The organism is Chitinophaga sp. YR627 (genome assembly GCF_900114995.1).
Taxonomy (GTDB): Bacteria; Bacteroidota; Bacteroidia; order Chitinophagales; family Chitinophagaceae; genus Chitinophaga.
In genome coordinates this window covers 115343-173013 of sequence record NZ_FOUX01000004.1, presented here as the reverse complement: position 1 = coordinate 173013, position 57671 = coordinate 115343, and the positions used below count along the sequence as shown (strand labels likewise).

45 protein-coding genes (1 of these 45 cut by a window edge) are annotated in these 57671 nt (G+C 46.1%); 22 read left to right on the top strand and 23 right to left on the bottom strand.

Translation table 11 applies throughout. The features are described from left to right. Positions 1-69: 69 nt before the first annotated feature. On the top strand, positions 70-450 hold the full coding sequence (locus BMZ72_RS21270) for a YidH family protein (protein ID WP_089812387.1): 381 nt from the start codon (positions 70-72) through the stop codon (positions 448-450). A gap of 69 nt (positions 451-519) precedes the next feature. Here BMZ72_RS21270 and ftsZ read toward each other — a convergent pair whose 3' ends face one another. The 13 genes from ftsZ to mraZ form a co-directional block, all read right to left on the bottom strand. Further along, positions 520-2217: a cell division protein FtsZ gene (ftsZ, locus tag BMZ72_RS21265; RefSeq protein ID WP_089811733.1), complete on the bottom strand. Its 1698-nt coding sequence runs from the start codon at positions 2215-2217 to the stop codon at positions 520-522. Between the two features lie 145 nt (positions 2218-2362). Then, complete coding sequence (ftsA, locus tag BMZ72_RS21260) at positions 2363-3766, bottom strand: cell division protein FtsA (RefSeq protein ID WP_089811732.1); 1404 nt, start codon at positions 3764-3766, stop codon at positions 2363-2365. After that, the gene (locus BMZ72_RS21255) at positions 3763-4827 is read right to left on the bottom strand and encodes a cell division protein FtsQ/DivIB (RefSeq protein WP_089811731.1); all 1065 of its coding nucleotides are present in this window, start codon (positions 4825-4827) and stop codon (positions 3763-3765) included. Before BMZ72_RS21255 ends, ftsA begins: the two co-directional genes overlap by 4 nt. Positions 4828-4845: 18 nt before the next feature. Beyond that, positions 4846-6237, bottom strand: a complete 1392-nt coding sequence (gene murC, locus BMZ72_RS21250) for a UDP-N-acetylmuramate--L-alanine ligase (RefSeq protein WP_089811730.1) — start codon at positions 6235-6237, stop codon at positions 4846-4848. A gap of 16 nt (positions 6238-6253) precedes the next feature. Further along, on the bottom strand, positions 6254-7348 hold the full coding sequence (gene murG / locus BMZ72_RS21245) for an undecaprenyldiphospho-muramoylpentapeptide beta-N-acetylglucosaminyltransferase (RefSeq protein ID WP_012794542.1): 1095 nt from the start codon (positions 7346-7348) through the stop codon (positions 6254-6256). Between the two features lie 30 nt (positions 7349-7378). Further along, positions 7379-8572: an FtsW/RodA/SpoVE family cell cycle protein gene (locus BMZ72_RS21240; protein WP_089811729.1), complete on the bottom strand. Its 1194-nt coding sequence runs from the start codon at positions 8570-8572 to the stop codon at positions 7379-7381. Between the two features lie 53 nt (positions 8573-8625). Next, positions 8626-9966 (bottom strand): UDP-N-acetylmuramoyl-L-alanine--D-glutamate ligase, encoded by a 1341-nt coding sequence (gene murD / locus BMZ72_RS21235; protein ID WP_089811728.1) that lies wholly within the window; start codon positions 9964-9966, stop codon positions 8626-8628. 2 nt (positions 9967-9968) lie between these two features. Then, positions 9969-11165, bottom strand: coding sequence for a phospho-N-acetylmuramoyl-pentapeptide-transferase (gene mraY, locus BMZ72_RS21230; protein ID WP_255373259.1), 1197 nt, complete (start codon positions 11163-11165; stop codon positions 9969-9971). Positions 11166-11300: 135 nt separating this feature from the next. Next, on the bottom strand, positions 11301-12767 hold the full coding sequence (locus tag BMZ72_RS21225; protein ID WP_089812386.1) for a UDP-N-acetylmuramoyl-L-alanyl-D-glutamate--2,6-diaminopimelate ligase: 1467 nt from the start codon (positions 12765-12767) through the stop codon (positions 11301-11303). A 9-nt stretch (positions 12768-12776) separates the two neighbouring features. Continuing rightward, entirely contained in the window at positions 12777-14882 is a 2106-nt protein-coding gene (locus BMZ72_RS21220) for a penicillin-binding protein (RefSeq protein WP_089811726.1), read from the bottom strand. 21 nt (positions 14883-14903) lie between these two features. Then, a complete protein-coding gene (locus BMZ72_RS21215) occupies positions 14904-15287 on the bottom strand; it encodes an FtsL-like putative cell division protein (RefSeq protein ID WP_245552061.1) in 384 nt (127 codons plus the stop codon). A 77-nt stretch (positions 15288-15364) separates the two neighbouring features. After that, positions 15365-16273: a 16S rRNA (cytosine(1402)-N(4))-methyltransferase RsmH gene (gene rsmH, locus BMZ72_RS21210; RefSeq protein WP_089811725.1), complete on the bottom strand. Its 909-nt coding sequence runs from the start codon at positions 16271-16273 to the stop codon at positions 15365-15367. Positions 16274-16281: 8 nt separating this feature from the next. Further along, complete coding sequence (mraZ, locus tag BMZ72_RS21205; protein WP_255373258.1) at positions 16282-16788, bottom strand: division/cell wall cluster transcriptional repressor MraZ; 507 nt, start codon at positions 16786-16788, stop codon at positions 16282-16284. 781 nt (positions 16789-17569) lie between these two features. On the opposite strand from mraZ, the gene BMZ72_RS21200 reads away from it, so the two are divergent. The 9 genes from BMZ72_RS21200 (at position 17570) to BMZ72_RS21160 (ending at position 26292) form a co-directional block, all read left to right on the top strand. Next, positions 17570-18478: an outer membrane protein assembly factor BamD gene (locus BMZ72_RS21200; RefSeq protein ID WP_089811723.1), complete on the top strand. Its 909-nt coding sequence runs from the start codon at positions 17570-17572 to the stop codon at positions 18476-18478. Positions 18479-18501: 23 nt separating this feature from the next. Continuing rightward, on the top strand, positions 18502-18843 hold the full coding sequence (locus BMZ72_RS21195; RefSeq protein WP_012794531.1) for a DNA-directed RNA polymerase subunit omega: 342 nt from the start codon (positions 18502-18504) through the stop codon (positions 18841-18843). An 82-nt stretch (positions 18844-18925) separates the two neighbouring features. Further along, a complete protein-coding gene (coaBC, locus tag BMZ72_RS21190) occupies positions 18926-20212 on the top strand; it encodes a bifunctional phosphopantothenoylcysteine decarboxylase/phosphopantothenate--cysteine ligase CoaBC (protein WP_089811722.1) in 1287 nt (428 codons plus the stop codon). Between the two features lie 33 nt (positions 20213-20245). Further along, positions 20246-21211, top strand: a complete 966-nt coding sequence (locus BMZ72_RS21185; protein WP_255373257.1) for a type IX secretion system protein PorD — start codon at positions 20246-20248, stop codon at positions 21209-21211. A gap of 28 nt (positions 21212-21239) precedes the next feature. Next, on the top strand, positions 21240-21788 hold the full coding sequence (locus BMZ72_RS21180; protein ID WP_089811720.1) for a DUF4296 domain-containing protein: 549 nt from the start codon (positions 21240-21242) through the stop codon (positions 21786-21788). 27 nt (positions 21789-21815) lie between these two features. Beyond that, entirely contained in the window at positions 21816-22511 is a 696-nt protein-coding gene (locus BMZ72_RS21175; RefSeq protein WP_089811719.1) for a CoA transferase subunit A, read from the top strand. 39 nt (positions 22512-22550) lie between these two features. Continuing rightward, the gene (locus BMZ72_RS21170) at positions 22551-23210 is read left to right on the top strand and encodes a 3-oxoacid CoA-transferase subunit B (protein WP_089811718.1); all 660 of its coding nucleotides are present in this window, start codon (positions 22551-22553) and stop codon (positions 23208-23210) included. 787 nt (positions 23211-23997) lie between these two features. Beyond that, complete coding sequence (locus BMZ72_RS21165; protein WP_143087739.1) at positions 23998-24834, top strand: aminotransferase class IV; 837 nt, start codon at positions 23998-24000, stop codon at positions 24832-24834. 153 nt (positions 24835-24987) lie between these two features. Then, positions 24988-26292 carry a cryptochrome/photolyase family protein gene (locus BMZ72_RS21160; protein ID WP_089811716.1) on the top strand — a complete coding sequence of 435 codons (1305 nt, stop codon included), beginning with the start codon at positions 24988-24990 and terminating at the stop codon, positions 26290-26292. 108 nt (positions 26293-26400) lie between these two features. On the opposite strand, the gene BMZ72_RS21155 is transcribed toward BMZ72_RS21160, so the two are convergent. Then, positions 26401-27186, bottom strand: coding sequence for a 1,4-dihydroxy-6-naphthoate synthase (locus tag BMZ72_RS21155; RefSeq protein ID WP_089811715.1), 786 nt, complete (start codon positions 27184-27186; stop codon positions 26401-26403). Then, positions 27177-27827 (bottom strand): futalosine hydrolase, encoded by a 651-nt coding sequence (mqnB, locus tag BMZ72_RS21150; protein WP_089811714.1) that lies wholly within the window; start codon positions 27825-27827, stop codon positions 27177-27179. Before mqnB ends, BMZ72_RS21155 begins: the two co-directional genes overlap by 10 nt. 79 nt (positions 27828-27906) lie before the next feature. On the opposite strand from mqnB, the gene BMZ72_RS21145 reads away from it, so the two are divergent. Together BMZ72_RS21145 and folE are read left to right on the top strand one after the other, a co-directional pair. Continuing rightward, the gene (locus tag BMZ72_RS21145) at positions 27907-28320 is read left to right on the top strand and encodes a 6-pyruvoyl trahydropterin synthase family protein (protein ID WP_089811713.1); all 414 of its coding nucleotides are present in this window, start codon (positions 27907-27909) and stop codon (positions 28318-28320) included. 74 nt (positions 28321-28394) lie between these two features. After that, positions 28395-28982 carry a GTP cyclohydrolase I FolE gene (folE, locus tag BMZ72_RS21140; protein WP_089811712.1) on the top strand — a complete coding sequence of 196 codons (588 nt, stop codon included), beginning with the start codon at positions 28395-28397 and terminating at the stop codon, positions 28980-28982. A gap of 71 nt (positions 28983-29053) precedes the next feature. Here the strand turns inward: folE and BMZ72_RS21135 are convergent, their stop codons facing one another. After that, entirely contained in the window at positions 29054-29500 is a 447-nt protein-coding gene (locus BMZ72_RS21135; protein WP_089811711.1) for a hypothetical protein, read from the bottom strand. Between the two features lie 230 nt (positions 29501-29730). On the opposite strand from BMZ72_RS21135, the gene fabD reads away from it, so the two are divergent. Further along, a complete protein-coding gene (fabD, locus tag BMZ72_RS21130; protein WP_089811710.1) occupies positions 29731-30624 on the top strand; it encodes an ACP S-malonyltransferase in 894 nt (297 codons plus the stop codon). A gap of 91 nt (positions 30625-30715) precedes the next feature. Here fabD and BMZ72_RS21125 read toward each other — a convergent pair whose 3' ends face one another. Next, positions 30716-31180 carry a GNAT family N-acetyltransferase gene (locus tag BMZ72_RS21125; protein ID WP_089811709.1) on the bottom strand — a complete coding sequence of 155 codons (465 nt, stop codon included), beginning with the start codon at positions 31178-31180 and terminating at the stop codon, positions 30716-30718. 86 nt (positions 31181-31266) lie between these two features. Here BMZ72_RS21125 and BMZ72_RS21120 point away from each other — a divergent pair, with 86 nt between their 5' ends. The 4 genes from BMZ72_RS21120 (at position 31267) to BMZ72_RS21105 (ending at position 36642) form a co-directional block, all read left to right on the top strand. Continuing rightward, positions 31267-31761, top strand: coding sequence for a DinB family protein (locus BMZ72_RS21120; protein WP_089811708.1), 495 nt, complete (start codon positions 31267-31269; stop codon positions 31759-31761). Between the two features lie 46 nt (positions 31762-31807). Beyond that, positions 31808-32503, top strand: a complete 696-nt coding sequence (locus tag BMZ72_RS21115) for an NUDIX hydrolase (protein WP_089811707.1) — start codon at positions 31808-31810, stop codon at positions 32501-32503. 321 nt (positions 32504-32824) lie between these two features. Beyond that, complete coding sequence (locus BMZ72_RS21110; RefSeq protein WP_089811706.1) at positions 32825-34771, top strand: ATP-binding protein; 1947 nt, start codon at positions 32825-32827, stop codon at positions 34769-34771. Then, the gene (locus BMZ72_RS21105) at positions 34768-36642 is read left to right on the top strand and encodes a sensor histidine kinase (RefSeq protein ID WP_089811705.1); all 1875 of its coding nucleotides are present in this window, start codon (positions 34768-34770) and stop codon (positions 36640-36642) included. The genes BMZ72_RS21110 and BMZ72_RS21105 overlap by 4 nt, the downstream gene beginning before the upstream one ends. Positions 36643-36779: 137 nt before the next feature. On the opposite strand, the gene BMZ72_RS21100 is transcribed toward BMZ72_RS21105, so the two are convergent. Further along, on the bottom strand, positions 36780-37778 hold the full coding sequence (locus BMZ72_RS21100; RefSeq protein ID WP_089811704.1) for a beta-ketoacyl-ACP synthase III: 999 nt from the start codon (positions 37776-37778) through the stop codon (positions 36780-36782). A 137-nt stretch (positions 37779-37915) separates the two neighbouring features. Between BMZ72_RS21100 and ruvA the strand changes: the two genes are divergently transcribed. The 5 genes from ruvA to BMZ72_RS21075 all read left to right on the top strand — a co-directional run bounded on the left by ruvA (position 37916) and on the right by BMZ72_RS21075 (position 50154). After that, positions 37916-38503: a Holliday junction branch migration protein RuvA gene (gene ruvA, locus BMZ72_RS21095; RefSeq protein WP_089811703.1), complete on the top strand. Its 588-nt coding sequence runs from the start codon at positions 37916-37918 to the stop codon at positions 38501-38503. Between the two features lie 38 nt (positions 38504-38541). Further along, positions 38542-45801: a T9SS outer membrane translocon Sov/SprA gene (sprA, locus tag BMZ72_RS21090; protein ID WP_089811702.1), complete on the top strand. Its 7260-nt coding sequence runs from the start codon at positions 38542-38544 to the stop codon at positions 45799-45801. 250 nt (positions 45802-46051) lie between these two features. Beyond that, positions 46052-46414 (top strand): hypothetical protein, encoded by a 363-nt coding sequence (locus tag BMZ72_RS21085; protein WP_143087738.1) that lies wholly within the window; start codon positions 46052-46054, stop codon positions 46412-46414. 240 nt (positions 46415-46654) lie between these two features. Further along, positions 46655-48934: a TonB-dependent receptor gene (locus BMZ72_RS21080; RefSeq protein ID WP_089811700.1), complete on the top strand. Its 2280-nt coding sequence runs from the start codon at positions 46655-46657 to the stop codon at positions 48932-48934. A 5-nt stretch (positions 48935-48939) separates the two neighbouring features. Beyond that, positions 48940-50154 carry a sialidase family protein gene (locus BMZ72_RS21075; RefSeq protein WP_143087737.1) on the top strand — a complete coding sequence of 405 codons (1215 nt, stop codon included), beginning with the start codon at positions 48940-48942 and terminating at the stop codon, positions 50152-50154. A 395-nt stretch (positions 50155-50549) separates the two neighbouring features. Here the strand turns inward: BMZ72_RS21075 and BMZ72_RS21070 are convergent, their stop codons facing one another. The 5 genes from BMZ72_RS21070 to lnt form a co-directional block, all read right to left on the bottom strand. After that, a complete protein-coding gene (locus tag BMZ72_RS21070; protein ID WP_089811698.1) occupies positions 50550-51305 on the bottom strand; it encodes an SDR family NAD(P)-dependent oxidoreductase in 756 nt (251 codons plus the stop codon). Positions 51306-51315: 10 nt separating this feature from the next. After that, positions 51316-53109: a PKD domain-containing protein gene (locus tag BMZ72_RS21065; protein WP_177222878.1), complete on the bottom strand. Its 1794-nt coding sequence runs from the start codon at positions 53107-53109 to the stop codon at positions 51316-51318. Between the two features lie 291 nt (positions 53110-53400). Next, positions 53401-56055 (bottom strand): gliding motility-associated C-terminal domain-containing protein, encoded by a 2655-nt coding sequence (locus tag BMZ72_RS21060; RefSeq protein ID WP_143087736.1) that lies wholly within the window; start codon positions 56053-56055, stop codon positions 53401-53403. A 2-nt stretch (positions 56056-56057) separates the two neighbouring features. Continuing rightward, positions 56058-56843 carry an alpha/beta fold hydrolase gene (locus tag BMZ72_RS21055; protein WP_177222877.1) on the bottom strand — a complete coding sequence of 262 codons (786 nt, stop codon included), beginning with the start codon at positions 56841-56843 and terminating at the stop codon, positions 56058-56060. Between the two features lie 43 nt (positions 56844-56886). After that, positions 56887-57671, bottom strand: the 3' portion of a protein-coding gene (gene lnt / locus BMZ72_RS21050; RefSeq protein ID WP_089811694.1) for an apolipoprotein N-acyltransferase. 832 nt of this gene lie beyond the right edge of the window; 785 of the gene's 1617 nt are visible here — the last part of the coding sequence; its start codon lies off the right edge, out of view; the stop codon is at positions 56887-56889.

The window sequence follows — 57671 nt, the reverse complement described above, 5'->3', positions numbered from 1 at the left end:
GCAGGGGATTTTTCCCCTTTTGTGTGGGATCAGGAACGGCCTTTGCTGCTTTCTTCAAAATTCCTGTATATGGCTGAAAGCAAACAAAAGGGAAGCGCAAGCGATCATCTTGCGAATGAGCGTACACTCCTTGCATGGACAAGGACGAGTATCGGCATCATGGCATTTGGCTTTGTAGTGGTCAAATTTTCGCTTTTCGTGAAGCAGCTGTCTCTTGCATTGGGGAGGGAATATATCATCCCTTCCAGGGGTTATTCTGCGATTGCAGGCATATTGCTGGTTGCTGTCGGAGCCAGTACGACGGTATTTTCCTATATCAGGTACAAGCGTACGGAGAAACAGCTGACAGAAGGTGTGTATAACCATTCGTCATTGTTGATCACTTTACTGACGGCCTTTATTTTCCTGGTGAGTATGTTACTGATAGTATATCTCGTGGAAAGCGCATAAAAAAAGTCCTCCGGGGAACCGGAGGACTTTCTTTAACACAACTAAAAAACAATCAAACGTCCGAATAGATCAATCGGGTTTTTTCCCATCTAAAAAGGTATTAATCGTATTGATTTCTGCCTGGTTATTCTGACCATCGGAAACAGTATAGTTAGAGTAAAAATTCTCTGCGGAACCTGCGCCGTTATCGAGGTTGATATTGCGGCGGATGTAAGCAGGGATATTTTCCATCTCAGCATTATTCTCTATGCCTTTCACGTTGAAGCTGATGCTGCGTAGTTTTGCCACGCGTTCAGCCTGTTTACGTTTCTGCTCTTCCAGTTGTTCTTCAAATGCATGCAGATGAATTTCTGAAGGAGCGCCTGGCGCCTGGTCTTCTTCTCTGAAAACGATTTTCATTTCAGCATCGGAAGCAGGAGTGTTGTTACCTGGTTCAATGTAGATGTAAGCGGGACCGGAAGGGTATCCGCCGGCAGCCGGATTAGGCTGTATTACATTTACGTTGCCGCTGTTGTAACCTGCTACTGGTTGCTGGTGAGTATTAACCGGCTCAACGTTGAGCGTATAGTTCTGTCTCTCCGGCTGTGCAGGTTGCACTGGCGGGTAAGTCGTTACTGGCTGGGTCACCACAGGTTCTACCAGGCGGGGAGCCATATGGTCCGCTGGTTCGACGAACAACGGCGTACTTTGACGTGCGGTATTGTTCATCTTGTTTTCATCACCGTTCTGGCCCAGTTGCATTACGATTTTGGGCTGATTGAGGGAAGGATCCTGTGGCGTCATTTTTACCTGCTGGATCGGTTTCTGTTCAAAACCGGTAGCGATAATGGTAACGCCCAGTCTGCGGTCAAGCGTATCATCATAGCCAACACCAAGGATCACATCGCAATCCTCACCTGCCTGGCTCTGAACGTATGCCTGGATCGTATCCATTTCATCCAGGGTGTGTTCGAACTCACCTTCCTGGGATGCAATGTTGATAAGGATCCATTTTGCACCGCGAATATCGTTGTCGTTCAGCAGCGGAGATGTCAGTGCATCTTCGATCGCTTTCTGTGCACGGTTTTCACCTTCTGCAACAGCGGCGCCGAGGATGGCCACACCACCATTACGCATTACTGTACATACATCGGCAAAGTCCACGTTGATCTGACCGGTGGAGTTGATCACATCGGTGATACATTTGGCCGCTGTAGCTAATACGTTATCTGCTTTTTCGAAAGCTGCCTTGAATTTCAGATCGCCGTATTTCTGGCGCAGTTTGTCATTAGAGATGATCAGGAGTGTATCAACAGACTCTTTCAGTCTGGAGATGCCTTCATCTGCCTGTGCCATCCTTTTCTTCCCTTCATAGGAGAAGGGCGTAGTAACAATACCCACCGTAAGAATACCCAGTTCCTTACATATACGTGCGATGATAGGTGCGCCACCGGTACCGGTACCACCACCCATGCCCGCAGTAATGAAGGCCATTTTGGTATTCACTTCTAAGATCTTTTTGATTTCTTCAAAGGATTCTTCCGTCGCCTGTTCACCGATGCGCGGATTCGCTCCGGCACCCAGACCCTGCGTCAGATGCGGTCCTAACTGTATCTTGTTAGGCACCGGGCTGTTCGAAATAGCCTGTGCATCGGTATTGCAGATGATAAAATTCACACCCTCGATGTGCTGGTTGAACATGTGGTTCACCGCATTACTACCGCCACCACCAATGCCTATCACCTTGATGATGGAAGATTTTTCTTTGGGAAGATCAAAATGTATCATGACTCTATCTCTTTTATGGGTTAGTTTGTATAATTAATAATGCGCCCCACAGTTCATCTTACGTTATTAATTATCCGCTATTAATTATTTGATTTTTAAATCGTTTGTGGCTGCAACAATTGCGCCATATCCGATAATACCCCTGTTAAAGTTTCGCATCTTCTTCTTCCGTGAACATGTCTATGATCTTTGTCTTCATCCTGTCCAGGAATGTTTTCAGCGAAGCATTCCGTTCTCTTGCTTTTCTCTCCTGAATCTGCTCAACAGTAGGTTCATCGTCTTCCCAGCTTTCTTCCGGAAGATTGACAGTTTTAGCTGCCTGTTCTTTCGCTACGTAGCTGGTGTTGATCTTTACATAGTTTTCTTCCAGTGCTCTGCGATCGTTCTCATAGTCATTGTAACCTTTGAGTATGAGCCCTACGCAGGTGGCGTACATTGGCCTGGTCAGTTCGTCGATATGACCGCTTGCCAGGTGTTCGTTCGGATAACCGATACGTGCGCTTACACCGGTAGTATATTCTGTTAACTGTATCAGGTGTTTCAGCTGAGAACCACCACCGGTCAGGATAATACCGCCATTCAGCATTTTATTATCCATACCGATCTGTTTCAGATGGTACACCACGAAGTCCATGATCTCACTCATACGTGCCTGTATGATGTGGGCCAGGTTCTTTACAGAGATCTCTTTCGGGCTTTGACCACGCAGACCAGGAATGGTGATGTAGGCGTTGCTCTTAGCTTCATCAGCCAGTGCGTAACCGAACTGCACCTTCATTTGTTCTGCCTGTGTTTTCAGTACACCCAGACCGTTCTTGATATCGTTGGTGATGTTTTCACCACCGTATGGGATCACGGCTGTGTGTTTCAGTATACCTTCATAGAATACGGCGAGGTCTGTCGTACCACCACCGATATCTACGATTGCAACACCTGCTTCAAAGTCCATGTCACACATAACAGCTGCTGCGGATGCCAGGGGCTGCAACACGAGATCATGTATTTTCAGACCGGATTTCTCCACGCTACGGTTGATGTTACGGATAGCGTTCTTATCGCCGGTGATGATGTGGAAATTAGCGCCCACCTTCACACCTGACATACCGATAGGGTAGGTGATGTTCTGGAGGCTATCCACGATATACTGTTGTGGTATCACGTCAATGATCTGATCACTGGCAGGGATCACCGTTTTATACTGGTCATTGATCAGCTGATCAATGTCTTTTTGCGAAATTTCTGCATCCGTGTCGCTACGAACGATGTCGCCGCGTGTCTGCAAACTTTTTATATGATGACCTGCGATACCAACGTATACTTCATTGATCTCGAGATTCGGATTAGAAGCGTAGCAATTTTCGAGTGCTTGACGGATCGCCTTGATCGTCTGATCGATATTCAGCACCATACCGTGCTGTACTCCGAAAGACGGGGCTTTACCGAATCCCAGGATTTCCAGTTTCCCGTATTCATTCTTTCTTCCTGCTATGGCAGCAATCTTTGTAGTGCCAATATCGAGACCTACAATGATGGGAGCTTCCTGATTCATGGCGTTCTATTGTTTTTTGTTGTGTTGACAGATTTTTTAACCGGTTTATACACAGCCTTCGGAGCCTTCTTTTTATCTGACGCCGTTTCCTTTTGTACTTTCGGTTTGGAAAGCGATGGCCTTGCTGTTACTACTCTGGCCGGTGCTTTCGTACTTGTTGTTGTTTCCGTGCGCTTTACATCATCGCGGTGTATCAGATATCCGTCGGAAGAATCACTTAGTCTGGCAATACGTGCACTGTCTTCTGCTGCCAGTTTTTTCGACAACTCTTCTCCTGTTCTTCTTGTGCATACTACCTCATTGTCATAAGCAACATTAATCCTGGCGTAATTGTTCCAGCCTACTTTATTCAGTCCCTCTTTATAGAACGCCAGCAGTTTGCTGAACTTCTTTTCCACGTCAGTCCCGTCTCCAAATGCGATTACATGATCGCCCAGTTTTGGGATTAATTCAAACTCACGCCCCGGAGTGATCGTTACCTGTTCTATCTGTGCAGACCAGAACGGATCTTCCTGAATAAAGCTGCCGAGTGCCATGATTCCTGCTGCTACCGTGCTGTCTGCAGATGCAAGTTTTGCAGCATCAGTAGGGAAGTCTGTGAACACCGGTACGCGGGCGGCGTAACGGGTGGATACCGGTATACGGTCGCCGTCCCTGTCAAAGTAAAAGCTGTTGCCGCTTGTCGTGAATACACGTGCCAGTGGTTCCCGCTGTGTTACTTTGATATTCAGCCTGCGCTGATTGTCTATGAATATCTCCGCTTTTTTTACCCATGGATCGCGTGATACGATCTGTTCCAGGCTGGCGGTATTGATATCTTTGATGGCTTTACCGACAGGATTTTTACTTTTGTCAGCAGCTACCAGTGCTTTGATATCTTTTTCTTCTACAAAGAAGTTAGCGTCGTCTTCTCCCTGCAGTTTCACCACGATACCGGTACATTTACCGTCATTCTTATCATGCACCGCGGATACCAGCAAGATGACAAAACCAGCCAGCACACCCATCCAGAGGAGGGTGGTACCGATTCGTCTTAATACCTTACGGGTCTTTGTCTGCATTGGGTGTTTCCTACAGTTTTAAGCTTTCTTTTTTATTGCTTCGTTTTCTACGATACCTTTTCCGTTCAGTACTTCCTCAACAGGCTCACGGAACTGATCGATGTCTCCGGCGCCTGCTGTGATAAATAGTGGTGCGCTGTTCGCTTTTACCCAGGAGAGCACATCTTCTTTCTGCATCACCTGAACGGGTTTTGTGATCATCTTTGCGATCATCTCACTGTGTACGCCTTCAATAGGCAGTTCACGTGCGGGATAGATCGGCAGCAGCAGTACTTCATCAGCCAGTGACAGGCTCTCTGCAAAACCTGTTGCAAAGTCGCGTGTGCGTGTGTACAGGTGAGGCTGAAACAGCACGACACATTTTCTGTCGGGGAATAATGCACGTGCGCTGCTAATGAGCGCGCGCAGTTCTTCCGGGTGGTGTGCATAATCGTCGATGTATATCTGGTAATCGTTTTTTACCAGGTATTCAAAGCGGCGTTTGATGCCTTTGAAGTCAGCAATAGCTGCTTTGATTTTTTCATCTGCAATACCTAACAGGTGTGCTACTGCAATTGCTGCTACTGTATTCTCGATGTTGTGTGTACCGCCGATCGGAAGGTAGACGTCTGTCAGTGTCCAGTTGTGCTGTATTACATCAAATCTGTATCCACCTTCATCCGGGCGTATATTGGCTGCATATATGTCAGCTTTGTTGTCTTCCAGGTGATACCATACATGATTGTCTCCTTTCAGTTCTGCTGCGCGGTGTAGTCCCAGCTTTGCCACCAGTGTGCCTTTTGCTTTGATGTTGCGGGTATACTGTATAAATGCTTCCTGTACTTCTTCTTCTGTACCGTAGATATCCAGGTGATCTGCGTCAATGGCAGTCAGTACTGCCACATCGGGATGCAGTTTCAGGAATGAACGGTCATATTCATCAGCCTCTATCACAGCCACCTGTTTGTCGCTGCTCCAGAAGTTACGGTCATAGTTGGCGCTGATACCTCCGAGGAAAGCGTTACAGCCATAACCGGTGTGTCTGAGTATATGGGCGATCAGGGTAGAGGTGGTGGTTTTACCATGTGTACCTCCAACGGTGATCGCGTATAATTCTTTGGTGATCTCCTGCAGTACGTCGCTGCGTTTCACTACTTCAAAACCTTTCTCACGGAACCAGATCAGCTCTGCATGGGAAGCAGGGATAGCCGGCGTGTATACGATCAGGTCTGCCTGCTGGTCTGCCAGCTGCACATCATCCGTATAGTGGATCTGCATGCCTTCTTCTGCCAGCTGGCGTGTAAGCGCCGTTTCGGTACGGTCATAGCCGCTTACCTGCATACCCTTCTCATTAAAGAAGCGTGCAATAGCGCTCATGCCGATGCCTCCTATGCCAATGAAGTAGACGCGTTTTATTTTGTTCAGATCCATTTTCTCAATACGTGATTTACCCTATTAATGCCATTACCTGTTTTGCGATGACCATGTCAGCGTTGGTATTGCCCAGTTTTCCTATGTTCTCTTCCAGTTGTTCCATCAGTGCTTTGTTCTGCACCAGACTGAATAATGTTGTCCCCAGTTGTGTAGCCGCTTCATCATTTTTAATAATGAGGGCTGCCTTTTTATTCACTAAACTCTGCGCATTGAAGGTCTGATGATCTTCTGCCGCAAACGGATATGGTACGAATATGACCGGTTTTTTCACCACACACAGTTCAGCAATTGCCAGCGCACCTGCACGTGATATGACCACGTCAGCGGCTTTATAGGCAAAGTCCATGAGGTTGATGAACTCAAACACTTTTACGTGTGATGCATATGCGGCGGCTGCACTCTTTGCTGTTTCGAAATACGGCTTACCTGTTTGCCAGATCAGCTGAATGTCCTTTTCCACAAAGCTCGCCAGCATAGGATGCAGTGCTTCGTTGATGGCTTTTGCGCCAAGGCTGCCACCTACTGCAAATACGGTTGTTTTACCGCTTTGCAGACCGAAATGCTGCGCTGCTTCTTCACGTGTCACGGATGACTGTGTAATGTTGCCTCTTACAGGATTACCGGTTACCACGATCTTATCGGCAGGGAAGAATTTCTCCATACCATCGTAGCCGGTGCAGATCTTCTTTGCTTTTTTACCCAGCGACATATTCGCTTTGCCGGCGAAAGAATTCTGTTCCTGTATCAGTGTCGGGATGCCTTTGCTCTGCGCTTTTCGCATGATCGGGAAGCTGGCGTAACCACCAACACCAACCACTGCCTGTGGCTGGAACTGATCGATGATCCGGCGTGCCTGTCCCAGGCTCTTTAATATCTTAAACGGTAATAACAGGTTTTTCAACATGTTACTACGATTGAAACCAGCTATTTCCAGTCCTTCGATCTTGTAACCCGCCTGCGGCACTTTCTCCATCTCCATTTTTCCTTTGGCGCCTACGAAAAGGATCTCAGTCTCCGGATCTATCTTCTTCAACGCATTGGCAATGGCAATGGCCGGGAAGATATGTCCTCCTGTACCGCCACCTGCTATGATAATTCTGCGTTGCATCTGTTTTTATTTACTTTTTATTTAGTTCTTTTAAGCTGCTGGTTGCATACCATTCTGTTCCATCACTTTCGCGATCCTTTCCTGTTCTATCCTTTTGCCTTCCAGGTCTTCTACGTTACGGGATACGCTTAGTATGATACCTATTGCAAGACTGGTAAATATCACGGAAGAACCTCCCATACTCACCAGTGGCAGTGTAACACCTGTTACCGGAAAGAGCCCTACATTCACCGCCATGTTAGTCAGTGCCTGTATGACAAGTGTGACGCTGAGACCTACTGCCAGAAATGCGCCGAATGCATAGGGACATTTTCTGTAAATGCGGATGCTACGTAACAATAGCAACATGTAGGCCATCAATATCAAAAAGGCGCCAAATATACCATACTCCTCAATAATTGTTGCGTAGATGTAATCACTGTACGCATGAGGAAGAAAGTTTCTCTGGGTGCTGTTACCAGGTCCTTTTCCGATAACGCCGCCACCTGCGATGGCGATGTTTGCCTGTTGTACCTGATAAGGCAGGTCATCTTTGTCTGACGACACAAAATGTTCCACCCTTTTCTTCCAGGTTTCGAGACGCATCGGATTACCTGTTGCTACAGCGATACCTATTATCAAAAGGATCATTACCAGACCGGCTATTACCATGGAAGCCAGGAACCTGACAGGTACCCGGCCAATGAAGCACAGTATCATACAACTCGCGCCAAGCAGCAATGCCGTTGACATATTTGCCGGCATGATCAGCGCACATACAATAGCTACCGGTATAATGATCGGCAGAAAGCCTTTCTTAAAATCGGTAATGATATGCTGGCGTCTTGACAGCTGGCGGCTTACATACATGAATATGGCCAGTTTAGCCACATCCGATGTCTGGAACGTCAGATTGATCACCGGGAGACGGATCCACCGGCTGGCATCGTTCAGACTATGTCCGAATGCCAGTGTATATATCAGCAAAGGAATTGAGATGATAAACCCTATCTGTGCTGCACGGGAGTAAATCGTATAATTCACCCTGTGCGCGAAATAGATGATCAGCAACCCCATTCCAAGTACACTCAGTTGTTTGAACAGATAATACTCCGTATGACCACCCTGTTCACGATACGCCAGGGACCCCGTGGCGCTGTAAACAGCGAGCAGGCTTACCAGTGACAGGAAGATCACGATCGTCCATATCACTTTGTCTCCTTTTGTCCTCTGAAGTACATCCATCTCAACTTTTTTGGTGCCTGTTTACCCGGATACGGAATCCGGATACAAGCTGGTTACAGTTCTTTTACTGCTTCCTTGAACTGCCGGCCTCTGTCTTCATAATTCCTGAAGAGATCGAAGCTTGCGCAGGCAGGAGAGAGCAGTACCACATCTCCTTTGGCCGCATACTGAAAGGCTGCATTGACTGCATCCTTCATACTGCGTGTATCTATCATCACCGGTGTATAGCCTGATAATGCATCCTGTATAGGTGAATTATCAACGCCAAGACAAATGATCGCTTTTACTTTTTCTTTTACCAGATCGCGAATTGCACTGTAGTCATTGCCTTTATCCACACCACCCATCACCAGGACTACCGGGTTTTCCATGCTTTCCAGGGCGAACCACAGAGAATTAACGTTCGTTGCTTTACTATCATTAATGAAATCCACGCCGCGTACCGTTGCCACATACTCCATCCGGTGCTCGAGGCTCTTGAAAGAGGTCAGACTCTCACGAATCTTTTCCTTTCTGATGTCCATCGTTCGCCCCGCAATACCAGCTGCCATCGAATTGTACAGGTTATGTTTGCCTTTCAATGCGAGATCATACATTGATACGATCATTGGCTCATCATTAACCTGGATGTTCACCTGTTCGTTTGCCATAAATCCTCCTTGCTTTAATGGTTCCATGATAGTAAACGGTATTGTTGTTGAATAAATAGTATGTTCCTTCAGATAATTCGTGATTTCAGGATCATCTATACAATACACGAAATAATCTTCCGGTCCCTGATTCATCGCTATGCGGAATTTTGACGCCACATAATTCGCCATTTTGTAGTCATAACGGTCCAGATGATCTGGTGTTATGTTCAGCAGAATGGCGACGTTTGGCTTAAAATCCCTGATATCGTCCAGTTGAAAACTACTCACTTCTACAATGTAATAATCCGCCGGCGCTGTCGCTACCTGCCTCGCGTAACTGAGGCCGATATTTCCCACCATTGCAGCATGCAGACCTGCTGTTTCAAAGATGTTGAAGGTGAGCGCCGTTGTTGTGCTTTTGCCGTTGCTGCCGGTGATGGCAATGACCTTGCTGTCTTTGCTGAACCGGTAAGCGAATTCTATCTCAGAGATCACAGATACCTGTTTTTCACGAACCTTTTTCATCAATTCGCTTTTCTCAGGAATACCAGGACTCTTAATGATCTCATCTGCATTCAATATCACATCCCAGGAATGCTGTCCCTCTTCAAAAGGAATGTGGTTAACTGCCAGCTCCTGCTTATAGATGTCTTTAATAGCACCGCCATCAGATACAAATACATCATACCCCTGCTGCTTACCCAGAAGGGCAGCACCGATACCGCTTTCACCGGCTCCAAGTATGATGAGTTTCTTTTGCATGTTTATCTCATTTTTAACGTTGCTATTGATACTGCTGCGCAGATGATCGTCACGATCCAGAATCTTACCGCAATTTTACTTTCATGATATCCCAGTTTCTGATAGTGATGGTGAAGCGGAGACATCTTAAAAATGCGTCTGCCTTCGCCATACTTTTTCTTGGTGTATTTGAAGTAGGAGACCTGCAGCACCACGCTGAGGTTTTCTACCAGGAACACACCACAGAAGATCGGGATCAGGAGCTCTTTTCTCACGATAATCGCGATAGAAGCAATTATACCACCCAGTGCAAGACTTCCGGTATCACCCATGAATACCTGCGCCGGATAAGCGTTGTACCAGAGGAAGCCCACACATGCACCTACGAAGGCCGCAATGAAAATGGACAGTTCACCCAGGTTGGGGATGTACATAATATTCAGGTACTCTGCAAACTGTATGTTACCCGATACATAGGCGAATACGCCGAGACACACACCTATTACTGCGGATACGCCTGTTGCCAGTCCATCCAGTCCATCTGTCAGGTTAGCCCCGTTAGACACGGCTGTGATGATAACGATCACGATCAGGATGTAGAGGATGAATGTATATTTCTCTGCGCCTGGTCCCATCCAGGAGATCAGTTTGGCATAGTTGAACTCATGATTCTTTACAAAAGGGATGGTGGTGATCGGCGTCTTTACATCTGCAAATCTGTGTCCATCTTTTGTTACCCTTTCCTGGTGGTTCACTGTTCTTTCATACGGAGCGAGTTTTTTACCGCCGATGATCTCACGGGAGATCACTACGTTATCGTTGAAATACAGTGTACTACCTATGATGATGCCCAGACCTATCTGTCCGAGCACTTTAAACTTGCCTGCAAGTCCTTCTTTATTCTTTTTGAAGACCTTGATATAGTCATCCAGGAAACCAATCAGTCCTAACCACACTGTACAAAGCAGCATCAGCCAGATATACACTGTTTTGATCTGTGCAAACAGCAGGGTAGGAATGAGTATGGAAGACAGGATGATGAGACCACCCATAGTAGGAGTACCTTTTTTGGAGTTTTCTCCTGCCAGGCCCAGATCACGGATGGTTTCCCCGATCTGTTTGCGCTGGAGATACTTCACAATGCGTTTACCTAATAACAGGGAAATCGCTAACGACAGCAGCAATGCCATGGTCACCCGGAACGTGATGAATTGAAACATCCCGCTGCCGCTGAAGTTTAATGATTTGAGATAGTTAAATAAGTAATATAGCATATCGTTAGTTAGTCTCGGTCAATAGCCTGTAGTCGTTACTTACAGGTTTTGTTAGTTAGTTGTCTCAGTTGTCAGTTGTCGTTATTTCTCCATTAGTTCCAGCATCTCAAGCAATACCTTTTTATCGTCGAAGGGGTGTTTTACTCCCTGGATCTCCTGGTATTTCTCGTGGCCTTTGCCGGCTATCAGGATAATATCATCCGGATTAGCGAGGCTGATAGCTGTTTTGATGGCTTCTTTTCTATCTGTGATAGACAGTGCCTTTCTCTTCTGATGCACCGGTATACCTGCTTCCATCTGTTGAATGATAGTCACAGGATCTTCCGAGCGCGGATTGTCAGACGTCAGGATCACCTTGTCGCTGTGTTCAGTAGCTACTGCTGCCATAACAGGGCGTTTCGCTGTATCGCGGTCGCCACCACAGCCTACCACAGTGATCACCTGCTCGTTGCCTTTGCGCAGGTTCTTAATGGTAGCGAGTACATTCAGGAGCGCGTCAGGTGTATGTGCATAGTCCACAATACCGATGATCCTGTCTTTGGCAGAAGTGATATAGTCAAATCTTCCTTCTGCACCTGACAGGTCGCTGAGTGCCTGCAGTACTTCGTCTTTATCCTGTCCCAGCAGTATGGCGGTACCGTATACTGCCAGCAGGTTATATGCATTGAATTCTCCGATCAGGCGGAAGTGTACTTCCTTTTCATTCACTGTCATGATCAGTCCTGTCAGGTTGTTCTCCAGGATCTTACCCTTGAAGTCGGCCACTGTTTTCAGACTGTATGACTGTTTCTTCGCCTTTGTGTTCTGCAGCATTACATTTCCCCGCTTGTCATCCAGGTTGGTGAGTGCGAAGGCAGTTGCCGGCAGTCCGTCGAAGAAAGCTTTCTTCACTTTGATATACTCATCAAAGGTCTTGTGGTAATCCAGGTGATCATGTGTGATGTTGCTGAATATACCACCGGCGAATTTCAGTCCTGCGATACGTTGCTGATGCACCGCATGAGAACTGACTTCCATGAACACATATTCACAGCCTTCATCCACCATGTCTGCGAGTAAAGCATTCAGGTGGATAGCGTCAGGGGTGGTATGTGTGGCCGGTACGACCTTATCTCCGATCTGGTTTTGTACAGTAGACAGCAGTCCGCAGTGGAAGCGCAGTTTACTGAACAGGCGGAACAGGAGGGTAGCGATGGTTGTTTTACCATTCGTACCGGTTACGCCAACCAGTTTCAGTTTATGAGACGGATTATCATAATAGTTACCGGCAATTACACCTGCGGCTGTCGCGCTGCTGTTGACCAGTACATAGGTAAGGCCATCAGCCAGGCTTTGCGGCAACTCTTCACATATGATGACTGCTGCTCCCTGTGCGATCGCCTTGTCAATAAACAGGTGACCATCCGCATGTACGCCTTTGATGGCGATAAATGCGCCTCCCCGGGTAACTGCCCGGGAGTCGATGCTCAGCGAACTGACAGCAGTGTCTGTACTGCCGTGTACTTCGCGGATGCTCACATTGTATAATATGTCTCGCAGCGTCTTCATCATGCTCTTTTAGCTCAGTTCTATTACGATAGTCTGGTTTCTTTCCAATAAGGAGCCACCTGGTATGGACTGGTTAGTCACTTTTCCGGCACCTTTTACGATCACACGCATTCCTGCATTCTCCAGCAGGTACAGCGCATCTTTCAGTCCCATCCCCGTTACATCCGGTACACCACCTTTTGCCTGTTTAACGGCAGCGAAGGTGATCTTCTTATCATTCACCCTGGGACTTACCCAGTTACTGTTTCCTACAGCGCCCTGCATGGGCAGGTCGAGTGTGTTCAATATGGTTTTCCATTCGCGTCCCTGTCCGGTTTTAAACGCCAGCAATGTATCTATTGCAACAGCGGCGCGCATGGGTCTTTGTTTTTCGAGTGCGATCGCGTACAGTTTATCAGCTACTTCGCGGAATACCGGTCCTGCTACTGCTCCTCCGTAGAACTTTACCGCATTCGGTTTGTTCTTGATCACGACTACACAGGTGAACTGTGGATCGTTTGCGGGGAAGTAGCCGGCGAAGGAAGACTGGTAGATCTTTTCTTTGTAACCGTCTTTACCATTTGCTACCAGTGCTGTACCTGTTTTACCAGCGAGCTTGTAATAAGGTGTCCAGAGTGCGCGGCCTGTACCATTTGTCACTACGCCTTCGAGCATGGATTTCACCTGTCTTAAGGTGTTCTGTGAACAGATACTGTCCATGATCACTTCAGGATCGTAGTCCTTTACCGGCTGACCGTATTCCATGATGGAGTTTACGAGGTAAGGCTTCATCATTTTGCCGTTGTTGGCGACTGCGTTATACAGCATACAGGTCTGCAGCGGACTTACCAGCACTTCATAACCGAAAGACATCCAGGGTAAGCTGGTAGCGCTCCAGGTTTTAGACTTTGTGCTTTTGATCACCGGTTTACCTTCTCCTACGAGATCAATACCGGTTGTTTTATCGAGGTTCAGTTTACGCAGGTGCGCCACAAACTCGTTGGGCTTCTTTGCGTAACACCGCATGGCCAGCTGGGCCATGCCCACGTTGGAACTCAGTTCGAAAGCATGTTTGATGCTGACGTTTGTTTGTCCCGGGTGAGGCTCAGAATCAAAAACAGTTCTTTTACCTATCTGGAGGCGTCCTTCATTGAGGTTTACCTGATCGTTCATGGAGACATACTGGTCGTCCAGGGCAGCGATCACGGTAGCCAGTTTGAAAGTGGAGCCTGGTTCACCTACGCGGAGGGCATAGTTCATATCCTCCCAGTAGCTGCCGTCAGGCTGACGTCCTAAGTTGGCAATAGCTTTTATCTTTCCGGTTTTCACTTCCATGAGGATGCAGGTACCATTTTCTGCTTCATTGCCAATCATCATATTCATGAGGGCTGTTTCAGCGATGTCCTGCATATTCACGTCGATGGTGGTGATGATATCGCGGCCGTTCTCAGGTTCGATATCGTATCCTTCCACGGGAACAAATGTTCCACCGGCGATACGGCGCATCAGTCTTTTACCGGTGACGCCTTTTAAAAAGTTATCGTAGGTCCTTTCGAGACCTACGTTCTGTGCATTTTCCCTTGATAATCCTATTGTACGGTTGGCCAATAGTTTGAAGGGGTTAATACGTTTGTTTTTCGTTTCTGCGATCAGGCCGCCTTTGTTCTTTCCGAGTCTGAACATGGGAAAGTTGCGGACCGCCTGATATTGTACGAACAGTACATCTCTTTTGAGGAGGAAGTACCTGTCCTTACGTTTGTATCCTTCTCTGAGGATATTCTTATACTCGTTCTGCGTATGGTCTTTAAAGAGCTGAGAGAGGCAAAGCGCCAGGGAATCAACATTCTCTGTGAATCGTCTGCCATTTTTTTCTCTCAGACCATCAGCAGCAAAATCCACCCTTAAATTGAAATAAGGAATGGATGTGGAAAGCATACGGCCTTCTTCAGAATATATAGTACCCCTGTCTGCTTCGAGGGAAACGTAGCGGGTATGCAGGCTATCTGCCATACTGCGCCAGTAGTTGCCTTCGATGTTCTGTACCAGGAATATTTTTACCAGGATTGCCACACCAAACAGTCCCATGCCGATAAAGCACAGATACACACGCCACAATATGTCTTTCTTTACTTCCACTGTTTGTTATGTTAAAAAGGTTTATTCCTTTTTCTCCAGTTCAATTTTTTGTGGCGGAGAGCTTAGCGGTTTTAATCCGAGGGGATCGACTGCTTTACTTACTTCGCTCATTTTGCTCTGGAACATCAAATCACTTTTAACGTTCAGGTACTCCCATTTTAATTCTTTGATTTCCCTTCCAAGCGTATTGATACGTCTTATCTTTTTTTCTGCAAGATGACTGTTGGCAATATATATCAGGGCGAGCGCGGAGAGGAACAGAATGAAGGGCATGTTTTGTGTGATCGCCCTGTAGTTAATACGGAGGCGCCATTCCCTCTTGTGTTCCGGTTGTTCCGATAGTTCCGGTTGTTCTTCCGGGGTTTCTTCTTCGGCTGATATGTATTCTTCCTGTTCCTGCAACACGTTGTATCATTTATACTGCTAAGCCAATGTTACCTGTCGGGTGACAAGCACATTGGCATAGCGGATTCATAATCAGTTTATATTTTTTCGGCTACCCTTAGTTTTGCACTTCGGGACCTTGTATTGCGCTTGAGCTCTTCGGGGCTTGCTGTAACCGGTTTTTTGGTGACTAACCTGAATAATTTAGGAGGTGTTTCGTAAGAGAACGTGTCTTCCTGTGCTTCAAATTGTCCCGTCTTCATGAAATTTTTCACCAGCCTGTCTTCCAGAGAGTGAAAGGTGATAATTGCCAGTTTTCCACCGGGTTTTAACACTTCTGCTGATTGTGTCAGCAGATCTTTCAGGGCGCCAAATTCATCATTTACCACAATTCGCAGTGCCTGGAAAACCTGTGCCAGATATTTCTGCGGATTGCCTTTTACTATCGGCTGAATTACAGATTTGAATTCGTTTATCGTACGCATTGGTCTTGCCTTGCGTTCCTGGACGATGGTCTTTGCGAGTGTACGGGCGTTTGTGACTTCTCCGTAATTCTGAAAGAGCAGGTGCAGTTCTTTTTCGGTAGACGACTGGAGCAGAGAAGCGGCGGTCAGCGCATTGCGTTTATCCATCCGCATATCCAGATCTCCGTCAAAACGGGTGCTGAATCCTCTTTCAGCGGTATCGAACTGCCAGGAGGAAACTCCCAGGTCAGCGAGAATACCGTCTACCGGTACAGACTTGTATAAGCGGAGGAAGCGCTGCAGGTGCCGGAAGTTCTGCTGAACGAAGGTGACCCTTGGGTCATCTATCCGGTTGTTGTAGGCGTCTTCATCCTGGTCAAATACGATCAGTCTGCCATTCTCATTTAGCTTTTCCAGGATTGCCCTGGAGTGGCCTCCGCCACCAAAAGTGGCGTCTACATATACACCGTCAGGTTGTATCTGCAGGTTTGTGATCACTTCCTGCAGTAATACGGGCAGATGATATGCTGAAGCTTCTTCCATACTGTCAATTAAATCGAAATATTATTATCCCCGCCTCCCATTACTTGCTGGGCCAGGTCGCTAAATGCTCCTGGTGAGAAATTTTCAAAGAACTCCTGGTACTTACCTTTATCCCAGATTTCAATCTTATTCGTCGCCGCAGCCAGCACAATGTCTTTCCCGAGTGAGGCGTAGGCCATTAAGTTTTTTGGTACTAATAATCTCCCCGCGCTATCCAGTTCACATATTGTTGCCCCATTTAAAAAGTAGCGCCTGAATTCTCTGACTTTCGGATCGAAGTCGTTTAACTTGCTGATCTTCTCAAAAATTGGCTGCCATTCACTCATGGGATACAAAGACAAACATTTTTCAAAACCCCTGTTGATGACAAACTGCTCTCCTGCGCCTTCTGCCAGTTGCTTTTTAAAGCCTGCCGGGAGTAGAAAGCGACCTTTTGCATCCAACGTAGCCTCATATTCACCGAGAAAGCCTGTCATAATTGGGGGCGAAAGTCCTTGAAAAACATTTTCTAACACAAAATAACACTTTTTCCCACTCTCTAACGATAAAATGAAATATAAATTTTTTCCACAGCAATATTTTGCCTATTATATTGAGTCGCATGGCATTTATTATGCATTGATTGTTAGTTAATGTTAGTAACGTGTAGATAGTGTGTGAATAAATGTGCATTTCGTGTTTATAACCCAGATTGCATAGGATATTCAAAGTCCCAATACGCTCCGCCAGTACGTAGTTCTACGTATTTCGCCCATATTTAACATCAGTTATTCACATTTTCGAACTTTTCACATTTGCGTGACAGTAGGATTAACAGTGTTTAAGTAGCATGTAAGTAACTTTTTTGTGTAGTTTTTGGCGCACTTTACTAAATTCACCTCCAGGGTATACCTGGGTGGAAACAGGGGAAAAGAAAGTCCGGAGTACCACTAACGGGGTGGTGATATTGCTTATGAAATAATCTGCGGAACCAGTAAAATCCTGTTTTGATACTGGTCAGATATTAGTTAGGTATTAGTTCTCCTACATTCATCCTTCGTTGAGGGAACGAAGGATGAACGAAGGAGAAGCCTTATCTAAGCAATAGCTGACCGCTCAGAAACCGGTGCCGGATAATGATTTTCTCAGGCAATCCCTCCAAAATGGTCTTTCAGTGGTAAAATGTGGAAAAGCGCGTTTTTAGTGGAGAAAAGTGGCAATTCCGGTTGTCGGGTCCTCCGCTTTTACAAAATTTTAACAGCTTCAATTCCTGCCCTACCTTACATTTACATTTAATTCTTAACTTTGCCCTCTTTTATGCGGAAATTAGTTTTATACATTTGTCTCTTTGTAGCGGCCACAGCTGCGGTATCATGTAATACCGAGCTGCGCAGAATTGAAAAAAGTAAGGATTACGAAGCGAAGCTTGCGTACGCCGATAAACTGTATGCGAAGAAAAAATACATGACTGCTCAGACATTGTATGAATCTTTATTCCAGGTATACAAAGGAACTGACAAGTACGAACCGATGTACTATAACTACTGCTACTGTTCTTACAAAATGAAAGATTATGTGCAGGCCGGTTTCTACTTTAAAAATTACCTGGATAACTTCCCAAACAGCCCGCGTGCGACCGAAATGGACTACATGCAGGCTTATTGCTATTACAAACAATCTCCTAAAGTAGCGCTGGATCAGACCAATACCCAGAAGGCGATCGCTGCTATGCAGACCTTTATCAACAACTATCCAACGTCAGATAAAGTGCCTGAGGCGAACCTGGTGATCGAGCTGTCCCGCAGGAAACTGGAGAAGAAAGAATACAACAACGCTGAATTATATTATAACCTGGGCCATTACCAGGCGGCTGCCATCACCTTTAAAAGCCTGATGCGCAACTTCCCGGATTCTGATAAGAGCGATTCTTATAAGTACATGGCTATCAAGGCTTATTATAACTACGCTAAAAACAGCGTATGGGATAAGCAAAAAGAGCGTTATGAGGATGTGCTGAGTGAGTATCTGGACTTTGCTGACCACTACAACACCAGCAAACTGAAAGGAGATGCCGAAAAATATTATACCTTAGCGCAGAGTAATATTAAGACGATCGATAGCTACAACAAGCCCGACCGTAGCAAAAAAGAAGAGAAAAAGGCCAAAAAAGCGGTGAATAAGGCAGAAAAAGATACCCAGACGGGTACTGAATCTAAAAACAATTAATAATCATAATAATTCCCTGGAGAATGAGCAAAATAAAAAGAGGTCTCACCAGCAGCATTAATCCGATGGTTGAAACTAAAAACACCACCGAGATCAAGAGCAAAACTGGCAACCTGTATGAGTCTATTGCAGTTATCGCAAAGCGCGCCAACCAGATCAACATATCTGTGAAGGAAGAACTGCACTCCAAGCTGGAAGAATTTGCCAGCCACACAGATAACCTGGAGGAAGTGCATGAGAACAAAGAGCAGATCGAAATCTCCCGTTTCTATGAAAGAATGGCAAATCCTGCTATTCAGGCAACCATGGAATTCCTGGAAGATAAGATCTACTTCCGCAGAAACGACGACGACTTATATAGCTAATCAGTTTGGCTGAAAAATATCTAACTTCATGGCGGCAGAATACATTTTCTGCCGCTTTTTTTGTTTAATAGCCAATACGGTCATGCTTCAAGGAAAGAAAATATTACTGGGTGTATCCGGCAGTATCGCTGCCTATAAAGCCGCTACCCTCGTACGCCTGCTGGTAAAAGAAGGCGCTGACGTAAAAGTGGTCATGACGCCCTCCGCCTGTGATTTCATTACGCCGCTAACCCTGGCAACGCTCTCCAAACATGAAGTGCCCGTAACGATCAGTGATAACCAGAGCTGGAATAACCACGTGATGCTGGGCCGCTGGGCGGATGTGATGCTGATCGCTCCTGCCTCTGCCAATACACTTTCCAAAATGGCTAACGGCGCCTGTGATAACCTGCTGATGGCGACCTACTTATCTGCAACCTGTCCGGTACTTTTTGCGCCTGCCATGGATGAGGATATGTGGCATCACCCTGCCACCCGCGCGAATATTACCAGACTTCTGTCATACGGTCACCAACAGCTGCCGGTAGAAAAAGGTGAACTGGCCAGTGGACTGTTTGGAGAAGGAAGAATGGCAGAACCGGAGCATATTGTACAATTTCTGCATACGCATTTCAGTAATCAGCCATCGGCTGATATAGCAGCGACTGGTATACAGTCTGCTGATCAACAATCATTTAACGGTACCGAACAGCCGCTGAAAGGAAAAAAAGCGCTGGTAACGGCTGGTCCGACGCAAGAACCGCTGGACCCTGTACGTTATATCAGCAATCATTCCAGTGGTAAAATGGGGATCGCCATTGCTGATACCCTGGCCGCCGCCGGAGCGGAAGTGACCCTGGTACTCGGACCAACGGGGTTGTCTGCCACTCACCCATCGGTTAAAACGATCCGGGTGGTGACGGCGGAAGACATGTTCAAAGGTAGCGAAGCACATTTTTCTCAATCCGACGTCATTGTGATGGCGGCCGCAGTAGCTGACTATCGTCCGAAACATGTGGCTGATATTAAAATGAAAAAAGGAGAGGGGGATGCCCTTACCCTGGAACTGGAGAAGACGAAAGATATTCTGCGTACGCTGGGTGCTACCCGGACGGATCAGCAGGTACTGGTGGGTTTTTCTCTGGAAACCAATAACGAAAAGGAATATGCATTAAAGAAGCTCCGTGAAAAACACCTGGACCTCGTTGTAATGAATTCCCTGAATGATAAAGGCGCCGGCTTTAATCATGATACCAATAAAGTGACCTTGTTCGACAAAAAAGGCGATGCAAGGGAACTACCACTGAAATCCAAACAGGAAGTGGCCCGGGATATTGTAGGTTCAATTGTGGATATCCTGCATACCAATACCGCTCCCCTGATCGTATAAATACATTGCTCTATATAACTCAGAATGATCACAATGGCAACGAACGCTTATTTATGGTGTGCAAAGTATAAATCCCGCTGCTTTGCTCTGCTGATGTCGATGATGGGCATTTTTTTGGGCTTGTCTTCCGTACAGGCGCAGGAGCTGCGTGCAAATGTGACCGTCACTACCGGCGGTAAGGTAAATAACAATACCAGCAGAAAGGTATTTACCACCCTCCAGAATGCGATGAAGGAATTCCTGAACGGCCGCAGATGGTCAGATGAAGGCTTTGCACCTGCGGAGCGTATAGAATGTAATTTCCTGCTGACCATTACTGAAGATGTGGGTAACAATACTTTCCGGGCTAATCTGACTGTACAGTCCACCCGTCCCGTGTATAACGCCGGATACCTGAGCAGTACGCTGAATATGCAGGATGTGAATGTGGCTTTCCGTTATGTAGAGTTCCAGCCGCTGGAGTTCAGTGACAACCGCGTAGTGGGTAATGATCCGCTGGCTTCAAATCTGACAGCGATCCTGGCTTATTATACCTATATCATCCTCGGACTGGACGCTGATTCTTTTGCACCAAGGGGAGGAGACGACTATTTTAAGAAAGCGCTGAATATTGTGAGTAATGCGCCTGATGGCAAGGAGATCTCAGGATGGAAGCCTTTTGAAGGCAACCGTAACCGTTACTGGTTGCAGGACAATCTCCTGAATGTGAAATTCAGCCGTTTCCATGATGTGATGTATCAGTATCACCGTCAGGGAATGGATATGATGTATGAGGATATGAACAAAGGCCGTAACGCGGTGATGAACTGTCTGAATATGTTATATGCCGTATACCAGGATATCCCCAACTCTATGCTGATGGCAGTGTTTTTCAGTGCAAAGGCGGATGAGTTGCAGAAGATCTTTGCGAAAGCGCCTCCACAGGAAAAGAACCGTGCCGCTCAATTGCTGGCACAAATGGACGTAACGAATGCTGCGAAATATCAGCAGATGAAATAGCTTTGCATCCTTGAAGAAGAAAATCTGTATGTATAGAATATTAGTGGTTTGCCTGGTATTGCTGTTGGCAGCATGCGGGGAAGCGGAAAAGACACCGAAGGGCATTCTGTCCAGGGAGGACATGCGTGACATATTACTTGACATGAACATGGCTGATTCTTATGCTGGTCTGGAAGAAGACGGCGTGAGTATCGTTGTGAATGATTCTATCCGTAAGGAACGTCTGAAGGTTTATTACCGTCAGATCCTCGATCTGCATAAAATCACCCCAAAGGAGTTTAACCACAGTTATGCCTATTATGAAGCACACCCTGACAGGTTCAAGGCGATATATGATATGATGTTTGCGGTGATCTCCAAACAGAAAGAAGGGCTTGATACTGATGTGCGCAATAAAGAGTATACGACGAATATCAACTCCCTTTTGCCGGTTAATAATAATACCATAATTTGGAGTGGACAGGACACAGTAATTCCATTTGTTAAGAAAAATAAGAGAAGTATCAGTCCGCAGCCTGTTCAGGTTCCACCAGCCAGCAGGTTATCAGAACCGAAGCCGGTGAAACTGCACCGCTGATCTGCTCTTGATAAACATCACCAAAACATGAATAAAGTTGTAGCTAATGCCGACGAGGCATTGCATGACATCCGCGATGGCGCTACCCTGATGCTGGGCGGATTTGGGTTGTGCGGTATTCCCGAAAACAGCATCGCTGCGCTGGTACGGAAAGGTACGCAGCAATTAACGTGTATTTCCAATAATGCCGGTGTGGATGAATTTGGTCTTGGCCTTTTGCTCAAAACGAGGCAGATCAAAAAGATGTTATCCTCCTATGTAGGTGAAAATGCTGAATTTGAAAGGCAGCTGCTTTCCGGAGAACTGGAAGTAGAACTGATCCCACAGGGTACGCTGGCTACGCGTATTCAGATGGCAGGCATGGGTATTCCTGCATTCTTCACACCCGCTGGTTACGGTACAGAGATCGCTGCCGGAAAAGAGGTACGCGAATTCAACGGTAAACACTATCTCATGGAGCTGGCCCTGCATGCTGATTTTTCTATTGTTAAAGCATGGAAGGGGGATACGATGGGGAATCTGGTATTCCGCAAGACAACGCGCAATTTCAGTACTTCTATGGCCAAAGCAGGCAATATTACTATTGTGGAAGTGGAGCATCTGGTGCAACCCGGGCAACTGGATCCTGACCAGATACATGTACCGGGCATCTATGTGCACCGCATCTTCCAGGGAAGTAATTATGAAAAACGCATTGAGCGGAAGACCGTGAAAATGGGTTAATTCCTTTTGTTTACTGCAACCTCAAACCGGAGAATCAATATGTCTTTAGATAAATACGGCATTGCCAAAAGAATAGCGCAGGAACTGCGCGACGGAATGTATGTCAATCTGGGAATCGGTATTCCTACACTTGTCGCCAACTTTATTCCGGCAGATATATCCATCATGCTGCAATCTGAGAATGGATTGCTGGGGATGGGACCTTATCCGGAAGAACATGATATAGATCCGGACCTGATCAATGCAGGTAAGGAGACAGTCACTGTACTGCCGGGAGGCGTGTTTTTTGACTCTGCGGAGAGTTTTGGGATGATCAGGGCCGGTAAGGTCGACCTGACCGTATTGGGCGCTATGGAGGTATCTGATGCAGGCGATATCGCTAACTGGAAGATACCAGGTAAGATGGTGAAAGGAATGGGTGGTGCGATGGATCTTGTGGCGGCAGCAAAAAATATTATCGTTGCGATGATGCATACGAATCCGAAAGGAGAGAGCAAATTACTACCAACGTGTACGTTACCTCTGACAGGTGTGTCCTGTGTGAAGAAGGTGGTAACGGAGCTGGCTGTACTTGATATTACACCTGCGGGCTTCCGTTTACTGGAGCGTGCACCGGGTGTCAGTGTGGAGGAAATTGTGGCGAAAACGGCGGGAAGACTTGTTGTGGAAGGGGATATACCGGAAATGAAACTGAATTAAGAAATAGAAATTAAGAATTAAGAATTGAATGCAGCGGAGATTGTTGCGGAGGTAATTCTTAATTCTTAATTTTTAATCATGAATTAAATAAACGGTGTTTCCAAATTTTTTAAATCTTCATAAGTATTATCCCTCATATTTGCAATACCCTTAACTTGCTATTGTATAATAAAACTAATTCAGCATCTTTGCTGAGTCAACAATTGTTAGTAACGAGAGCAGCAATTGTTGAGTGTAAAACAGAAACGGCATTCTAACTATTAGCGTAAACAGAGAAAAAAGTTCTTCTGTAATAAACCAAAATGAATAAATCGTACAATGTGCAAGCATTGTTTATCGTCTGTGAACTAGAGAGAATCAAGCAACACTATAATGGAGTTACCACGTATGTACCTAATTTCAAATAGGAAAGAAATTATTGGATAGTTATCAGTTTGAACCGATATATTGAAGAAATATATATGTTCATGTCATGTGACTGTTCGTCGTGTCCTATTTATCCTATACTGTTTATTTTATCAAGTAATACTGTTTAACATGTAGCAGTGCGCATCAGCCTATAGGCTGCACCTGCGTATTCAGGCCCGGTGCGGGAATCGTGTCATCAACAGCTTTATTACGGGGTTATTGTCATAGCAGGCGTTCGTCCGGGCACAGGGCCGGGAAGGACCCCTGTCCTATGTGAAAAAAAGACGGTTATCCGGCTGCCTGCCGGGTAACCGCTACCCATTTTTACCCCATGAAATTTCCGTAACTTAACAGTCCATTTAACGCTAAAGTGTTCGAAGTGCAATCGGGGTTTTTATGTTATAACGGTAAATTTATTGGGGCGTCTGAACCTATATTAACGGCCGACAACCGTTCCTTCCGCTATGGAGATGGTTGTTTTGAAACCATGCGTGTATACCAGGGCCGGGTGCTGTTAGCTGACCTGCACTTCGAAAGGCTGATGGCCAGTATGCACCTGCTACATTTTGATGTTCCCCAGCATTTCACAAAAGCATATTTTATCCGGCTGATCACAGAGCTCTGTGTGCGTAATGGCAATGAGCAGCTGGCCAGGGTACGGCTAACGGTATTCCGTTCGGATGGTGGTTTGTATGATCCGATCAACAACCTGCCTAACTTCATTATACAGAGCTGGGAACTAAACCGGCAGGTACTGGAGTTGAATGCGACAGGACTGGTGCTGGATATCTTTCCGGATGTGAGAAAGTCGAGCGATAAATATTCTTCTATTAAGTCCAATAATTGTCTGCCGTATGTAATGGCTGCTATGTATGCCAAACAACACCGCATTAATGAAGCAGTGTTGCTGAACCCCTGTGGCAGGGTAGCGGATACGACGATTGCGAATCTTTTCATTGTACAGGGACGACAAATTATTACGCCTCCATTATCTGAAGGTGGCGTATGCGGTGTGATGCGCAAACATCTTTTACGTATGGAACTTCCATTTACTGTATCAGAAAATCCCATTACTGTGGCAGATCTGGAGAGTGCGGATGAGATATTTCTTACCAATGCAGTGACAGGTGTCAGATGGGTCAGCTCATTTCATGACAGTAGTTATGGAAATGCTACCGCGGTGATATTACACGAGCTCATACATGAGGGATTGTAAATCCGGGACGATTGCTATCATAAATACAACTTAAGCCTGAAACCGCATGGCAGTGGCACATTTTTAGCGACACTATTTTATAGTTTTCCAATTTATCTTGGTGCCGAGATTGCTTATTAGCTAATTAACGTGAATGCAAAACTAACCACCTTTATGCCTCCAACTGTAAATTTATGCTGGTTGCGCCGTGACCTGCGTTTGCTTGATCATGCAGCATTATACCATGCGTTGAAATCGGGGAATCCTGTAGTACCGGTGTTTGTATTTGACACCAATATTCTGAATGATCTGGATGATAAACACGACAGACGTGTAACATTCATCCACGATGTACTGGAAGATCTGCAGGAAAAACTCAGTAAACTGGGCAGCACGCTGGACGTATTTTATGGTACGCCACAGCAGGCATTTGAACATTATACAAAAGCGTATGATGTTCAGGAAGTGTTTGCCAATATCGATTATGAGCCTTATGCATTGAAGCGCGATAGTGATATCGCGGAAATGCTGAAGGCAAAAAACATCCACTTTCATCTCTACAAAGATCATGTCATTTTTGATCATTCAGAGGTATTGAAAGATAACGGACAACCATACACGGTATTTACGCCTTACAGTAAAAAATGGAAGAGCCTGTTGACTGATTTTTACTTAAAACCTTATCCTGTTGAAAAGTACTTCAGGAATTTTTACAAACAGAAAGCAAAGAAAATACCCAGTCTGCGCGCGCTTGGATTCCAGGCCGGATTCAGGGGTTTTCCTCCTGTGAATGTAAAAGACAGCATCATCAAAAATTACGACAAAACACGTGATATTCCGGGTATAGAAGGTACTTCACACCTGGGGGTACATCTGCGGTTTGGGACTATCAGTATCCGAGACCTGGCAGAGCGTGCAAATACGCTGAATGAAACCTATCTCGGAGAACTGATATGGCGTGATTTCTTTCAGATGATCATCTGGCATTTTCCACATGTAGTGACACAATCTTTCCGTCGTGAATATGATAATATTCAGTGGCGGAATAATGAAAAAGAATTCCAGCGCTGGTGCTACGGAGAAACTGGTTATCCGATCGTGGATGCAGGTATGCGGGAACTGAACACCACTGGTTTTATGCACAATCGCGTGCGTATGATCACGGCCAGTTTTCTGACAAAACATCTGTTGATCGACTGGCGTTGGGGAGAAGCTTATTTCGCGAAGAAACTGCTGGATTATGACCTTGCTGCCAATAATGGTAACTGGCAGTGGGCAGCAGGTTGTGGTTGTGATGCGGCGCCTTATTTCCGAGTGTTCAATCCTACTTTACAAACGCAGCGATTTGATCCTGATTTTGAATACATCAGGAAATGGGTGCCTGAGTTTGAGGAACTGACATATGTGAAACCGATGGTGGTGCATGAGCAGGCGCGAAAGAGAGTATTAGAGGTTTACAAAGCTGCTCTGGCCTCATAAGGTCAACGTAATAAGAAGACCGCCTTTATATACCATTAAGACGCAAAAGAGTCCCATAGATACAATCATCTGTGGGACTCTTTTTATGTAATGAGATTATACTAACGTTTATGCATATACAGACATGAGTCTGTCTACAGCAGCTTTACCTGCTTCACCCAGTCCGAGACTGAAATCATTTACGTAAAGATCGATATGCTGACGCATTACTTTTTCATCCATCTCCTGTGCGTGTTGGGTGACATAGGAAGACAACTGCGGATAGTGCTGGTAAGAGTATTGCAGACTATCATGGATCAGCTGATCTACCTGTTGTCTGATCTCATCAGGTATGTCTTTGCGGATGAAGATACCACCCAGTGGAATCGGACTACCGGTGGTGCTTTCCCAGTATTCACCCAGATCGATGATCTTTACGAGACCTTTATCCTGATAGGTGAATCTGTTTTCGTGAATGATCACACCTGCATCTACCCTGCCATCCAGTACGGCATTTTCGATATCTGAAAACAACAGTACTTCTTTGTTTTTCGCTTCAGGGAATGCGATAGAGAAAAGAAGATTAGCGGTTGTGTTTTCGCCAGGGATAGCGATCTTACAGTTTTTGATCTCTTCCTGCGGAATATCTTTTTTAGCGATCAGTAAGGGACCGCAACCTCTTCCGAGGGCGCTGCCGCTGTTAAGCAGCTCATACTGATCTTTTACTTTCTGATAAACGCCAAAGCTCAGTTTTGTAATGGCTAGTTTACCTTGTATGGCCCATCTGTTCAGTGTTTCAACATCTTCCAGTTGCGTTGTGAACGTTAAGCCTTTTGTGTCAATTTTGTTGTTCACCATCGCATCGAAAATGAAAGTATCATTCGGGCACGGTGAGAATCCCAGTGTTAGTTCCATCGTTCAATATATTTAATCAATGCATCATTTAAAACCTGTATAGCCAATGGTATCTTCCATTTGCTTTTATCTCTTATCTCCACATAATTGGAGATGCTGCGCAACTGGAAGAAAGGTATTTTTTCCAGCAGACAGGCATAGTGAAAAGCGGCGCCTTCCATGCTTTCCACTTCCGGAGCATACTTATCGAGCAGCAGCTGACGCGTGCGTTCGCTACCGCTGACGGTGTTAATGGTAACGCCGGATGCTTTTGGTAATTCGGGAAGGTAAGGAACGCCCTCAAAAGTATTGACCAGCTGACGGTTGGTGAAGGGTACCTGATCCGGCTGCCAGAGCTGTATGTCGAACAGATCTCTATAGGCCTGATCATCCTCTACGCCGAGGTCACCCAGCTGTTCGCGGTCAATGATAACTACTTTTCCCATTTCCCACGAATGATCAAAGCAGCCTGCAATACCTGCCTGTATGACAAGATCGGGTTTGCTGGCCGCTAAATGCCGGCCCAGCTGGTAGGCAGTGTGCATCATACCGATACCGCAAACGAGCGTGCTTATCTGGCAATTCCGGTATTGGCGACCGGCCAGATGATCTATAAGTGGTTGTATTTCAAAGGGAGTGGCAGCAATGACCAAAATTTTCATGCTGCAAAGGTAGGGCTTTTGGTGCAGCGATCGACTATGATCGAATTATCGTAACTTTGCGGAAAATATAGAGTTAATAATGATCTATTTAACGCGTGTGGAGAACTTCAATGCGGCGCATAAGTTATCCAATCCCGCTTGGAGTAAGGAAAAGAACGAGGAGGTGTTTGGCAAATGTGCTAATGAAAACTGGCACGGTCATAATTACGAATTACACGTAACTGTAAAAGGTACACCTGATCCGGAAACCGGATTCGTCTTCAACGCAAAAACGCTGGGAGTTCTTATCAAGGACTTTATTGTGGAGAAAATAGACCACCGCAATCTGAATATGGACGTGGATTTCATGGTGGGTAAATTTACTTCCGCTGAAAATCTGGCGATTGGCATCTGGGACCAGTTAACGCCGCATCTGCCTGAGGGTGTGGAGCTTCACTGTATCAAGTTATATGAGACGCCCCGCATTTACGTGGAATATTTCGGTTCGAAATAAGTTGCAGTAGCAAGTATCCCTTACCTGCACGGGCATTCAGCAATGTTGATTATCAGATTAAGTTAATTATAGAAATGGCTTATAATAAGATTGAAACGTATGATGAAAAGGTAACGAGTGACCTTATTCAACATTACAGGAGCAGCATAGAGTTATTGGGCGAAGACGTAGAGAGAGAAGGTTTGCAGAAGACACCGGAGCGTGTGGCCAAAGCTATGCAGTTTCTTACTGAAGGCTATCAGATGGATGCGAAAGCAATCCTGGAAGGTGCTAAATTTACTGAAGCATATAGCGAAATGGTAATCGTGAAGGATATTGAATTGTATTCTTTATGCGAGCATCATATGCTGCCTTTCTTTGGTAAGGCGCACATTGCATATATACCAAACGGATATATCACCGGTCTGAGTAAACTGGCGCGTGTGGTGGACGTATTTGCCCGCAGATTGCAGGTACAGGAGCGTCTGACGCATCAGATACTGGACGCGATCCAGGAGACATTGCAACCACTGGGTGTAGGTGTCGTGATTGAGGCACAGCATCTTTGTATGATGATGCGCGGTGTGCAGAAACAGAACTCTGTTACCACTACCTCGGCATTCTCCGGTCAGTTTGAAGACGGCAGGACCAGAAACGAGTTTATGCGACTGATCACGAAATAATATTCTTGCTATAATAAAAACGGAAGAGCGCCTGGCAGTAGTCGGGCGCTTTTCTTATTATACAAATATGCTTATTTCAATGCCCTGATCGCTTTCTCGTATACCAGCTGGCAATAGGTACTGTCTTCAATGGCAGCGGGTAATACCAGTGTATAGTTCCAGGTATCATGCAGTATGAGTACGGCCGGATAAGGATCTACGGCCTCCTCTACTTCCTCTTCGGCTTTGTTGACGATCTCCATTTTGTACTCCAGGTTATTGACCCTTCTTGCGATAATACTGAAGCAACCTTCTCCGTGTTCATTGGTGACATAGCCGTGTTGTTCATAATCGTCGTAGGTCTGTCTGTCCTTTGCAAGAAAGTACTCATAGACCTCTTCTTCAATGGCAGCTATTTCTTCGACGATCAGTTGTCTGTCGTTTACTTTCAGATCATCAACAAAAGACGAAAAGAATTCGTCAAATCCTTTGTTTGAAATAATGCTGTAATCATTTCCTGTAATCATGGTCTCAGTCATTTTAATCCTTTTTAAATAGCATTTTTCCTTAAGATGATAGCGAACAGTGCAGGAGTAGGGATGGTGGGGAGTAAGTAGCTGCAATTTACTGAACCGATGTTAATAATAGCTGCTTTTGAGCCTGGAATTTTGATATATCATAAAGAGTATGAATATTTGCAATCCAATGACCAAGATATATGTATAAATAATAATGCATATGGGGTTCAGGTCATTGTAAACCAAATCAGATGAAACACGCTTACGTTTTTCCAGGACAGGGTTCTCAGTTCCCGGGTATGGGCAAGAATCTGTACGATAGCAATCCAAAAGCCAAAGAACTTTTTGAGAAAGCTAATGAGATATTAGGGTTCCGTATATCAGATGTAATGTTTACCGGTACTGAAGAGGACCTGAAACAGACCAAAGTAACACAACCTGCTGTGTTCCTGCACAGTGTGATCGCTTTTCTGTGCGCAGAACCTGCTGCACAGCCAGACATGGTAGCTGGTCATTCCCTGGGTGAATTTTCTGCCCTGGTAGCAAATGGTACACTCACATTTGAAGATGCTTTACGCCTGGTATTTATCCGTGCTACGGCCATGCAGAAGGCCTGCGAACTGCAGCCATCTACTATGGCGGCTGTACTGGCACTGGACGACGCGAAAGTAGAGGAGATCAGTGCTGCGGTGAGCGCAGAAACAGGAGAGGTAGTGGTTGCGGCTAACTACAACTGTCCTGGTCAGCTGGTAATTTCCGGCTCTATCAGGGGTATCGAAGTGGCTTGTGAGAAAATGAAGGCGGCTGGTGCAAAAAGAGCGCTGGTACTGCCGGTAGGTGGTGCATTCCACTCTCCGCTGATGGCGCCTGCAAAAGAGGAGCTGAAAGCGGCTATTGACAAGACAACTTTCAGTCAGCCATCCTGCCCGGTATACCAGAACGTGGTAGCCAGAGCAGTGAATGATCCTGTTGAGATCAAACAGAACCTGATCGATCAGCTGACAGGTGCCGTACGCTGGACACAGTCTGTACAGGCTATGGTAGCTGATGGTGCAACAACATTTACAGAAGTTGGTCCGGGTAAGGTATTACAGGGTCTGGTGGTGAAAATCCAGAAGGATGCTGTAGTGAACGGAATCAATTAGAATAAATTAGGATTAACAATTAAGAATTAAGAATTGCAATGCAGCGAAGATGGGCGCGGAGATAATTCTTAATTTTTAATTGTTAATTTTTTTAAAAGTCTATGCTGGCATTCCACCACTCAGGATCGAATGACGCATTCAATTTCTTATAAAACCTGATAGCCGGCTCATTCCATTCCAGTACCTGCCAGTTGATGCCGTTGAACTTCTTCTCTCTTACCTCTTCAAATAGTCTTTCAAACAGCAGATGGCCAATACGTTTTCCACGGAAGCTTTCGGTCACCACCAGATCTTCCAGGTATAAACGGCAACCTTTCCAGGTAGAGTAGCGAACGTAATAGAGGGCAAATCCGACGATGGTTTCCTGGTCATTGTCTGTATGAACAGCGGCAAAGGCTTTCCATACCGGATTTTCGCCAAAACCAGCAGCTTCGAATTCTTCAAATGTTACGGTAACGGCTTCAGGTGCTTTTTCGTAAACTGCGAGCTCCTGTATGAGCTCCATGATCCGCGGACAATCTTCTTTTCGTACGTCCCTGATAGTAATTTTTTCCATGATCCTTCAGGATTATTTGACTGCAACTGGTGGCAGGTGCAATATTTTTGGTATTTTGGTGAAGATAGTAAACTAAAATTATATCCATGAAGGATATCCTGCTCAGCTATGCAGCTTATAACCTTTGGGCTAACAATAAGATAGCGGATGTATTAAAAAAGCTACCGGATACACAGCTGGACCAGGAAACAGGCAGCAGCTTCGGGACCTTACGTAAAACAGTGTACCATATGTGGGATGTGGAGAGCTTGTGGTACCAGCGTTTACACCTGGTAGAGCAGGCGGTTAAACCCTCGCCCGCATTTGAAGGCTCCTTTACAGATGCCTGTGCCCGCTGGCAGGAACAGTCGGTGAAGCTCACAGACTGGGTCCGGGCGGTACAGCCCGTCAGGCTGCAACATGTGGTGGCTTATTACGATACCCGGAAACAATATTGTAAATCAACCGTTATAGAAATACTGATGCAGGTGTTCAATCATGCCACGTATCATCGCGGCCAGCTTGTAACCCTGTTGCGGCAGGCCGGTATTAATAAAATTCCCGTTACTGATTACAGCGAGTTTACGAGAGGCAGAAAATAGGCCTCCGGACTGCTGGTCAGCACAAAGGCAGACAATAATATTTTCAATGAACGCTCAATCATTTTACGCGAATGTACCTCGGCATCTGGTAGCAGTAGACTGTATTATTTTTGGATTCCAAAACAGCAAACTTAAGCTGCTGATCATGCAGCGAAAAGTAGACCCCATGCAAGGTGAATGGTCGCTGATGGGTGGTTTCCTCCAGAATGATGAAAGCGTGGATGAAGCTGCGGGAAGGGTGTTGAAACAAACAACAGGTCTCGAAAATATCTACATGGACCAATTGTCCTGTTACGGCGACTTGACCCGTGACAGTGGCGCAAGGGTGATTTCCATGGCTTACTATGCCCTCATCCGCATCAGTGAACATGAGCAGAATCCTACCCAGCATTTCAGTGCGCATTGGCTGGAATTGCACCAGATACCGGACCTTATATTCGATCACCGGCAGATGATTGCGGATGCACTGAAGAAACTCAGGGATAACGCACATTTCCATCCTATCGGATTTGAACTGCTACCAGAGAAATTTACCCTCTCTCAGCTGCGTAGCCTGTATGAGGAAATCTATCAGAAAGAACTGGATAAAAGGAACTTTCGCAAGAAGATCCTCTCTATGAACGTGCTGGAAAAGCTGGAAGAAAAAGATAAAACAACCTCAAAAAAAGGTGCGCATCTATACCGTTTTGACAAAGAGAAATATGAAGAATTAAAGCAGAGAGGATTAGTCTTTGAGATATAACAGTATCTTGTAACAGCAAAAGCGAAGGCACGAAAAAACCAGGACAGCGCTTCCCAAACCTGCCAGACGATGCGAAGGTCATATCGGCGGTAAGTTGGGGCAGTTGCTGGCAGCGACGATTACTGAAAAAGGTTGGATCGCAAAGAATGGCCCTGATGACAAAAAATATTATATCACAACAACTGGTGAACAGGAATTGTCCCGTATGGGTAAGGGTCTTCCGAAGATCAGCCCTGCGCACCGTTGACTAGCGGCTATCGGGAGATAGCGTATCACATCTTATTGTACATCTCTTATAAGCAGCATATATTAATTGGTCTCATGATCGCCCTCGCCGGCTGTTTTATCCGGCAGGAAAAAGCTTTCGCACAGATCAGCGTCATCCGTCAGCTGGAAGGCGCTACTATCACCACTACGGACAGCGCCCGCTATGTCGATCTCATGAATCAGCTGGCCGGACAATACCAGCATCGCCAGCTGGATACCTGTTTCTTTTACCTCTGCCGTGCCAGAGAGGTTGCTCAGCGACAAGGATATAAAAGGGGAGAGGCGGCCGCCTACCGCGGACTGGGGAGCTATTACGCTTACAGGGACAATAGTTATCTGTCCTTTCGTTTTTACATTGACGCCCTGAACCTCTATAAAGAGCTTGGCGATAGCGCCGGGATCTGTCAGACCAGCATGCACCTTGGCGTATATTATCAGTACGAGAAGCAGTACCAGGAAGCTGCCAGTTATATGAAACGGGCTATGGGTATGAGCGACCGCATGAAAAATGATACCATCCTCCGCATGCTGCTGGCCAACTATTACTTCATTTATGTCAGTGATCTGCGCGCAAACCGTAGCAGTGATTTCATTGATAAAAAACGGGCTTATCAGGCACTGGCTACTGCCCGCCGCCTGGCTACCAAAGCCGAAGATGAGCGCCTGCTCATTTATACCGGTATGCTACAGGCGCAGGAACTGATATACGCCAAAATGGATATCACGGAAGGACTCGCCAGACTGACATCTCTGACCGATGAGGCAGAAAAAAAGGGGTATATCTATCATGCGATGTATGGTTACTCTCACCTGGCTTCCTATAAGGCCCGTAACAAACTGGCCGATTCTATATCAGCACAGCGGGATATGGCCCGGTTGGCCACGATCGGTGGTTTCCGGGAACTGGCGTTGCCGGTGGTCGCCAAGCTATATACCTGGTACGATGCCCGTCATGATGAGGATTCTGCCCAGCTGTACGCGAATATGATGCTGGAAATTGTGGAGAAGGATGAGCAGAGTAAAACGCAGGGCGAGCTGGATTATATCGATTATTACATGCAGGAGAAGAAGCTACGGGCCTTACAGCTGCAACATGACTATCAGCAGCAGATACTTGATAAGAAGGCGATGGAAAGCCGGAACCGTTATGCAATCATCATCTTCCTGACAGTATTGCTGGTACTGATCATCCTGTTACTCGCAGATATTAACCGCTCTCACCGGCGCTCGCGTCAGAATGCCGCCAGACTGGGAGAGAAGAACAGGGAGATCAGCGAGAAGAATGCGCTTTTGCAAACACAGGATGATTTTAAGAATAAACTGATCTCACTGATCGCACATGATTTCCGGGTACCCCTGAATCATATCATCGATATTACCAATCTGCTGAAAGATCATTCGCTTTCTTTTGAAGAAGCGATGGCCCTGTTCAGAAGACTGGAAACCAAGTCAGCACATACTTTACATATATTCGATAGCATCCTGCGCTGGATCAGGTCACAACTGAGTGGGTTTGTGTATACACCTGCTGTTTGTCGGCCGGCGGAGATGATCTATGAAGCACTGGAAATTCTGAAAGACAACTGTATTGAGAAACGACTACAGGTAACAGTCGATATCGCTGCGGAATTAGCTTTACTGGCGGACCGGGAAATGTTGCAGTTCGTACATCGTAATCTGTTACATAATGCGATCAAGTTCAGCCCTGCGGGGAGTGAATTAACGATCACGTCTTCCGTTACGGGCGAGTATGTTACTATCGCTGTGGTGGATGAAGGAAGAGGAGTTGATCCGGAGATGCTGCCGCATTTATTTGAATACCGTAACCGTGAGAAAGGTAGCGGGAAATCCAAGGGAGGAGCCGGTCTGGCGCTGATTATCTGTAAAGACTTTATGGATAAAATGGGCGGTGTTATAAGAGGAATGAACAACACAGGGAAAGGTAGTACGTTCAGTTATACTTTACCCCTGGCAAAAGACAGCAATAGCATACGAGTTTGAGAAAAGTCTTTTTACATATCATTTTCCTGCTGTTTGCCGGTCTGCTGACCAGCGGGCGGCTGACTGCACAGGATAAAGTGATCCGTCAGCTGAGGAATAGTCTGCTGCAACAGACTGACAGCATTGCCTATACGGATGTGCTGAACCAGCTGGGCATGCAGTATCACCTGAGCAATATCGATAGTTGTTTCTGGTATGCTGTAAAGGCGAGGGGTATTGCCACCCGGCACAATGATACCCGCGGACTGGCAGGCGCACTGAACAACCTCAGTATTTTCTATGCCCTGAAAGACAACCAGAAACAGGCGATCGAATATGGGTTTAAAGCCCTGTTACTGTACCGCGAACTGGAAGATCAGCAGAATATCTGTCAGATGCTGATGAACCTGAGTGTTTATCATTTCTTTGAAGGCATGAAGCCAGAATCGGATCAGTATCTGTATCAGGCGATGAACCTGGGAAAGACGCTGGCACGGGATTCTATCTACAGTCTGGTATTGATCAATTATGCCAGCCGTTTTCAGGATGACAGTACTCACCGGGATTCCGTGAAATGGGCAGTGGAAAAGTCAAAGGAGATTATCCGGAAATATCCGGGTAGCAGGGATATTTACTACATACAGGCTTTTGAGGCTGATGAATGGATGAAGGAAGGAGAAGGTGCGAAGGCTGTTCAGCGCATTAATGAGCTAACAGAAAAAGCGCTGAAAGATGGACTGATCCTGGTCGCCATAGACCTGTTGGACCATATTGACGTCTACCGCCAGCACGGCTATCCTGCTGATGCGGTGCCGGAGAAAGAGCGGGCCTTTGCTATTGGTATTCAGGCGGGCTATCTGAATATGATGCTGCCAACGGTGATTGGTCTGTACCGGCATTATGCGCAGGGTAATAACGAAGCCAAGAAGGCATATTATGGCAAAGCATTGCTGGAGATCGTCCGGCAGCGCTTACGGTTGAGATCCAGCAATCACATGAACTACCTGGATTATTTCCTGAAAGAACAGGAGCTGAATGAATGGCAGCTAAGTAACAGGGTGCAGGAGCAAAGAATTGCCCGTACTGTTATGAAGCGGAAGAGCCGTCAGCAGCTGATCGGGTTCCTGGCAGGTTTCCTGTTGCTGATGGCGGGATTTACACTGGCACGTTACCGGTCCTATAAGAACCTGCGCAGGCAGGAGCAGTTGCTGCGTGAGATGAATGATGCGATCTCGGAAAAGAACCAGCAGCTGAGTGTGCATGATGATTTTAAGAATAAGCTGATCGCGATACTGGCGAGGGACTTCCGGGAACCGCTGAATGATATTATCCGGGTATCGGCCCTGTTCCGGAACAAAGATATGGAGCAGGTGCAGATGCAGCAGATCATTGATGAAGCGGTGATATCGTCCAGGAAAACGCTGGTGATCTTTGATAATATCCTGCGCTGGATCAGATCGCAATTGTCTGGATTTGTGTATAGTCCGGCGCCCTGCGATCTTAGTCTGCTGTTTGAACAGGCATTACACCATACTGACCATCCGCAGGTTTCGCTGCATATTACAAAAGGACTTTGCCTGGCAGGCGATCAGGAGATGCTGTTGTTCATCAACCGTAGTCTGTTGCATTGTGCAGCAAAGCTTTCCGGTGGAAAAGGAACGGTAGTAGTGAATGCGGTGGAGGAGGAGCTGGTAAAGGTCAGCATTACATTCGAAGTAAATGACCTTACCCCGGCGATGGCGGCACATCTGTTTGAATACAGGAGAGGAGATGACCTGTCGGTAACGCTGGTGATCTGTAAGGATTTTATGGATAAGATGGGTGGGCAGATCAGTGCGGAAGTGGTGGATAAACGGATGGTAGTGAGTTATGGGCTGCCAAGATTCAATTAGGAATTAAAAATTAAGAATTGGAATTGCGGCGGAGATAAATAAGTGAAGAAGTGGGTATATCTGTAAAAGAATAAAAGGACAGGCATTTCTGTAGCAGAAGCACCTGTCCTTCATAATTTTTGATATTTAATGCTTAATTACTTAGGATCGTAAGCCCATTTCAGATAGCTCGCTCCCCAGGTAAATCCACCGCCAAATGCAGCCAGTACCAGGTTATCGCCTTTCTTCAGTTGCTTTTCGTAATCCCAGAGGCAAAGCGGTAATGTACCAGCGGTGGTGTTACCATAGCGCTGGATGTTCATCATCACTTTTTCTTCCGGCAGGCCCATACGTTGTGCTGTAGCATCGATGATACGTTTGTTAGCCTGGTGAGGTACCAGCCATGCGATATCATTTGCAGTCAGGTTGTTGCGCTCCATGATGCCGGCAGCAGCTTCAGCCATGTTAGCAACAGCATATTTGAACACCATTTTACCTTCCTGGTATACGTAGTGTTCTCTGTTGGTAACGCTTTCGATGCTTGCTGGCTGTGCAGAACCACCTGCTTTCATATGCAGGTATTCACGACCATGACCATCGCTTTTCAGGATACTGTCTACTACACCCAGACCTTCATAGTTTGGTTCGAGCAGCACACCTGCGCCTCCATCACCGAAGATGATGCAGGTGGTACGATCTGTATAATCAATAATAGAGCTCATTTTGTCGGCGCCGATCACCATTACTTTCTTGTAGCGGCCGCTTTCGATGAAGCGGGCACCTGTATCAAGGGCATAAAGGAAACCGGAACAGGCTGCACTGATGTCAAAACCGAATGCATTTTTTGCACCTATTTTATCAGTTACAATATTGGCAGTGGCGGGAAACACCATATCCGGCGTAACGGTGGCCACGATCAGCAGGTCAATTTCTTCCGGGCTGATCCCTCTTTTACGGCATATTTCCTGCGCTACCGGTACACATAACTCAGAGGTCCCCTTACGTTCTCCCTTCAGAATTCTTCTTTCAGTGATCCCGGTACGGGTGATGATCCATTCGTCTGTTGTATCTACCAGTTTCTCTAATTCTTTATTAGTGAGCACGTAGTCAGGTACATAACCACCTACCGCTGTAATAGCGGCCGTTATTTTGTTCATATTAGTAAAATAGATGTTTTAAACGAGCCGTAAAAATACATAAGAATTTGTAAATGTAAGTATAACGTTAGTTACTGCCCCGTTCTTGCTAAATTTTTACTAGGTTTGCCGAATATTAGAAACTATTCTACTCCTGTATGATTGCTTACCTCAACGGAAAACTGTCCTATAAATCCCCTGCCATGGTACATATTGACGTACAAGGGGTTGGATACGAAGTGCAGATCAGTCTTAATACCTATTCCCGCATACAGGGATTGGAAAGCTGCAAATTGCTGACCTTTCTCCATATTAAAGAGGATGCGCATACTTTATATGGTTTTGCGGATGATGCGGAACGTCAGATGTTTCTATTACTGATAAGTGTCTCAGGTATAGGAGCTAATACCGCCCGGATGATGTTATCTTCCCTTCAACCAGAAGATATTCAGCGGGCTATTGCGATGGAGAACGAAAAAATGCTGGAAAGCATAAAAGGCATCGGCGCCAAGACGGCAAAAAGAGTCATTCTGGAATTAAAGGATAAAATAAAGAAGCAAAAAGACGTCGGCAACCAAATATCTGTAACACCAAACAATACAATTCAGGAAGACGCGTTAAATGCATTAGTCACTTTGGGAATAGCCAGAAACGTGGCCGAACAGGCTATAAACAAGGTGCTTAAAGCTGAACCACTATTGCTCGACCTTGAGGCGCTTATCAAAAAGTCGCTGAAAGGTCTATAAACATTTATTACCCTGACCTCTATAAAAACCTATTTCTCTTGTCAAGAAAGACATATTATGGTGCTATTGCAGTAATAGGAGTTGTTTCTTTGTTTATTTTCGATACTGCGGCAAGGAATCGTTCGGGTTATAATAACAACTATACTAACAGATACTACTGGCAACCAGACAATAATTATACCACACCTTTAGATACCGTCAAAAAGGATACACTCAAGTACCCGATAAAGGACCGGTATGGGACCGGTATTACTGATCCCGTCAAAAACCAGATAGATCTGAAAGATCCGGCAGGTATTTCCCGTACAGTTGATTATGACCCGGTAACCAAGCAATACACAGTCACAGAAAAGATAGGCGATCACTATTACCGTAACCCTACCTACCTCAGCTTTGATGAATACTACAAACTCCAGTCCAAAAAGAGCGAAGATGATTACTGGATGAAACGTGCCAGCACCCTCGGTTCACTGAACCAGAAGGGGAATGGACCGGAGCTTTACAAAGGCAGCAAGCTGTTTGACAGGATCTTTGGTGGTAATAAAGTGGATATCAAACCCCAGGGTAGCCTGGAACTGACCTTTGGCTATGAAGGTCAGAATATCAAAAACCCTGTGCTGACAGAACAGGCCCGTAAAACGGGAGGTTTCGCATTTGATATGAATATCAATATGAACCTGACCGGTAAGATAGGGGACAAGCTGAAACTGATCACTAACTATAATACCCAGTCGACCTTCGACTTTGAAAACCAGATCAAACTGGAATATACCGGCTATGACGATGAGATCATTAAGAAGATTGAGGCCGGTAACGTGAGCTTTCCTTTACGTAGCTCACTCATCTCAGGGGTACAATCCCTTTTCGGTATCAAAACCCAGTTACAGTTTGGCCGTCTGACCGTTACCAGCGTACTGTCCAACCAGAAATCTCAGAAACAGAACCTGATGATCAAAGGCGGTACCCAGGTACAGGATTTTAACCTGCGGGCAGATGAATATGAAGACAACCGACACTTCCTGCTCGGTCAGTTCTTCCGCGATACCTTTAACTATGCCATGAGCAACCTTCCGGTGATCCGCTCCCTGGCTTATGTGAATCGTGTGGAAGTCTGGGTAACCAATAAAACGGGCGCTACCACCAATACCAGGGATATCGTCGGTTTGATGGACCTTGGTGAATACCGTCCCTACAATACCTCTATTAACGTATTATCTAACTCAAGATTAACAGATAACAAGCTCAACGATCTCTACTCAAAAGTAATTTCTGACCCCATGAGCCGGTATACGGGAACGGTGGTCAGTCGCTTGCAGAACCTCGGATTACAAGCGGTACAGGAATATGAAAAGACCTTTGCCCGAAAGCTGGACTCCACAGAATATACGATCAACCGGCAACTCGGCTTCATCACGCTGAACCAGCAATTGCAGGCGGATGAAGTATTGGGCGTCGCCTATCAATATACTTATAATGGTCAGGTACATACGGTGGGTGAGTTCTCCCAGGATATTCCCCCTGATCAGAACAACAGCGCCAACCAGCGTATCCTGTTCCTGAAATTGCTGAAAGCCACTTCTGCCCGTCCGAACCTCCCTATCTGGGACCTGATGATGAAAAACATCTACGCAACAGGCGCTTATCAGCTGAACAGGGCTGACTTTAAACTGGACGTGTATTATAAAGACCCTGGTACTGATACCCGTGCTCCAAGTGATAAACGTTATCTGCCGGATGCACAGGGTTCCTGGGAAGGAGCACCGCTCATTTCCATCCTGAGCCTGGACCGGTTGAATAACCAGAATGACCCGCAGCCGGATGGTGTGTTTGACTATGTAGAGGGGTATACCATCAATTCACAGACAGGTAGGGTAATGTTCCCGGTACTTGAACCGTTCGCGCAGGGTATACAGAAAGCTTTCAATGGGAATGCCGCTCTGGAGCGACAGTATATGTATAAGGTGTTGTATGACTCCATTAAGGTGGTCGCACAACAGTTCCCGCAGCTGAACCGCTATATCCTGAAAGGTTCCTATAAGTCCAGTAACTCTTCCGAAATACAGCTGGGCGGTTATAACATTCCTCCGGGATCAGTTACCGTAACAGCCGGCGGACAGCAGCTCCGTGAAAACGTAGACTATATCATCGACTATAACCTCGGCCGTATCAAGATCATCAATGCCGGTATCCTTAACTCGGGTGTAGCGATCAACGTACAGTTTGAGAACAATGCCGCGTTTGGTACACAGGTGCGAAACTACTTTGGTACCCGCTTCGACTATGTCGTCAATGATAAACTGACCCTGGGATCGACTATCGCCAGGATGAGTGAAAGACCTTACTACCAGAAGGTGAACTATGGAGAAGATCCGATCAAGAACACCGTGGTAGGTTTCGACGCGAACTATAACTCAGAATGGCAAGGGTTGACCCGCTTCCTCAATAAACTGCCCAACTACCAGAGTAATACACCTTCCAACATCATGTTCACCGGTGAGGTGGCCAAGTTGTTCCCGGGTCACAGTAAACTGGTAAATGCGGCAGGTACTAATCAGGGACAGATCTTCATCGATGACTTTGAAGGCTCCCAGAGTGGATATGACCTGAAATTCCCGGCTACTTCCTGGGCACTGGCATCTACCCCAAAAGAGGCTTCCGATAGTAATGGTACGATCCTCTTCCCTGAAGCAGACAGAAATGATCAGCTGAGCTATGGCGCTAACAGGGCGAAACTGGCCTGGTATATTATTGAGCCTACACTTCAGATACCGAAATCACCTTCCCTGCCTGATGGTATTACAACTCAGGTACAATCAGATCCGCGTGTGCGTCTGGTGTATCAGACAGAGGTATTCGCCAACCGTTCTACCGACTTCGGACAGAGCCAGCTGAGTACCCTTGACCTGGCTTATTATCCGGAAGAAAGAGGTCCGTATAACTTTACGGCAGGCAGAGATAGTATCACGGCAGCAGGCCGCCTCCTCAATCCGAAAAAGAAATGGGCTGGTATCATGCGTGCCATTGACAACAGTGACTTCCAGACCCAGAACGTTGAGTTTATCGAATTCTGGATCCAGGATCCGTTCCTGAAGGATTCAACCAGTACCGGCGGTCAGTTATATTTTAACCTTGGTAACGTATCTGAGGATATCCTGAAAGATTCCCGTAAGTTCTTCGAAAACGGATTACCGAATCCGAATACAGATCGTAATAAAACAGATTCTTCTGTATGGGGTCGTATCCCGAAATTCCAGCAGCAGATCACCCAGGCATTTGATAACGATCCGGAGATCCGCCGTTATCAGGACGTGGGGTATGATGGTTTGCAGAGTGGAGATGAGGCTTCATTCCGTCAATCTTATCTGGACCGTCTGGCTGCCAACTTCGGACCTGCTTCAGATATTTACAAGGAAGCAAAGGCGGATCCTTCTAATGATGACTATCGTCACTACAGGGACCCGGCTTATAATAACGCTGACATCCTCCAACGTTATAAGCGTTTCAGCAATCCGGAAGGTAACTCTCCGGTTTCTACAGGTAATAGTATCTATTCATCTGCCGCTACCAACATTCCGGAATCGGAAGACCTGAACAGAGATAATACCCTGAATGAAACAGAAGAATACTTCCAGTATCGTGTGAACCTTCGTCCGAAAATGGCAGTAGGATCCAACTACATTGTAGATAAGATCACAACGGAAGTTACACCGGTGGATGGTACGCCGAAGAGACTGGAAAGCTGGTATCAGTTTAAAATTCCGATCAGCGACTTTGATAAAAAAGTAGGTAGCATTCCTGATTTCAAATCTATCCGTTTCATGCGTATGTTCATGACAGGATTTGAAGATTCAATAGTGGTGCGTTTCGCTAAACTGCAACTGGTGCGTAACCAATGGCGTCAGTATAACTATAAACTGCAGCCTGGCGATCCTATCCCGAATGATGACAATACCGTTTTCAATACTTCTGCTGTAAACATCGAAGAAAACTCTTCCCGTAAGCCGATCAACTATGTATTGCCGCCGGGAGTAGTTCGTCAGAATACACTCAGCACCAACAGTACTGTATTGCAACTGAACGAGCAGGCAATGTCTATTCAGGTATGCGATCTGAATGATGGTGATACCCGCGGGGTTTCTAAAAACCTGAGCATGGACCTCCGTCAGTACAAAACCCTGCAGATGTATCTGCATGCGGAAGCAACGAGCGATCCTAACTCACTGAAAGATGGTCAGCTTCGCGCTGTTATCCGTATGGGTAGTGACTTTGTGGAAAACTACTATGAATACCAGATACCGTTGAAAGTAACACAGTGGGGAACGGCAAGTCCGACTGAAATATGGCCGGAAGTGAATGACGTGAACCTGTTAATGAGTAAACTGACCGTACTTAAACAGAAGCGTAATCAATGTGACAACTGTTCTCCGCAGGTACCATATACAGAAACGGATGAATTGGGTAACTATATGAGTGTGGTGGGTAACCCGAACCTTGGTGATGTAAGAACCATCATGCTGGGTGTGACCAACCCGAAAGATGACGGTCTGCCACGATGTGGTGAGGTATGGTTCAATGAACTGCGTCTATCTGGTCTGGATGAAAAAGGCGGTTATGCCGGTATGGGCCGTGTGGATGTACAGCTGGCCGATCTGGGTACTGTGAGCGTATCGGGTAATATGCACACCGCAGGTTTTGGTAACCTGGATCAGCGTGTGAACGAACGTTTCCGTGATAACTACCTGCAATATGATGCTGCGGCCAACCTCGATCTGGGTAAACTGTTGCCTAAGAAAACAGGCCTCTCTATCCCGGTATATGCTGGTTATTCACAGGCGGTAAGTACGCCTGAATATGATCCGTACGATCTGGATATCAAACTGAAGGATAAGCTGAGAATGGCACGGAGCGATTATGAGCGGGACTCTATCCGTAAAGCGGCGCAGGACTTCACCGCTATCAAGAGCTTAAACTTTACCAACGTACGCCGTCTCAATCTGAACAGAAAACACAACAGGCTGTGGGATATCGAAAACTTTGACATCAGTTATTCCTATACACAGACAACCAGCCATAACCCGATCATTGAAAGTGACGAGCTGACCAAGCACCGTGCTGGTCTGGGGTATACCTTCACCGGACAGAGTAAGTTCATTACACCGTTCAAGAAGTTGTTCAAGACCAAAACGCCATGGCTGGACCTGATCCGTGAATTTAATTTTAACTACATCCCTTCATTGATCAGTTTCAGGATAGATGTGACCCGTCAGTTTGGCGCCACCCGTATCCGTAACGTCGGAGGAGATGACTCTAACTATAAACTGCCGGAGACGTACAACAAGTACTTCACATTCGATCGTTATTATGGTTTGAAATGGGATCTGTCGCGCAGTCTGACCATCGACTTCAATGCAGTAAATAATGCCCGCATCGATGAACCACAGGGCCGTCTGAATTCAAAAGAGAAGAAGGACAGCGTATGGGGTAACTTCTTCAAACTGGGCAGAACGACGAACTATTATCATACTGCGAACATCACCTATACATTACCAACGTCTAAAATACCTGCGCTGAGCTGGACCAGTATCGCGATCGGTTATTCAACAGACTACCGCTGGACAGGTGCTTCCCTGCTGGCGAAATACCTGGGTAATGCGATCGAGAACTCCAATCAGAAAACAGTGATGGCTGAGTTCAAGTTTGCAGAACTGTATAGTAAGTCGCCTTTCCTGCGAGCTATTACAGGTACACAGCAGAAGAAGCGACCGCAACCGGCTACTAATACCCGACCGGGCGCCCCTGGTCAGAATAAACAGCCGGTCAAACAGGAGAAGAGTATAGAGGTCTCACCGATTCTGAAAGCAGTCATGAAACCATTACTGTCACTGAAACGTGTGAGTCTGGATTACTCTGAAAACGGCGGCACCCGCTTACCAGGTTATATTGATAGTACCAAACTCCTGGGTATGAACTGGGCAAGCTGGAATCCTGGTGTACCATTCGTATTTGGTATGCAGCCTACGAAGGCATGGCTGGATAATTTTGCAAAGAAAGGTCTGATCACACCGGATACTACTTTCAATATTCAGTACCAGCAGCAGTTTACACAGCGTTGGCAGTTGCAGGCGCAACTGGAGCCGGTGAATGATCTGCGTATTGACCTGAGCATGACCAAATCATTCAGCAAGACACATACGGAACTGTTCAAGAATGTGAACGTGAATGATAGCCTCGGTTTCCAGCACTTAAGTCCGTATGATGCAGGTGGATTTGAGATCTCTTATGTGGCGATAAAAACGATCTTCGGAGGTATTGACAACGAAACAGGTACTACCAAAACGTTCAATGACTTCCAGCGTTATCGTCTGAACATCTCTAACCGTCTGGCAGCGCAGAACCCATATAATAGTGATCCGGGTGTACCAACGAATAATCCTAAAGATCCTACGTATCGTTATGGTTATGGCCGTTATGCACAGGATGTACTGGTACCGGCGTTCCTTGCTGCTTATACCGGAAAAGATCCTGATAAGATCGGGTTACTGAAAAGTGCAGGTCTTTCTAATGTGCGCAGCAATCCATTCAGTAATTATATACCACGTCCGAACTGGCGTGTGGCTTATAACGGTCTGACGAAACTGGAACCTTTCAAATCACTCTTCACCAACGTATCACTGACACATGCTTATGTGGGTACGCTGAGCATGAGTTCTTACAATACAGCGATGTTGTATGAGGATCCCCGTCTGGCAGGTTATCCGGGATTTGTGGATACCGTATCCGGTAACTATATCCCTTACTTCCTGATCCCGAACCTGACAATGACTGAGCAGTTTGCACCATTACTGGGTGTTGATGTCACCTTCGTAAGTAGTCTGAATCTGCGTGTGGAATTTAAGAAGAGCCGATCACTGAGTCTCAGTCTGATCGACTACCAGTTGACGGAGTTACGCTCTACTGAGCTGACACTGGGTGGTAGTTATCGTCTGCGGAATGTGCAGTTTGCATTCCTGGGTACACAGAAAGATGGCAAGAAGGTGCAGAATGATATGAACTTCCGGCTGGATATGAGCTTCCGTGATGACCGGACGGTGAACAACAGGCTGGATGCAGACCTGGTGATACCGACCAGTGGTCAGAAGGTAATTGGTATATCGCCGTCTATTGACTATGTGGTGAACAACCGTTTGAACCTGCGTTTCTTCTATGACCGCAGACAGACGATACCGGTTATTTCGACGGCTTATCCGATTACGAATACAAGAGGTGGTTTGACGTTGCGGTTTATGTTAGCACAGTAGTCAGAGAGGAATTAAGAATTAGGAATTAACAATTAAGAATTAAGTTATAGGAAAGGCCTGATCTGAAAGATCAGGCCTTTCCTATTTACAGGGTTCGTATTATTTGCTACGAATGGGGGAGGTTTGGCAGCGCCGCAGGCCAGCGGAAGTTGTGGGAGTGCTTTGTTTTCGGAGGTGGTATTTTTTTTGCCATAATCCTACATGACATATATCATTTGCTATTCGTCATCTATTGACATACTTTTGCACCGTGAGATATCTTTTCGCCATAACCGTATTGTTCGGGCTGTTGTTGCAAAACTTCAGTCAGGTGGTGATTATGGTGAAGTATAAGATAGATCAGGCGTACATTGCCAGCGTATTGTGTGAGAACAGGGATAAACCTGACATGCATTGTAATGGTAAATGTTATCTGAGAAAGCAACTCAAACAGGACGAGCAGCAACAGCAGAATGGTAATATCGGTAAAGAGAAGTATGAAGTAACATACATTGATGCTTTACAGGAGTTTAATTTTGCGCCTATTGCGCCGTCAACAGACCTCTTTGTTTATTATCAGGATCCTGCAATACATACCCCGTTATTCTCCTTTTTCCATCCACCCCAGGCTTAACAGCTATTTCTTTTTCATTGCATTTATTACGCGGATATTCCCGCATTTGATCTGATGTGTTTTATCATGAGTGATGCGATGGCTGTATGCTATGACAGGTCTCATTTGTATCCATCCATCCTTATTTACTAATCAACAGCTATTGCCTGTGATCATGGGCAGTTGCGTACCGGCAGTGATGTATTATCAGCTGTCCGGCATCGCTATGCCTGATCATCAGGGAAGGAACTTATTGTGACCATGAAATATTTATTACTGATAATAACGGGCGTATTATTCTTTATGTATTCACACGCGCAGGTGCAGGGCAGTGTAGTGGATGCGCAGACAGGCGAGGTGTTGCCGGGTGTAACTGTGCAGTTGCTGCACGCTGACAAAGGTTGTCAGACAGACGCACGTGGCCGTTTTACTTTACAGCAGGGTAGGTCTGATGATTCTGTGAAAGTATCATTTGTCGGTTATCAGACGCGGAAGCTGACTTTGTCTTCGCAGCCGTCTGCTATTATTTCACTCACACCAGCTACTGCCAGTCTGAATGAGATCATTGTCACCAGCAGTCGTGATAAGCAATCACGTACAGCTGCACCAATCGCGATCAGCACTATTTCCACCCAGGAAATGAGAGATACCAAAGCCACTTCACTCGAACAGTTAATGAATAAAGTGAGTGGTGTATATATGGTAGATCTGGGCAATGAACAGCATACGATGGCCATCCGTCAGCCGATCGGTTACAAAAGTTTATTTCTATATATGGAAGATGGTATTCCCATCCGTACTACCGGCGATTTCAATCACAATGCGCTGATTGAGATCAACATGGCGGCACTGCGGAATATCGAGGTCGTAAGAGGGCCTGCATCATCACTGTATGGTAGCGAAGCGGTAGGTGGCGCGGTGAATTTTATTACAGCTGCTCCTTCGTTAAAACCAATGGCAAGGGTACAGGCAGAGATCAGTGATCGTGGATACAAACGTACTGATTTCAGTGCCTCCGGCACGTTCAATAAATTGGGTATTGTTGTTGGCGGTTATTATGCCGATCAGCGGAATGGTTATATGGACCATAGTGATTTCCATAAACTGGCACTGACAGTAAGAGCAGACTATCAGATCAGCGATCGTACCAAATGGATCAATTCAATGACGCTGATCGATTATTATACGGACCAGGTAGGAGGATTGGATAGTGCACATTTCTATGCAAAAGACTATCGCAATTTCCAGACCTTCTCTTATCGTAAGGTAAACGCATTGCGTTACAGAAGTACGCTGGAGCAAAACTGGAATAATACCAACAAAACGACAGTGACGGCTTTCTTCCGCAACAATACCATTGAACAGAATCCTTTCTATGCATTGAAGAATCTGTCAGATCCATTGAAGGCTGCCGGAGAGATCAATGATGATAGTTTTAATAGTTACGGTCTGATCATACAGCATAAAAAACAGTTTGCCTGGAAGCATGCGTCCATCATTGCCGGTGTGAGTGCTGATTATAGTCCGGCGACCTATTACGCCGAATTCATCGATGTCACAAAAGATGCCGCCGGTTATTTCAGCAATTATAAAACGACAGATTCTGTATTGACAGATTACAATGTTGGTTTACTGAATACCGCAGCATATGCACAATTTGATATGGAGTTGTTAAGCCATCTGAAATTAGTCGCCGCTGTACGTTACGATCGCATGGATTATGATTTTGACAATCATCTCGCACCATCTGCATTTACCGGTGCACCAGATGAAACCAATCATTTCAATAAGCTGACGCCAAAGCTGGGTTTGACATATGACTTCGGACAGAATCGTGGTATGTATGCAAATTATAGTGTTGGTTTTGCTCCACCGAATATCTCTGAATTGTACAGAGGTGTGAAAGTACCTGTGCTCAAACCTGCTACTTATCGTAACTATGAAGCAGGTGGCTGGTTTGGTTTTGCAAATGATAAGGGATATGTGGATATCGGTGTGTATGATATGCAGGGTACGAATGAGATCATCAGTGTAAAACTGGATGATGGTTCTTATGAAAACCGCAATACGGGTCGTACGACACACAGAGGTATCGAATGGAATGTGCGTTATGCACCTGTCCCTTCTATCTGGATTCGCTGCAGCGGACAATACGCCGAGCACTTCTTCAATGAATATGTGGAAAAAGGGGTGAGTTATGATGATAATAAAATGGCAGGCGCACCAAAGGTGATCACTAATACAGAGATTACCTGGAAGCCCCGTTTCCTGAACGGATTCCGTCTTGCAGGAGAATGGCAGCATGTAGGCAGTTATTACATGGACCCACGGAATACAGGTATCTATGGTGGATACGATCTGCTGAATTTCCGTACAGGATATAGCTGGAGGCAATTTGATTGCTGGGTGAACTGCCGTAATGCAGGAGATGTCATTTATTCCACAACTACAGAAAGAACTACTTACAGTACTACATACAGACCGGGACCTAAGAGGACTTTCAATATTGGTTTCGGATATACGTTCAACGGTAAAAAATAATCACGATGGGAATCAGACGATGGATAGTTTTTATGGCAATGTGTGCAGTTGCCTGTAACAGTGAAAAAAACAGTAAAGAGCAGTTGCTGTCGAATGTTACGCAGGATGCTTCGTGTCCGTTTGTAACAACAACCACTGACGGGCGTACGGTTATCAGTTGGGTAGAGACGGCAAAGGGGGCGGATACAGGTACTTTGTATTATGCTGTGTCAACAGATAAGGGGAATAGTTTTTCAGCGCCTGTGAGAGTTGCTACTGCGAATGGTATCCTACCCCATGCGGAGAACATGCCTAAAATGGTTTTTAAGCCCGATGGAGAGGTGATCGCTATTTATGGAGTAGAACAAGACGACGCACGGAATAAATACGCAGGAAGGGTGTTTTACACACGTTCTCTGAATGAAGGGAAGACCTGGGAGGCAGCAGTGCCATTAGTAACAGATACGGGGAGTTATGATCAGCGGTATTTTGATGTGGCTTTATTACCTGGCGGAGAGGCAGCTGCTATCTGGCTGGATAACAGAAAGTCAGTAGATGCAGAGGGCTCCTCACTCTATTTTGCGGTGACTGATGGACATAACGGTTTCCGGAAAGAGAAAGCACTGGCGGAAACAGTTTGTCAGTGTTGCAGGACGGATCTGTATACGGATGATAAGGGAGGTATTCACATTGCCTTCAGGGATATCATCAATGATTCCATCAGAGATATGGTGCATATGGTATCGGAGGATGGGGGTAATACCTTTTCCAGGATGAACCGTATCAGCGCAGATAACTGGGTCGTGAGAGGTTGTCCACATACCGGACCAGCCATGGTCAAAAACAGGGAGGGAATGCACTTTGCCTGGTTTACGATGGGTGGTGGAGAAGGTGTGTATTATTGTCAGTCTGCCGACAACGGACAAACCTATTCTCAAAAGCAGAAAGTAAGTTCGGCGCCAATGGCAAAGCATCCGCAGATCACCGCCTTGCCGGATGACAAGGTACTGATCGTATGGGATGAACCCGTGAAGCTGCCCAATAATACGTTTAACAGTCGTGTAGGTTTTCAGTGGAGAGATGGGGCAGGAAAAGTATTGGATACAGGATTACTGACGTCTGATTCTGCGTATTCTACTTTTCCGGTGATCAGGAGTGTGGATAAAGGCACTGCGCTGATGGCATATACACAGCGTGTGGGAGAGCTGCAACAGGTGCGTTGTATGTTGATAAGAGAGTAAATAAAAATCCCGCCGGCATGCACCGGCGGGATTTAATCAGATTTCATTTTCAGTACTAAAAGCCCCAATTCACGTCCTGGCGAGTAACCCAGCGACCGTAATTATTTCTTTTAGATCTGTCGGAGTAAAAGCGCCACTCTGCTTTCCATCTTGGATAGTAGAGGCGCAACAAATACAGTGTTGCAAATGTAAGCATAGGGATATGGTTTTTTAGGATAGATAGTCGGCATTAAAAAAGCATTAAAAAACGGTCATAGTTAGCATCACCTCCGTCCGGAGGTATTCCTCACCCTACATACATCACATCACAATAGTCCTCATATACGTTAATAGTTTCAAATTTAAAAACAATGTATTGTATATGAAATAACATCTACGTGTTATATTATGTTTTTTTACTCTTTATCGAAGTAGTAAGCATTGGCCTGTTGCAGGCAGGTGATCACCAGATCGTTAATACATACATGTGGTGGCAGGGTAGCGCAGTAGTAGATGGTATCGGCTACATCCTGTCCTGTCAGCGGCTGAAAGCCTTTGTAGACGTTGTCAGCCTTGTCTTTATCTCCTTTGAAGCGGACTTCTGAAAACTCTGTTTCAGCTGCGCCCGGATGTACGGCTGTCACCTTGACACGATAAGGAAGGAGGTCGATACGCATACCCTGGGAGATGGAATCAACCGCAGCTTTGGTCGCACAGTATACGTGTCCTTTGGCATAGACCTGTTTGGCGGCAGTAGAGCCCAGGTTGATGATATGGCCGGTACGTCTTTGTTTCATCCAGGGCATTACGACCCTGGATACGTAGAGGAGTCCTTTTACGTTGGTATCGATCATGGTATCCCAGTCGGAGAGATCACCATCTTCAATGGAGCTGAATCCGAGTGCGAGTCCGGCGTTATTGATCAGAATATCGATGGCTTTCCATTGTTCCGGGATATTGCCCAGTATATCACTGACAGCCTGTTGTTCTCTCACATCAAAACAAAGTGGCAATACGGCAACCTTATGTTCCTCCTGCAATTGCTGTTGTAATGCTGTTAATCTTTCCTGTCTTCTTCCGGTGATAATCACATCATAACCATTCGCTGCGAACTTTTTTGCGCATGCTTCACCAAAGCCTGAGGTAGCTCCGGTCACTAGAACTATTGCCATAAATCCAATTTTATTTCACCAAAGTTACTGTGCCTTTCTTTAAAATACTTTTACCGGTTAAATCTTTTCCGGCAAGTATCCAGATGTAGGTATCTACAGGCGCAGGTGCTCCTTTGATGGTGCCATCCCATCCCTGGCGGAAGTCGGTGGAGGAATAGATTTCCTGTCCCCACCGGTTGAAGATGCGGAAGTATTCATATTCGGTGATGCCAACCGGGATGAAGCGGAAGCGGTCGTTCTGTCCGTCGCCATTAGGACTAAAGGCGGTCGGGATATATATTTCAGGTCCGGCGTAGTATTTCACACTAATGGAATCGTAACCGAAGCAGCCCTGTGAGTTGGACACTTTCAGCAGGTAGGTCATATCCACATCGCCGCTGACATACGGATCAGCGATATTGACATTACTAAGTCCCTGCGGAGGTGACCAGGCATAGAATTCCCCGCCACTGGCATTGAGTTGCAATTTCTGGCCTTTGGCAAGGATGGTATCATTGCCGGCAAACGGATTGACTTCATACACCGTGATATCTTTTGCCAGTTCTGCACTGCACGATCGGTCGGTCAGTATTTTGAGTGTGACGGTATAAGCGCCTCCATCCTGGTAGACGTAGCTCAGTTGTGTGCTGACGGCACTGGCGAACTGCGGTGCATCAGTTACACCAATATCCCAGCGGCGGCTGGTTATTTTGCCGTATCTATAGGAAGAAATATCATTGAAGCGGATGGGTTCCCCCCGGCACAGACCTTCCATCGTGAAGTCTGCTTTTAAACCGGGATAATTATGCACAAAGCCGGTTACACTGTCAGTACAGGACAAACCCCGGTTTACGACCAGTTTAACCTTAAAAATGCCGGTATCGGGGTATTGGTGAGAGAAGACGGTCTTATCGAAAGTAACGGTATCGGTGCCGTCTCCGAATTCCCAGTAATAGGCGGAGGTAAATCCGGCGTTGCTATAGTTGGGAATAGTGACAGCGAGATCAGTATTTTCAACACAGTTCATCAGCACAGAAGGGAAGCCTGCCTTGATATTGGTCTTACAATTAAAGACGGTCAGCAGCAGGTCTTTATGATGGGTACCCAGGAGTATTTTTGTACGGCGGTCATATTCATTAACGCAAACAGAGATCACGAATTTACCTTCCCGGTTTGGCGTGCCACGCAGTATACCATTGTTGTCAATAGATATCTGTGGTGCGCCGCCCATGGGATTGGCGCCGGAATAGGGAGCCACGTAATTGACGGTGTTGGTGTATGGTGGCGGTGTTGTGGACATTGCTTCGCTTCGGGTGGCGCCACCTGTGAGCGCGCTGCAAAGCATGTAGGTCAGACTGTCGCCGTCAGGATCAGTAGCGGAATAATTAAAGGCAAATGGGAGTGAATTACAGATGACGATGGCTCCGTCGTGATTGAAACGTGCGCTGCTATTTGTAGGTCGCTTGTCGGTGCCGGGAATGACGGTATAAAAAGTAGACCCTTCATGTTCGGAGTCATGTATGTTCACCAGCTTTTCTCCACGGCAGCAACGCTGATAAGTCACATAGTAACCACCCGGACTTGCCGGCAGTTCAACGGTATCTCTGTAATAAGCGACTTCGAGGTTTTGCGTTCGGGGAGCGAGGCAGGGATTCTTGAGGGTATCCCGGAGGGGGAAGGTTTGTTTGATATACAACTGGAGGGCGTTGGTGATACGCTGTCCGCCGGAATTGTATATGTTGATTGGGACAGGGTCTTCGAAGTGATCGAGACAACCCTGTATGGGCCCGCAGGTAAAGTCTGCGTCCCGGTATAATTTGAGCACGATTTCATAACGGAATACTCCGTCTCCCGCTGTCCCCACATAAGTGTAGTAAATCTCACCGCCAATTATGTGGTAGGCGTCTGCTCTAACGTGGACAAAGGTGCAGCAAATAGCCAGAATAAGGAATCTGTACATTCAAAGGGGTGCAAATCTGTAAAATGACTTTCGTATAGGAATTTACAAAAAAAAAGCCGTTTGAACAATCATTTTTTCCAGTGTACACGCGGGTTCTGGAACTATCTGTAGAATAGTTCTTTACAATTGAAAGTATGTAATTAGATATAGATTTTTCTATCTGACAAGGGTCACTGTACCTTTCCTTATCACGGTTTCATCGTTGACATTTTTACCCTGGACTACCCAAACGTATGTACCAACGGCAGCGGGTGAACCATTAAAGTAGCCGTCCCATCCCTGCATATACTTGTCAGTACTGAACATCAGTTTTCCCCAGCGGTCATAGACCCTGAAAAAGTCCATCTGTACAATACCCACAGGCAGTGGGCGGAAGATGTCGTTCTGGCCGTCTCCGTTAGGTGAGAAACCGGTCGGAACATAGATATCCGGTCCTGCGATAAAGCGGATTTTGATATTATCCCTGCCGACACAACCTTCAGCCGTATAGACGGTTACGGTATATGTAAAATCGTGATTGATGGTAGTGGTCGGATTATAGACATTCGGATTATCCAGTCCGTCAGCCGGCGTCCATACATACGTGGCGCCGCCGGAGGCATTCAGCTGGAAAGGCTGGTTCAGCATGGCGATGGTATCATTACCGGCGAAGGCAGGTACCGGAGGTACTACATTGATCTGTACGGTATCGTTAATCGGTTTAGGGCAACCCAGTAGGTCCGTAACGGTAACGATGTATTGTGTGGTATCTACAGGCCTTGCTGCGGTATTGGCGCTTCTCGGTGAGCTCAGTGTGCTGGCAGGCGACCATTGGTAGCTACTGCCGCCTGATGCCCGCAAAATGACCTGTTCTCCATAACAGATGGTAGTATCTTCTCCTGCGTAAGCAGCCGGAGGATCGACGACAGTCAGTTTTACATTGTCAAAGCCGTCACAGCTACCCAGTTCTCCACGTACAATGTAAGTAACTGTCGGTGCCGGAGGAACGATGTTTAGAATGAGTCCTTCTCCTACAACCGTATTGGTAGCTGCATTGCGCCAGGTAAGCGGATAATCACCGTCAGGGAATGCGCGCAGATGTACTTCATCACCGGTACATACTGTACTGTCGGCGATCGTCCTGATGACAAGCGTATCTCTTACATCTATTGCCACCTGTTTTGAATTGGTACAACCGGTAGCATCTGTAAATGTTACGGTGTAAGTGGTATCTCTTTTAGGCGAAATGGTAGGTGTCGCCGTATTGGCATTTGTGATGTTATAGGCCGGTGTCCAGGCGTAGGTGCCGGTTACCACATTACCATCTACCAGACTTTCTGCAAATAACTGTAAGGAGTTACGGATACAGAGAAGGGTATCTACGGTAGTGTTTAACGGCGGCTTATCATATATAATGATGTTGGTCGTATCGAAACGTTCACAGCCCTGTACCGTCTTTATTTGCAGCACAACATCATAGTTGCCTGGGCCAGGATACTGATAAGTTGCGTTCTTCTGGCGGGATGTATCGGCATCAGTTGATTCATTGCCGAAATCCCAGCGATAATAGTTGATTGCATCGCTGCCGCTGGAGGTCGTGGAGCGATCCGTAAAAACGGTCGTGGTATTGGTACAGAATCCGCTGATACGGGGATCTGGCCGCAGCATCGGATATACATAGGCTGTCGCCGTTGCACTGTCGCCGCAATTACTGTTTTTATCCACCCAGAGTTTCACGGTATAAGTACCGTCTCTGGTGTAGGTATGTGGCAGATCAGCTGTACTGGTGGTTGTTACTTTCTGTCCGTCGCCAAAATCCCAGTCATAGGTTTTACCTTCTGTACTGTTGTTGACAAATGTGACCGTATACCCGGAGCAGTCATTGTATTTCTCCGGCATGGCGGCGACAACTTCCCGCACACAGGTGGTGACGTTGATGTGGAAATCTTTGCGGTGAATGCCAAGTAATATGCCATTACGGTATTCGGAGGCGCAGACGGTTACCACATATTTACCAGCGTTGGGAGCGATACCGGAGATCACCCCTGTTTTCGGATCGATGACAGCATCGATACCCAGCGGAGTTGATCCGGTAAATGGACTCTTATATGGAATAAAGTTATAAGGCGGCGCATCAGAAGGGTTGGGTATACCTGTCTGGTTGGTAGTATAACCACCACCATATGCATCACAGAACGTATATACCAGGCTGTCGCTGTTGGGATCTATGGCAGAAAAGTCATAGGAGAATTTTTTATTGGCACACACGAGTACTGCTTCATCTTTTGCGAAGTAAGGACTTGAGTTGTCCAGAATACCGGTTGATCCCGGTAATTCTGTGAAGTAGGTAGCGCCGTTGCCTGGGAATTGCTGTTCGTTATTCGGATTACGTGTATCCACGATATTCTGCATAGAGTTATCGCGGCAGCAGCTCTGGAAGGACACCACATAACCGCTTCCGGTCACCGGTACTGTAATGTTGTGCACATAGGTACCGATCTGGAAACAGATATCCGGTGGATTCACGATACAGGGATCTACCTGTCCGAGGTTTTTGGTCTCTTTGGTAGCCCTGCTCACCAGCGGGGCTTCGAAGGGCGTATTGCTTGCTTTATTGAAAATGGAAAAGTAGACCTTGTCGGGCAACTCTGCTATATTCTGTCCGCTACCGCAGATACGGAACAGTTTTAACGTTACCTGGTAGGTAATCGTATTGTCTGCTGTATTGCGGGAAACATATTTATAAAACATTTCGCCTCCGATAATGTGGGAGGCTTTTGTAACGTTTCCAATCAGGAGAATAAATAGCAATAGTCTAAGGGTCCTTTTCACATTCAATAGTGTTGGCAAAAAAGAATAAACTGTTCTAACAGTTGTTTACTGGCTTCGGGCATTTCCCACATGCCCATATGTCCCGTTTCTTCAAAGATGTAAATACTGCTGATGCGTGGTATGGATACCTGCGGCAGCACATTCTGCATGGGTACTGCTGTATCATCTTTTCCGATTACAAACAACACGGGCACGGTGACAGATGATAAAACTGCAGTGCGGTCAGGGCGTAGGATCATTGCTTCATAATAAGCGATCTGCGACGACTGTGAGCACTGCAAACACATCTGAATATACGACTCAATTTGTTCAGGATGCTGCTTTTTATAGGCAGGGCTGAACATATTAGGCATTGTCTGTTTTACAAAAGCTTCATTGCCATACTTCTCAATCATATTTATTGATTTCCGGCGGGCTTCTTTTTTTTCCTCTGTATCAGCTGCGGCAGTAGAATGGAATAATCCTAATCCCTGTATAAGTGCAGGATACTTTTCTGCCAATGCAAGGGCTACATATCCCCCCATGGAATGTCCGATCACTGTTACCCTCGATATACCTTCTGACTGTAAAAGACCGTATACATAATCGGCCATACTTTCCATACTCAGCGGAGTGGTGACTGGCGTATCGCCTGTACCCGGAAGATCGGGTACGATCACATAAAACTGTTCGCTCAAGGTATCCAGCTGACGGTGCCAGATCTGGTTATTCTCAGAAAAACCATGTATTAACAGCACAGCCGGCTTATCCTTTAGATTGTTATTTTGGGTCGAAGGTTTATTTGACACGAGAATTAATTTTTTTAGTTACAGACGACGAAATACGATGTGCTCAGTTACCATTGTGGAGCTTCCCTTTTCCGGTGAATTTCAGATAATAGCTATATAAAATGACCATCAGACAGAAGGCAATGGCTGCTTTTGAAATCAGATCCCCGAATCTTACATAGAACGTAAAAGTATCGTCTGGTGTTACAGTTGCGGAGATAACTCCTTCTTTCCAGTAGGGGAGTGGTTGCTGCAATCTTCCCATCGGATCTACTACGCAGGATATGCCGGTATTAGCGCTGCGGGCCACCCAGCGGCGGGTTTCAATAGCCCGCAGACGGGCATATTGTGCATGCTGGCGATGCCCTTCTGTATCTCCCCACCAGCCATCATTAGTAATAATGAACAGCAGATTGGCGCCCCGTTTTACATGTTCTGCAACGTATTCTCCATACACTGATTCATAACAGATAGTAGGTAATACTTTAATATGTGTGTGCACATCTTCCAATAGCGCCACACCTGGTGTAAGGCCATATCCACCGCTGATACCGCCCATGTCCAGTGCCAGTGACTTCATGAAAGACATATAGCGGGCATATGGGATCAGTTCTACCCCTGGTACCAGTTTCGCCTTGTGATATATCTGTACGGCGTAAGATGTATCCAGTTGTATAGCACTGTTGAACACATCATAGCGCAGATTGCCGTCATCTGAACTACGCGCCAGAACAGGTGCTTCATCTGCCACATCATAACGTTTCAGGGTAGTCGCGCCGCTGATCAGCGTTGCCCGTGGATGACTGCGCAGGAACTGTCTGATACGCTCTGTCTCATTTTCATACGCCA

Coding starts and splice junctions, on each gene's coding strand:
- BMZ72_RS21270 (WP_089812387.1), top strand. CDS start 70: ATGGCTGAAAGCAAACAAAAGGGAAGCGCAAGCGATCATCTTGCGAAT.
- ftsZ (WP_089811733.1), bottom strand. CDS start 2,217: ATGATACATTTTGATCTTCCCAAAGAAAAATCTTCCATCATCAAGGTG.
- ftsA (WP_089811732.1), bottom strand. CDS start 3,766: ATGAATCAGGAAGCTCCCATCATTGTAGGTCTCGATATTGGCACTACA.
- BMZ72_RS21255 (WP_089811731.1), bottom strand. CDS start 4,827: ATGCAGACAAAGACCCGTAAGGTATTAAGACGAATCGGTACCACCCTC.
- murC (WP_089811730.1), bottom strand. CDS start 6,237: ATGGATCTGAACAAAATAAAACGCGTCTACTTCATTGGCATAGGAGGC.
- murG (WP_012794542.1), bottom strand. CDS start 7,348: ATGCAACGCAGAATTATCATAGCAGGTGGCGGTACAGGAGGACATATC.
- BMZ72_RS21240 (WP_089811729.1), bottom strand. CDS start 8,572: ATGGATGTACTTCAGAGGACAAAAGGAGACAAAGTGATATGGACGATC.
- murD (WP_089811728.1), bottom strand. CDS start 9,966: ATGCAAAAGAAACTCATCATACTTGGAGCCGGTGAAAGCGGTATCGGT.
- mraY (WP_255373259.1), bottom strand. CDS start 11,165: ATGTTTCAATTCATCACGTTCCGGGTGACCATGGCATTGCTGCTGTCG.
- BMZ72_RS21225 (WP_089812386.1), bottom strand. CDS start 12,767: ATGAAGACGCTGCGAGACATATTATACAATGTGAGCATCCGCGAAGTA.
- rsmH (WP_089811725.1), bottom strand. CDS start 16,273: ATGGAAGAAGCTTCAGCATATCATCTGCCCGTATTACTGCAGGAAGTG.
- BMZ72_RS21200 (WP_089811723.1), top strand. CDS start 17,570: ATGCGGAAATTAGTTTTATACATTTGTCTCTTTGTAGCGGCCACAGCT.
- BMZ72_RS21195 (WP_012794531.1), top strand. CDS start 18,502: ATGAGCAAAATAAAAAGAGGTCTCACCAGCAGCATTAATCCGATGGTT.
- coaBC (WP_089811722.1), top strand. CDS start 18,926: ATGCTTCAAGGAAAGAAAATATTACTGGGTGTATCCGGCAGTATCGCT.
- BMZ72_RS21185 (WP_255373257.1), top strand. CDS start 20,246: ATGGCAACGAACGCTTATTTATGGTGTGCAAAGTATAAATCCCGCTGC.
- BMZ72_RS21180 (WP_089811720.1), top strand. CDS start 21,240: ATGTATAGAATATTAGTGGTTTGCCTGGTATTGCTGTTGGCAGCATGC.
- BMZ72_RS21175 (WP_089811719.1), top strand. CDS start 21,816: ATGAATAAAGTTGTAGCTAATGCCGACGAGGCATTGCATGACATCCGC.
- BMZ72_RS21170 (WP_089811718.1), top strand. CDS start 22,551: ATGTCTTTAGATAAATACGGCATTGCCAAAAGAATAGCGCAGGAACTG.
- BMZ72_RS21160 (WP_089811716.1), top strand. CDS start 24,988: ATGCCTCCAACTGTAAATTTATGCTGGTTGCGCCGTGACCTGCGTTTG.
- BMZ72_RS21155 (WP_089811715.1), bottom strand. CDS start 27,186: ATGGAACTAACACTGGGATTCTCACCGTGCCCGAATGATACTTTCATT.
- mqnB (WP_089811714.1), bottom strand. CDS start 27,827: ATGAAAATTTTGGTCATTGCTGCCACTCCCTTTGAAATACAACCACTT.
- BMZ72_RS21145 (WP_089811713.1), top strand. CDS start 27,907: ATGATCTATTTAACGCGTGTGGAGAACTTCAATGCGGCGCATAAGTTA.
- folE (WP_089811712.1), top strand. CDS start 28,395: ATGGCTTATAATAAGATTGAAACGTATGATGAAAAGGTAACGAGTGAC.
- BMZ72_RS21135 (WP_089811711.1), bottom strand. CDS start 29,500: ATGACTGAGACCATGATTACAGGAAATGATTACAGCATTATTTCAAAC.
- fabD (WP_089811710.1), top strand. CDS start 29,731: ATGAAACACGCTTACGTTTTTCCAGGACAGGGTTCTCAGTTCCCGGGT.
- BMZ72_RS21125 (WP_089811709.1), bottom strand. CDS start 31,180: ATGGAAAAAATTACTATCAGGGACGTACGAAAAGAAGATTGTCCGCGG.
- BMZ72_RS21120 (WP_089811708.1), top strand. CDS start 31,267: ATGAAGGATATCCTGCTCAGCTATGCAGCTTATAACCTTTGGGCTAAC.
- BMZ72_RS21115 (WP_089811707.1), top strand. CDS start 31,808: ATGAACGCTCAATCATTTTACGCGAATGTACCTCGGCATCTGGTAGCA.
- BMZ72_RS21110 (WP_089811706.1), top strand. CDS start 32,825: ATGATCGCCCTCGCCGGCTGTTTTATCCGGCAGGAAAAAGCTTTCGCA.
- BMZ72_RS21100 (WP_089811704.1), bottom strand. CDS start 37,778: ATGAACAAAATAACGGCCGCTATTACAGCGGTAGGTGGTTATGTACCT.
- ruvA (WP_089811703.1), top strand. CDS start 37,916: ATGATTGCTTACCTCAACGGAAAACTGTCCTATAAATCCCCTGCCATG.
- BMZ72_RS21080 (WP_089811700.1), top strand. CDS start 46,655: ATGAAATATTTATTACTGATAATAACGGGCGTATTATTCTTTATGTAT.
- BMZ72_RS21075 (WP_143087737.1), top strand. CDS start 48,940: ATGGGAATCAGACGATGGATAGTTTTTATGGCAATGTGTGCAGTTGCC.
- BMZ72_RS21070 (WP_089811698.1), bottom strand. CDS start 51,305: ATGGCAATAGTTCTAGTGACCGGAGCTACCTCAGGCTTTGGTGAAGCA.